Annotated in this window: 50 protein-coding genes, 2 tRNA genes and 1 pseudogene (2 of these 53 running past the window's edge); 28 read left to right on the top strand and 25 right to left on the bottom strand. The window is 44.3% G+C overall.

What is annotated here, in order from left to right:
* A protein-coding gene (locus AC58CZ_RS01985) for a hypothetical protein (protein WP_494223483.1) crosses the window boundary here: on the top strand, positions 1-403 show its 3' portion. The gene continues 293 nt to the left of window position 1, outside the view; the window shows 403 of its 696 coding nt (coding positions 294-696); the start codon falls outside the window, past its left edge; it ends in the stop codon at positions 401-403.
* Between the two features lie 153 nt (positions 404-556).
* On the opposite strand, the gene AC58CZ_RS01980 is transcribed toward AC58CZ_RS01985, so the two are convergent.
* A complete protein-coding gene (locus tag AC58CZ_RS01980; RefSeq protein WP_494223484.1) occupies positions 557-1,279 on the bottom strand; it encodes a UTRA domain-containing protein in 723 nt (240 codons plus the stop codon).
* A 345-nt stretch (positions 1,280-1,624) separates the two neighbouring features.
* Between AC58CZ_RS01980 and AC58CZ_RS01975 the strand changes: the two genes are divergently transcribed.
* The 5 genes from AC58CZ_RS01975 to AC58CZ_RS01955 all read left to right on the top strand — a co-directional run bounded on the left by AC58CZ_RS01975 (position 1,625) and on the right by AC58CZ_RS01955 (position 7,594).
* A complete protein-coding gene (locus AC58CZ_RS01975; protein WP_494223485.1) occupies positions 1,625-2,914 on the top strand; it encodes an SLC13 family permease in 1,290 nt (429 codons plus the stop codon).
* Positions 2,915-3,520: 606 nt separating this feature from the next.
* Entirely contained in the window at positions 3,521-4,540 is a 1,020-nt protein-coding gene (locus AC58CZ_RS01970) for a tripartite tricarboxylate transporter substrate-binding protein (protein ID WP_494223486.1), read from the top strand.
* 115 nt (positions 4,541-4,655) lie between these two features.
* On the top strand, positions 4,656-5,111 hold the full coding sequence (locus AC58CZ_RS01965) for a tripartite tricarboxylate transporter TctB family protein (RefSeq protein WP_423726665.1): 456 nt from the start codon (positions 4,656-4,658) through the stop codon (positions 5,109-5,111).
* A 5-nt stretch (positions 5,112-5,116) separates the two neighbouring features.
* Positions 5,117-6,622 (top strand): tripartite tricarboxylate transporter permease, encoded by a 1,506-nt coding sequence (locus AC58CZ_RS01960; protein WP_058023750.1) that lies wholly within the window; start codon positions 5,117-5,119, stop codon positions 6,620-6,622.
* Between the two features lie 198 nt (positions 6,623-6,820).
* Positions 6,821-7,594, top strand: a complete 774-nt coding sequence (locus AC58CZ_RS01955; protein WP_494223487.1) for a TSUP family transporter — start codon at positions 6,821-6,823, stop codon at positions 7,592-7,594.
* Between the two features lie 123 nt (positions 7,595-7,717).
* Here the strand turns inward: AC58CZ_RS01955 and AC58CZ_RS01950 are convergent, their stop codons facing one another.
* The 3 genes from AC58CZ_RS01950 to AC58CZ_RS01940 form a co-directional block, all read right to left on the bottom strand.
* The gene (locus tag AC58CZ_RS01950; RefSeq protein WP_494223488.1) at positions 7,718-8,650 is read right to left on the bottom strand and encodes a response regulator; all 933 of its coding nucleotides are present in this window, start codon (positions 8,648-8,650) and stop codon (positions 7,718-7,720) included.
* A gap of 33 nt (positions 8,651-8,683) precedes the next feature.
* On the bottom strand, positions 8,684-11,041 hold the full coding sequence (locus AC58CZ_RS01945) for an ATP-binding protein (protein WP_494223489.1): 2,358 nt from the start codon (positions 11,039-11,041) through the stop codon (positions 8,684-8,686).
* 419 nt (positions 11,042-11,460) lie between these two features.
* Positions 11,461-12,252 (bottom strand): class II aldolase/adducin family protein, encoded by a 792-nt coding sequence (locus tag AC58CZ_RS01940; protein ID WP_494223490.1) that lies wholly within the window; start codon positions 12,250-12,252, stop codon positions 11,461-11,463.
* Between the two features lie 85 nt (positions 12,253-12,337).
* Here AC58CZ_RS01940 and AC58CZ_RS01935 point away from each other — a divergent pair, with 85 nt between their 5' ends.
* From AC58CZ_RS01935 to AC58CZ_RS01895, 9 genes and pseudogenes are all read left to right on the top strand, one after another.
* Positions 12,338-13,027, top strand: coding sequence for a cyclic nucleotide-binding domain-containing protein (locus tag AC58CZ_RS01935; protein ID WP_494223491.1), 690 nt, complete (start codon positions 12,338-12,340; stop codon positions 13,025-13,027).
* A 157-nt stretch (positions 13,028-13,184) separates the two neighbouring features.
* Positions 13,185-14,888: a phosphoethanolamine--lipid A transferase gene (locus AC58CZ_RS01930; RefSeq protein WP_494223492.1), complete on the top strand. Its 1,704-nt coding sequence runs from the start codon at positions 13,185-13,187 to the stop codon at positions 14,886-14,888.
* A 56-nt stretch (positions 14,889-14,944) separates the two neighbouring features.
* Complete coding sequence (locus AC58CZ_RS01925; RefSeq protein ID WP_491358918.1) at positions 14,945-15,646, top strand: response regulator; 702 nt, start codon at positions 14,945-14,947, stop codon at positions 15,644-15,646.
* Positions 15,647-15,723: 77 nt separating this feature from the next.
* Complete coding sequence (locus AC58CZ_RS01920; RefSeq protein ID WP_494223493.1) at positions 15,724-17,070, top strand: ATP-binding protein; 1,347 nt, start codon at positions 15,724-15,726, stop codon at positions 17,068-17,070.
* A gap of 239 nt (positions 17,071-17,309) precedes the next feature.
* Complete coding sequence (locus AC58CZ_RS01915) at positions 17,310-17,780, top strand: diacylglycerol kinase (protein ID WP_083328856.1); 471 nt, start codon at positions 17,310-17,312, stop codon at positions 17,778-17,780.
* 92 nt (positions 17,781-17,872) lie between these two features.
* Positions 17,873-18,667 (top strand): PAP2 family lipid A phosphatase, encoded by a 795-nt coding sequence (locus AC58CZ_RS01910; RefSeq protein WP_494223494.1) that lies wholly within the window; start codon positions 17,873-17,875, stop codon positions 18,665-18,667.
* A gap of 104 nt (positions 18,668-18,771) precedes the next feature.
* Complete coding sequence (locus tag AC58CZ_RS01905) at positions 18,772-18,984, top strand: hypothetical protein (RefSeq protein WP_494223495.1); 213 nt, start codon at positions 18,772-18,774, stop codon at positions 18,982-18,984.
* Complete coding sequence (locus tag AC58CZ_RS01900; protein WP_494223496.1) at positions 18,914-19,279, top strand: c-type cytochrome; 366 nt, start codon at positions 18,914-18,916, stop codon at positions 19,277-19,279. Before AC58CZ_RS01905 ends, AC58CZ_RS01900 begins: the two co-directional genes overlap by 71 nt.
* Before the next feature lie 58 nt (positions 19,280-19,337).
* Positions 19,338-19,643, top strand: a pseudogene (locus AC58CZ_RS01895) (c-type cytochrome); the annotation flags it as partial.
* A gap of 46 nt (positions 19,644-19,689) precedes the next feature.
* Here the strand turns inward: AC58CZ_RS01895 and AC58CZ_RS01890 are convergent.
* From AC58CZ_RS01890 to AC58CZ_RS01835, 12 genes are all read right to left on the bottom strand, one after another.
* Positions 19,690-20,103, bottom strand: a complete 414-nt coding sequence (locus AC58CZ_RS01890; RefSeq protein WP_058023760.1) for a PaaI family thioesterase — start codon at positions 20,101-20,103, stop codon at positions 19,690-19,692.
* Between the two features lie 67 nt (positions 20,104-20,170).
* The gene (locus AC58CZ_RS01885) at positions 20,171-20,713 is read right to left on the bottom strand and encodes a DUF3124 domain-containing protein (protein WP_494223497.1); all 543 of its coding nucleotides are present in this window, start codon (positions 20,711-20,713) and stop codon (positions 20,171-20,173) included.
* 43 nt (positions 20,714-20,756) lie between these two features.
* Positions 20,757-21,458, bottom strand: coding sequence for an NAD-binding protein (locus AC58CZ_RS01880; protein WP_427644028.1), 702 nt, complete (start codon positions 21,456-21,458; stop codon positions 20,757-20,759).
* A 78-nt stretch (positions 21,459-21,536) separates the two neighbouring features.
* Positions 21,537-23,297, bottom strand: a complete 1,761-nt coding sequence (locus AC58CZ_RS01875) for a potassium transporter TrkG (protein ID WP_494223498.1) — start codon at positions 23,295-23,297, stop codon at positions 21,537-21,539.
* Between the two features lie 217 nt (positions 23,298-23,514).
* A complete protein-coding gene (locus AC58CZ_RS01870) occupies positions 23,515-24,453 on the bottom strand; it encodes an EamA family transporter (protein ID WP_494223499.1) in 939 nt (312 codons plus the stop codon).
* 25 nt (positions 24,454-24,478) lie between these two features.
* On the bottom strand, positions 24,479-24,853 hold the full coding sequence (locus tag AC58CZ_RS01865; RefSeq protein ID WP_494223741.1) for a tetratricopeptide repeat protein: 375 nt from the start codon (positions 24,851-24,853) through the stop codon (positions 24,479-24,481).
* 207 nt (positions 24,854-25,060) lie between these two features.
* Positions 25,061-25,549 (bottom strand): M48 family metallopeptidase, encoded by a 489-nt coding sequence (locus AC58CZ_RS01860; protein WP_058023766.1) that lies wholly within the window; start codon positions 25,547-25,549, stop codon positions 25,061-25,063.
* Positions 25,550-25,792: 243 nt separating this feature from the next.
* Entirely contained in the window at positions 25,793-27,838 is a 2,046-nt protein-coding gene (betT, locus tag AC58CZ_RS01855) for a choline BCCT transporter BetT (protein ID WP_494223500.1), read from the bottom strand.
* A 277-nt stretch (positions 27,839-28,115) separates the two neighbouring features.
* Positions 28,116-29,816 carry a choline dehydrogenase gene (gene betA / locus AC58CZ_RS01850; protein ID WP_494223501.1) on the bottom strand — a complete coding sequence of 567 codons (1,701 nt, stop codon included), beginning with the start codon at positions 29,814-29,816 and terminating at the stop codon, positions 28,116-28,118.
* A 104-nt stretch (positions 29,817-29,920) separates the two neighbouring features.
* Positions 29,921-31,423 carry a betaine-aldehyde dehydrogenase gene (betB, locus tag AC58CZ_RS01845; RefSeq protein WP_494223502.1) on the bottom strand — a complete coding sequence of 501 codons (1,503 nt, stop codon included), beginning with the start codon at positions 31,421-31,423 and terminating at the stop codon, positions 29,921-29,923.
* A 106-nt stretch (positions 31,424-31,529) separates the two neighbouring features.
* On the bottom strand, positions 31,530-32,123 hold the full coding sequence (locus AC58CZ_RS01840) for a TetR/AcrR family transcriptional regulator (RefSeq protein ID WP_058023770.1): 594 nt from the start codon (positions 32,121-32,123) through the stop codon (positions 31,530-31,532).
* Between the two features lies 1 nt (position 32,124).
* On the bottom strand, positions 32,125-32,469 hold the full coding sequence (locus tag AC58CZ_RS01835; RefSeq protein WP_075107501.1) for a DMT family transporter: 345 nt from the start codon (positions 32,467-32,469) through the stop codon (positions 32,125-32,127).
* Positions 32,470-32,961: 492 nt separating this feature from the next.
* Between AC58CZ_RS01835 and AC58CZ_RS01830 the strand changes: the two genes are divergently transcribed.
* The 3 genes from AC58CZ_RS01830 (at position 32,962) to AC58CZ_RS01820 (ending at position 34,644) form a co-directional block, all read left to right on the top strand.
* Positions 32,962-33,037, top strand: a tRNA-Asn gene (locus AC58CZ_RS01830).
* A gap of 190 nt (positions 33,038-33,227) precedes the next feature.
* A complete protein-coding gene (locus AC58CZ_RS01825) occupies positions 33,228-33,560 on the top strand; it encodes a CopG family transcriptional regulator (RefSeq protein ID WP_071002054.1) in 333 nt (110 codons plus the stop codon).
* 352 nt (positions 33,561-33,912) lie between these two features.
* The gene (locus AC58CZ_RS01820) at positions 33,913-34,644 is read left to right on the top strand and encodes a hypothetical protein (RefSeq protein ID WP_494223503.1); all 732 of its coding nucleotides are present in this window, start codon (positions 33,913-33,915) and stop codon (positions 34,642-34,644) included.
* Between the two features lie 115 nt (positions 34,645-34,759).
* Here the strand turns inward: AC58CZ_RS01820 and AC58CZ_RS01815 are convergent.
* The 3 genes from AC58CZ_RS01815 to AC58CZ_RS01805 form a co-directional block, all read right to left on the bottom strand.
* Positions 34,760-34,850: transfer RNA gene (locus AC58CZ_RS01815), tRNA-Ser, on the bottom strand.
* Between the two features lie 92 nt (positions 34,851-34,942).
* Complete coding sequence (locus tag AC58CZ_RS01810; protein ID WP_494223504.1) at positions 34,943-36,091, bottom strand: glyceraldehyde 3-phosphate dehydrogenase NAD-binding domain-containing protein; 1,149 nt, start codon at positions 36,089-36,091, stop codon at positions 34,943-34,945.
* 127 nt (positions 36,092-36,218) lie between these two features.
* Positions 36,219-38,156 (bottom strand): AAA family ATPase, encoded by a 1,938-nt coding sequence (locus AC58CZ_RS01805; protein WP_494223505.1) that lies wholly within the window; start codon positions 38,154-38,156, stop codon positions 36,219-36,221.
* A gap of 507 nt (positions 38,157-38,663) precedes the next feature.
* Here AC58CZ_RS01805 and exaC point away from each other — a divergent pair.
* The 8 genes from exaC to AC58CZ_RS01765 all read left to right on the top strand — a co-directional run bounded on the left by exaC (position 38,664) and on the right by AC58CZ_RS01765 (position 48,627).
* Positions 38,664-40,190: an acetaldehyde dehydrogenase ExaC gene (gene exaC / locus AC58CZ_RS01800; protein WP_075107498.1), complete on the top strand. Its 1,527-nt coding sequence runs from the start codon at positions 38,664-38,666 to the stop codon at positions 40,188-40,190.
* 236 nt (positions 40,191-40,426) lie between these two features.
* Positions 40,427-41,455: an alcohol dehydrogenase AdhP gene (gene adhP / locus AC58CZ_RS01795; RefSeq protein WP_494223506.1), complete on the top strand. Its 1,029-nt coding sequence runs from the start codon at positions 40,427-40,429 to the stop codon at positions 41,453-41,455.
* Between the two features lie 200 nt (positions 41,456-41,655).
* Complete coding sequence (locus tag AC58CZ_RS01790) at positions 41,656-41,982, top strand: DUF779 domain-containing protein (RefSeq protein ID WP_494223507.1); 327 nt, start codon at positions 41,656-41,658, stop codon at positions 41,980-41,982.
* A gap of 623 nt (positions 41,983-42,605) precedes the next feature.
* Positions 42,606-44,246 carry an ABC transporter substrate-binding protein gene (locus AC58CZ_RS01785; protein ID WP_494223508.1) on the top strand — a complete coding sequence of 547 codons (1,641 nt, stop codon included), beginning with the start codon at positions 42,606-42,608 and terminating at the stop codon, positions 44,244-44,246.
* A gap of 257 nt (positions 44,247-44,503) precedes the next feature.
* On the top strand, positions 44,504-45,520 hold the full coding sequence (locus AC58CZ_RS01780; protein ID WP_058023778.1) for an ABC transporter permease: 1,017 nt from the start codon (positions 44,504-44,506) through the stop codon (positions 45,518-45,520).
* Positions 45,521-45,669: 149 nt separating this feature from the next.
* Positions 45,670-46,584: an ABC transporter permease gene (locus AC58CZ_RS01775; RefSeq protein ID WP_058023779.1), complete on the top strand. Its 915-nt coding sequence runs from the start codon at positions 45,670-45,672 to the stop codon at positions 46,582-46,584.
* 1 nt (position 46,585) lies between these two features.
* The gene (locus AC58CZ_RS01770) at positions 46,586-47,659 is read left to right on the top strand and encodes an oligopeptide/dipeptide ABC transporter ATP-binding protein (protein ID WP_494223509.1); all 1,074 of its coding nucleotides are present in this window, start codon (positions 46,586-46,588) and stop codon (positions 47,657-47,659) included.
* Complete coding sequence (locus AC58CZ_RS01765; protein ID WP_102092272.1) at positions 47,656-48,627, top strand: peptide ABC transporter ATP-binding protein; 972 nt, start codon at positions 47,656-47,658, stop codon at positions 48,625-48,627. The genes AC58CZ_RS01770 and AC58CZ_RS01765 overlap by 4 nt, the downstream gene beginning before the upstream one ends.
* A gap of 12 nt (positions 48,628-48,639) precedes the next feature.
* Here AC58CZ_RS01765 and AC58CZ_RS01760 read toward each other — a convergent pair whose 3' ends face one another.
* The 4 genes from AC58CZ_RS01760 to serS all read right to left on the bottom strand — a co-directional run bounded on the left by AC58CZ_RS01760 (position 48,640) and on the right by serS (position 54,065).
* Complete coding sequence (locus AC58CZ_RS01760) at positions 48,640-49,620, bottom strand: NERD domain-containing protein (protein WP_494223510.1); 981 nt, start codon at positions 49,618-49,620, stop codon at positions 48,640-48,642.
* 120 nt (positions 49,621-49,740) lie between these two features.
* The gene (locus tag AC58CZ_RS01755) at positions 49,741-50,247 is read right to left on the bottom strand and encodes a hypothetical protein (protein ID WP_494223511.1); all 507 of its coding nucleotides are present in this window, start codon (positions 50,245-50,247) and stop codon (positions 49,741-49,743) included.
* A 238-nt stretch (positions 50,248-50,485) separates the two neighbouring features.
* Entirely contained in the window at positions 50,486-52,483 is a 1,998-nt protein-coding gene (tkt, locus tag AC58CZ_RS01750; protein WP_494223512.1) for a transketolase, read from the bottom strand.
* A 295-nt stretch (positions 52,484-52,778) separates the two neighbouring features.
* Positions 52,779-54,065, bottom strand: a complete 1,287-nt coding sequence (gene serS, locus AC58CZ_RS01745; RefSeq protein WP_494223513.1) for a serine--tRNA ligase — start codon at positions 54,063-54,065, stop codon at positions 52,779-52,781.
* Positions 54,066-54,551: 486 nt separating this feature from the next.
* On the opposite strand from serS, the gene AC58CZ_RS01740 reads away from it, so the two are divergent.
* A complete protein-coding gene (locus tag AC58CZ_RS01740) occupies positions 54,552-55,211 on the top strand; it encodes a YcxB family protein (RefSeq protein ID WP_058025884.1) in 660 nt (219 codons plus the stop codon).
* A 256-nt stretch (positions 55,212-55,467) separates the two neighbouring features.
* On the top strand, positions 55,468-55,953 hold the full coding sequence (locus tag AC58CZ_RS01735; protein ID WP_071002111.1) for a Dps family protein: 486 nt from the start codon (positions 55,468-55,470) through the stop codon (positions 55,951-55,953).
* Positions 55,954-56,072: 119 nt separating this feature from the next.
* On the opposite strand, the gene AC58CZ_RS01730 is transcribed toward AC58CZ_RS01735, so the two are convergent.
* Complete coding sequence (locus AC58CZ_RS01730) at positions 56,073-56,774, bottom strand: DUF2057 family protein (RefSeq protein WP_494223514.1); 702 nt, start codon at positions 56,772-56,774, stop codon at positions 56,073-56,075.
* Positions 56,775-56,877: 103 nt separating this feature from the next.
* On the bottom strand, positions 56,878-57,671 hold the 3' portion of the coding sequence (gene hda / locus AC58CZ_RS01725) for a DnaA regulatory inactivator Hda (RefSeq protein WP_427642248.1). Its footprint extends 10 nt past the window's final position; the window shows 794 of its 804 coding nt (coding positions 11-804); its start codon lies beyond the right edge, outside the window; it ends in the stop codon at positions 56,878-56,880.

The raw sequence follows: 57,671 nt of genomic DNA, 5'->3' as shown, positions 1-57,671 counted from the left end.
CCAGTCAGTCGCTATCAATTACTTCACCTTGAACCCTTTGGTATTTCACGGTTTTACAGACAGCACAGGCAAATATTCGGTCTCAAACCAAACAACCACTATCCCAAAAATGGCGACCGTCGGCGACTCAAACAAATTGATTACTGAAAATGTCTATAGCGATAGCAGCATGCGCAAAAAAATAGGAACCTATAACCAAAACTGGTCCCTGACGCGAGACAGCAATCAGACCGCATGGTTCTGTATCGAAACCTCAGACAACGTGCTTACTGGTGGCACCTCTGAAGGCAGCTCAAAAGAATGCTACAAAATCAATGCCAAAGGCGACATACTTGCGAGCAAAGTCACTATCGCACCGCCAGCTAGTAATGGCGGACAGACGATTACGTTTAACAGCAAGTAAGCAGTTCTATGTATCAACCATTTCTTTAATTGGTCGTTCATAGAGTCAGGTGATAAAAAGTATGAAAAAAAGAGCTGAATTATCAGCTCCTTTTTTATCACTTATTGACCATAACTTAACCACTGCCCTCGCTAATGGTGAAATGGCCAATGGTTAAATAATATTGACCTCATAACTAAATTTTTCTGCCAATCCATAAGATTCTCTATATTCGATAGGGTCCCCTTCTAGGTTTTTAGCAACGCGGCATACTTTCACTAAGTTTTCTTGCTTGGTATTGTCCAGATAAGGGTCTATATGATTAGAGATAAAAAACAGCATTTCTACGGCAGATGAGACAAACTGACCGCACTTTTTGTAATAAAAAGGATAAAGAAGATTTTCAAAGTCTTCAGGTTCAAGACCGATAAAATCTTGGTAACGACTTTCGGGTAACCAAATTCTTTCACTCAAAATCACTCTGTCTTCGACAATGCGCACACGTTCTATATAAATCAAACTTTCTTTTTCATGAATGTTTAATTCTTTATTGATTGCCTCAACAGGCTCTATCAACATGACCTTTTTGATGACGCCAGTCGGTATGACATAAGAGGCATCTTTATCGCGGTATTTGAAAAACCTTAATAACGAGCCCTCAAAGCTTGGCCTTTTTAAAAAAGTACCACGACCTTGCTGCTTTATCAAAACGCCGTCATCCACCAGTTTTTCGACCGCTTTGCGCACAGTGCCCACCGATACTTGGTACTTGTCTGCAAACTCCTGTTCTGTCGGTAAGGGGGTTTTTTCATCCCACTTATTTTCTGTCAGTAACGTTTGAATATGCCACCGCACTTGCTCATACCGTGGCATGTTAAATTTTTTAAAATTATCCATAATTTTTTTCACCACAATAGGAAGATTTTATTAATACGCCCAATCTTTCTAAGCCCAATCATGTTCATAAGAAATAAAATATCTCTGACACTCTATCTTAAGCCCTTACCAAAATTTATACACATCATTTCGATATTAAAGTCTATCTAGATTTTTGGGTCAATCTCACCTAATTACCGGCTCCTTTTTTGCTATTATTCTATTGAGTTATATACACTTAAAAAGCTGATAAGATTTGCTGGCTTAGAAAGCTATTTGTCAACATTATCACAATGTTCTCCAATCTAAAACATATATATGTATTTAGATTTTTAGATGTCATACCGTCAAGACCGAGGAGCGAATATGACCCTATATCTTATAGCGGCCATAGTAATTTCTATTGTGTTGGGTTACACCACTAAAATCAATATCGGCTTGTTTGCGATCGTGTTCGCGTATCTGATTGGCTGTTTTGGTATGAAGCTAAGCGCTTACGAGGTTATTAAATTGTGGCCTCTAAAGATTTTCTTTGTGATTTTTGCTGTGACGCTCTTCTATAACTTCTCCTTAGCCAATGGCGCTTTAGAAAAACTGTGTGAACATTTGATATACAAGTGTCGACATTTTCCAGCGTTTTTGCCGCTGGCTATTTTCTTTGCTGCGACAATTGTAGCAGCTTTAGGAGCCGGTTATTACACGGTTCTTGCCACGATGGCACCGATGATTTTATTGTTATCTAAAAGAACCAATTTAAACATTATTATTGCGACCTTGTCTGTGAACTATGGAGCGCTAGCGGGTGCCAATTTTATCACTTCACAGAGTGGCGTTATTTTCAGAGAGCTTATGAGCGGTGCTGGCGTTGCCAATGACAATACCTTTACGTATGGCTTAGGCATATTTGCCGCGACCTTTTTGATGCCGATTGTCTTGTTAGGAAGCTATAGCTTTATCAATGCCAAGACCAGCAAGATCGCCATTCAAACCGTTGTTCCAGCGCCTTTTGACACCAAACAAAAAAAATCCATCATGCTGATTTTTATGATGATGGCGATTGTATTGGTTGTACCCATCTCAAACTTACTTGTACCGAATGTAGATGCCATTGAGTTTTTGAACGCTCGGATTGATATTGGTTTTATTGCCATTTTCTTTGCTTTAATGAGCTTGTTTTTGAAGCTGGGTGATGAAAAAACCGTGATTGCGTTGATACCATGGAATACGCTCATTATGATCTGCGGTGTGGGTATGTTAATCAGCATAGGTGTGGAGGTGGGTGTCATTTATGAGCTGACAGAGTGGCTCAGTACCAACGTTCCTATTTGGATGATACCATTTTTGGTATTCATTATTAGTGCAATTATGTCGATATTTGCTAGTACGCTTGGTGTTGTTGCGCCTACGCTATTTCCGATGGTGCCTGCGTTGGCAGTGGCTTCTGGTTTGAGTCCTTTTTTCTTGTTTATCTGTATCGTGATCGGCGCTCAAAGCTCGTCCATCTCTCCCTTCTCTTCAGGAGGTAGCCTGATACTGGGTGCCGCTCAAGTGCATATCGACAAAAATAAGCTATTGCATACGCTACTGTTTAAAGCGGTGCCTTTGGATATTGTCGTTGGCTTGATCGCCATTTTGTTTATTCAGATGATATTTTAAGCACAATAAAAAAACATCGGTGATCTAAATAATGATATTTCATTCAGTTTTATACTTATAAGACAATCTTTACAAGCCGTATTTACAGACAGAATATATCGCGCCTATTAGCAGTGGCCGTCGACATTTTGCCTATCAACCAACTGAGCAAACACTGATTCCGCCTCCCTACTGCCTGTCTCACCATAAGAAATTGCCCTCAGATAAAAGCATCCCCAGTTTCGTTTTAAGAGCGACTTCTTGTTTCATAGCGGTTGCTATTAATCACTCTCACCATGCGTTATTCATAAGCGTTTGTTTTTACTGTCATTATAAAACCTCATTTTAGATTAGGGCTGGTCCTGTATTTATCTAATACCGACATAGCAAGCTTGGGTTCTTACAAAGTCCATCGCGCTACTGATTTCAAAAAATTCATACATACATACATATGTTTCTTGTTATTTCTAAATTATTCTGTTACTTTTGCAAAGTGAACAAAAAGACTACGCTTGTAAAGGTTGGTAACATTATTGGTCCGCTTCCAACTTTTTGTATAGTCCCCCTATCCTTTCAATCAAAATTTTATTGATTTTTACTGAAAAAAATACACACAAGGAGTGTCGTGTGAAAAAACTATCCTATCTAGCGCTTGGTCTATCTGTACTTACCTTGACAGCGTGTAACAATGCTAACGAAACTGCGAGCGCAGGTGCAGATGAATTCGCAGGTCCTTCACGTCCAGAATGTATCGCTCCAGCAAAACCAGGCGGCGGCTTTGACTTGACCTGTAAACTTGCTCAGTCAGGTCTAAGAGACACGGGGATATTGACAGACCCAATGCGCGTCACTTATATGCCAGGCGGCGTAGGTGCTGTTGCATATAACAAAATTGTCGCCAATGACCGTGCTAACGAAGACGCTATTATCGCGTTCTCAACAGGATCAATCCTGAACTTATCACAAGGTAAATTTGGTAAGTTCACCGAAAAAGACGTGAAATGGCTCGCCGCCGTTGGTACCGATTATGGTGCTATCGCTGTCAATGCAGACTCGCCAATCAAAGATCTAGCAGGGTTGGTCGCTGAACTTAAGACGAATCCAAAAGCAATCAGTTTCGCCGCTGGTGGTAGTGTTGGTGGTCAGGACTGGATGCAAACCGCTATTTTGGCCAAAGCCGTTGGCGTCAGCCCTAGCGACATGACTTATGTTGCGATGGAAGGCGGCGGTGAGGCCATCACCGCAGTCATGGGCAACCATGTCACTGTTGTGAGTGCTGGTATTGCTGAGATTATGCCACAAGCTACTGCTGGCAAACTACGTGTATTGGCCGTATTTTCCGATGAAAGACTGGGCGGCTCTATGGCTGATATCCCTACTGCAGTAGAGCAAGGCTACGATGTGACTTGGCCTGTCGTTCGTGGTTACTACATGGGTCCAGACGTTAGCCCTGCCGCTTACGACTGGTGGAAAGCGTCATTTGACAAAATGCTTGCTGATCCAAAATTTGCAGAATTGCGTGAACAACAAGAGTTACTACCATTCTCTATGACTGGCGATGAGCTTGAACAGTATGTCTATAAGCGTACTGGTGAGCTACGTGAGTTGTCTGCTGAGTACGGTCTTGTTGATGCTGCCGCACAGTAGCATTACTCAGACCATATCCCCTTAATGATTGAATGCTAAACCGTTTAGTATTCATCGAAGGTTGAAAGATGAGACATCTCTCAACCTTTTTATTTAAAATTTAAGGAATACCTCTATGACGATGGAACGTGCGTTCTCCGGATTAATGGGACTATTTAGCTTATTTTTGGTCTACTTGGCTATTGGTTACGTTGCTCCCATTGCTTATGACCCTATCGGCCCTCGGCCCTATCCTATTTTAATTTTCTCACTGATGGCACTTTTGACCTTGGTTATTGCCTTTCGTCCAGCACGATTTACCAAAGTCATTGATTTAGGCTATAACAAGGTTGTGCTTAGAAATCTTGTTCTGTGTGTCAGTGCATTATTGATCTATAGTTTGATTTTTGAGCCTTTAGGTTTTGTTGTTGCTACCACCCTGATGTGTTTTGCAGTTGGTCTACTGTTTGCCGGCAATCCTGTTAAATGCCTTATCTTTTCAGTTGTGATCAGTATCGCCCTGTATGTCCTATTTGACATGGCTTTGGATGTGATTCTGCCACTTGGAATATTATCAGGAATAATGGGATAGCTATTATGGAAACTTTTGATTTTTTAATGCACGGTTTCGGCGTAGCAATGTTGCCCAAAAACTTACTGATTGCACTCATCGGTGCTTTTATTGGTACGATTGTGGGTATGTTGCCAGGCCTTGGTCCAATTAACGGTGTGGCAATTCTACTACCATTTGCTTTTGCCCTTGGTCTGCCACCAGAAAGTGCGCTTATCCTTTTAGCAGCTGTATACTTGGGGTGTGAGTATGGCGGTCGTATTTCTGCCATTCTACTAAACGTCCCAGGATCTGCCGCGGCGGTGATGACATCCTTGGATGGTAATCCGCTTGCGACACAAGGCAAAGCCGGCATCGCCTTATCCATCTCTGCGGTCGCCTCGTTTATTGGCTCGACGATTGCAACCATCGGCGTGGTGCTATTTGCACCTCTACTGGCTAAATGGGCGGTGTCTTTTGGCCCTGCTGAATACTTCGTATTGATGGTATTCGCGATTTGCTGCTTGAGTGGTTTGGTCGGTGATCAACCGATTAAGACCGCAGTATCAGCCTTGATTGGCTTGGGTCTAGCGACTGTCGGTGTCGATGCAGTGACGGGTATTTATCGCTATACTTTTGATTCCGTCAATCTATCTGATGGTATCCAATTCACAACGATCGTTATTGGTTTCTTCAGTGTCAGTGAAATCTTGATTTTGCTCGAAAGAACCAGTACGGGTGGTAAAATAATCGCGCAAGGTAAGCGTAGCTTATTCAACCTAAAAGAGTTTCTCTTCACCATCGGTGCTATGTTGCGTAGTGGTGCAATGGGTTTCTTCGTTGGTATCCTACCGGGTGCAGGTGCGACGATTGCCAGTGCAATGACCTATGCCAGTGAACGTAAAATTGCTGGTGATGATGGTAAATTTGGTGAAGGTGACCTTCGTGGCCTAGCATCACCAGAAGCGGCTAATAACGCATCAGCGTGTGGTTCATTTGTACCAATGTTGACCCTAGGTGTCCCAGGTTCTGGTACGACAGCGGTTATGATGGGCGCGTTGACGTTGTACAATATCACGCCAGGTCCACAGCTATTTACTGAGCAGCCAGATATCGTTTGGGGTCTTATTGCCTCATTGTTCATCTGTAACGTTATCTTGCTTGTCATGAACATCCCGTTGGTTGGTTTCTTCTCTAAACTATTGAATGTACCAAACTACATTTTGATCCCATCAATCGCTGCTATCAGTTTCGTTGGTGTCTACTCTATCAACAGTACAACGTTTGATATGGTGTTTATGGTAGGACTTGGTATCTTTGGTTATTTCTTACGTAAACTGCACTTCCCTCTATCAGCCCTTATCCTAGGTTATGTACTAGGTGAGCTTATGGAATCTAACCTACGTCGTGCGCTCTCTATCTCTCAAGGTGAGATGTCTATCCTGTGGAGCAGCCCAATCACCGTATCATTATGGGGTCTGGTCGTTGTCATGATCTTCATGCCAATCATTCGTAAAACGTATCGTAAACGTTTTAAGAAGACTGCTGCCTAAGTTTTTGTCAGTTCGTCTCTAAATGTCTCTCCGGCGGTGGTTATACTCAGGTATGGCCACCGTTTTTTTAGAGATACTTTTACCCTACTTTCAATAGTTATTAGGGGCAAGCCTTTAACACTCCTCACTTTTTTTGTCAGCTGTCCAACATTAGCAAAACATCACTACTTGATGTCACTCATGAAATAGGATTTTATAGTGCCCCTTGTTTTAGATTTATTGCAAACCATTCCAACGTGGCACTTAGTAGGACTATTCAGTGCTGGTATGATCGCTTTTATTATCTCTACGATATCTGGTGGGGGCGGTGCGATGCTGCTGATACCAGTCACTTCTTCGATGATAGGGACTGCGGTTGCGCCGCCTGTGATCAACGTGGCTACCTTTATGAGTAATGCCTCACGGCTCTATTTATTTTGGCATGATATTGACTGGTCATTGACCAAATACTATGTGCCAAGTGCTATCGTAGGAGCGTGGTTGGCGGCATTGGTCTTTAGTCGTTTGGATGCCGGCTGGATTCAGTTATTGGTAGGTGCATTTCTAGTCTCTACTATTTTCCAATACAAGTTCGGTAAAGTAAGTAAAACGTTTGACATGCCAAAAGTAGGTTTTGTACCTGTGGGCTTTTTCATTGCCTTTATGAGCACGTTGGTGGGTGGCCTAGGTCCCATTCTTAACCCTTTTTATATGAACGCAGGTCTAGAAAAAGAGAATCTTATTGCGACCAAAACGGCGAATTCTTTTTTTGTCGGTATTGTACAAGTCGTCAGCTACGCCTTTTTTGGCATACTCACAGTCAAGGTCTGTGTGTATGGTATTGTATTAGGACTGGGTGCCGTTATTGGCAACGTCATTGGCAAACACTTTTTGGCTGGCATCAGTATTGGTCAGTTTAGAATAATGCTGCTGATACTAATGGTGATTAGCGGTCTAATAATGATCATAAGAAACATAAACGTATTGTTTTAATAAGCCTATCACTCGATACCGTAATTATGTCACGCAAATTCTTATAAATACGGGTATTTATTCTTTATTAAAGATAATGCTCAATCATATGCTGACCTGATATAGCATCTTAATCAGAATACTTTACATCATCATGCGCCAGCCTCTAAACTTGGCAAAGAAACCCTTCAATCTTTCAGAAAAATTAAAAGTCTCAGCTTCTGGTACTTCTTCAACATGATGACGCGTTGCTAATATCGGCTGCTGTACCAGTCTTTCGTGATGCTCAAACGCGCGGTCCAGACTGATACTCATGATAGAGAAGTTGGTAGGACGTGGCAGACAGCGATATACCTGCCCTTTATTGATGAGATCAATCACCATGTGAGCGTCTTTAAATTCAGTCAACATCAGCACCATCAGATCGGGCTGGATATTTTTTAGGGCATAGACAATAGGAGTAATATTTTCTTCGTTGAGCGTCGCATCCGTGATGGTGACACCAAACTTCTTTTTTTGTAATAACTTCGCAGCCTGCTCGAGGTTGCTTGCCCAGCTCACTGTATAAGTACTTTTAAACTGATTTTTTATTTCTTGATAAATACTCTCATCATCATCTAATACCAGTATATTCCTTTTGCTACTAGCATTCATAAAACCCTGAGATTCATCACCTTGCTTCATATTTTGGTTAATATCTTGCGTTTGCTGAGCAATCTCTGTGGCTCTATTTACGATTTTTTTGAGCTCATCATTTTGCCAAGGCTTGGTGATATAACGGTAAATCTCTCCGTCATTGACCGAGTCAATCACCGCATTGAGATCCGCATAGCCTGTTAGCAAGATACGAATGGTATTGGGTGACGCTTCTTTAATATCACGCAAGACTTCCGTCCCTTGCTTATCAGGCATACGTTGGTCACTGATGACCACTTGTACATCGTGCTCGCTGACATATTTCATAAGCTCAGTGGCATCCGTGGTGACAAACACGTCGTGTGACTGGCGAAAATGCATTTTTAGACTGCGTAAAATGCGCGGCTCATCATCGATAAAGGCAATTTTTGGTTTTTGCATGAGGCTCTCTTTAGGTGAGTGGTGAGAAGTCTCTCAACCTTCAAATAAGGCTTTGGAGGGTTTATTTTCATAAGTTTTCGACTGTATTGGCAGCATAATGGTGAAAGTTGTGCCCTCGCCGACGATTGAGCTCGCTGCAATACTGCCGCCATGCTGCTCCATAATCTGTGTGCTGATCGCCAGCCCTAAACCCGTCCCATCGCCTGCTTTTTTGGTGGTAAAAAACGGCTCAAAGATACGCTCTAAAGCCTGCTCGTTGATACCGATACCATTATCTGTGACCTGCACCACTACCTGCGACTGCGTCTCATCGACAGCTGATGTGATATGCAACTCGCCTTTTTGATCAGGCGCTATGGCTTGAGCGGCATTATTGAAAAGGTTGAGCAGCACTTGATTGATTTGCGAAGGATTGCATTGAATCAGCGGCAGTGTCGCTAGGTTGGTCGTAATATCTAGGGTTTTGAGGTTGTTGCGCGCCATGACCAGCGAGGTATTGATACAGTCATTGATATCGACGTCTTTTACTTTTGATTCATCAATTCTAGAAAAGTCGCGCAAACTTACCACCAACTCAGCTATCTGATCGACCCCATACAAGCTGTCTTTGATCAAATCGGCCAAGTCCTCACTGACTTCATCTTCTTTGATCTCTTCACAGCACTGTAGAGTTTGCGCTGTCAATTGTGCTACTTGCGCTTGGTCAGCATTGGAGTCTTTTAGCGCCTGCAATAACTTGTCAGTATGGCTGATCAGCTCATCGAAACGCATCAAGTTATCACCGACCAGTTCGATATTACTGCGTACATAGCCCAGTGGTGTGTTGACCTCGTGCGCCACGCCTGCCACCATTTGACCCAAGGTTGCCATTTTTTCGGAGCGCACTAATTGTACTTGTGAGGCTTTTAGCTCATCCATCGCTTGCTGTAGATCTTGGGTACGGGCAGCGACTTGTTTTTCTAGATGGACGTTGATTTCGGCAAGCGCGCCTTCGTTTTCGACCACACGATCAATCAGTTGGTTGGTCTGCTCACTGATGATTTGAATTTCGCTCACGCTTGAGCTGGGCAGCTTATGTGCGAGCAATTTTTGATATTGTTTTTGTTCAATCAAAGCGCCCATCTCAGCCACCAAAAGCGACATACGTTGTAATGGACGAGTAAAATACTGACGGAACACCCATGCCGTTAATAATAAAATAGGGATAAAGCCCAGTAGAATGGCTTGAATCAGCTGGTTCGATAGAGCATTGGCAACACTGAGCAGATCACTATTGGGTTTTACAATCACCATTTTCCAGTAAGTAAATGGCATACGAAAGACAAAGGCGGTGGCTGGCTGCTGTAAGACAAAATCATTGTGGACGTCGATGGTATCGACCAAATGACTGTCGACTAAGTTGAAAGTTTGATCGATATTTAATAACAGCAACGCTGAGAGCAACTCAGACTCTTGCTCACTTATTTTGCCCAGATTGGTTGTGCTCAAAATACTACGAGCCGCTAACGTAAAACGACCTTTATCTTTGGCAGTGGCATCATCAATGAGCGTATCGTTAATGCGACCCAAACTGTCCGCGATAGGCGCAAAACTCGGATTGATAGCCGCCAACTGACTGGCGTTCATCATCTCGCCTTGTGGATTGTTGGCGGTGGTTTGAGTGACGAGCGACTGCTCAGGAAAAGTTAGGAATCGATTGTCCAAATCGACCAAAAAAACATAGCCGCCTATTTTTTCTTGCCACCTCTTCATGGCGGCATCAAGATTGTCCAATAATAAGTTAAAACTCACCACGCCATCAAACGCTTGATTAGTACTGTTGTACAATGCTTTAGCACAAGTCATCATCGGCTGATTGCTCGTGGGATCGATGTATGCCCGACTCCAGACACAATGATCATGATTGGCGTACAACGCTGGAATATACCACCAGTCTCGATAATAAGCATTGGGCGTTTGACTTACTTGGTCATAGCGCGTCACTGACTGCATGCTGCCTGACTCATCGCGCGCCCATACAAACGACTGACGCTCTTGACCTTGGGCATACATATTTGGGTCAAACCACACCCCGCCACCCACGATTCTTTGATCCATCTGTTGCATGAGGTTGCCAAAGGTTTCTTGGTAAAGTGCATCCTCTTTAGGTAGACCGCCCGCCATCGTACTGCTTGCTTTCGCCAGCCCATCGACATGGTTGATACTCACCATGATACTGTTGATGACTTCGTTGCCTGTTTCAACCACAGTCTCTGATGTCATCTCCATAATGCGCGGCTTACCTTGGGTTTCAATGACCAAGTACACCATGAGGATAATCAGCAAAAAAGCCAACGCTAAAATAATCAGCATACGGGTAGAGATACTACCAAGCCTGCCAGCAACGCTCATACACACACCTTTTATCTACGCATCAACTGCTATCAATGAATCGCTTAATGGATATCAATCTCTGTGACACACAGCAACTATTTATAATGGGCATAAGAATACGGCCGATTTGTGAACATATGATGACAAAGAAGATACTGGTTAATAAAAGTTGGACTATTGAAAAAGGCTTGTAAAAACGGAGAATAAGAGAGGTTGAACGATAGGAGTTTTGAGGTATTTATAAAACAAAAAAATGCAGCGCACCGTTTGATGCCCTGCGTTTTTTGAATTCATTTTTTTAGAGAATGCGGGTTCTAAACGGTAGATAAGCCATCATTATCACCAAAGTATCTTTTATTTATGCAAAAGTATCTTTTGCTTATGCATAAATATCACGTCTGCTATGTTAATACTCACCTAACGCTGCCCATATGTAATCACTCCTCAAACGATGGGTCAGTACAGCGTAGCTTTCTTAATAAGGCAGGCCATGCGATATCACCATTCGCTCCTCTGGTCACCTGTTTCGATGCCGCTTGAATACCGGCCAATATTTGTGCTGGTATCGGCGTCAATGCGCTGCCACCGCTTTGCGCCTTGATTTGAATTTCGCAGGCGTTTTGTAAAATATACATATTCAAAAATGCATCAGAGACGGTGTCAGCACAAGTGAGCAGACCGTGATTGCGCAAGATCATGAAGTTAGCCCTGCCTAAATCAGCAACCAAGCGAACCTTTTCTTCTGGGTTAAGCGCAACGCCCTCGTAATCGTGATATGCCAAGTTAGATAACGGAAATAATGACTGCTGCGAGATGGGTAGTAGGCCTTGTTCTTGCGCCGAGACCGCTACGCCATCGCTAGTATGCAGATGAATCACGCAGTGCGCATCATCACGGGCTTCGTGTACGGCACTATGAATGATAAATCCTGCTGGATTGACATTGAACGCTGATGGCGAGACCTTTTCGCCCGCTTTGTTGACTTTGACTAGGCTGGAGGCGGTGATCTCTTCAAATAGCATGCCATAAGGATTGATTAAAAACTCATCTTCCGTCCCTGGTACGCGGGCTGAGATATGGGTAAATACCAGATCATCCCAGCCATAGGACGCAACCAAGCGATAACAAGCAGCAAGATTTACTCGCATCTGCCACTCTTGTTCGCTCATATTATGGTGTACACTCGATGTTGAATCAGTTTGTGTGGTCGTTTTTATCGCTGTTTGCATTGTATAGTCCTTTACAGTTGTAAATAGTCCGAATAATTACTCTACACCATTCTTCAAACCCAAATCTGTCAAAAACATGACACTTATGAATATCAATCATCATTTAAATAACGACCCTTGGTTTGCTGACTTGCCAACCGACGTGCAAGCGCTACTAGCGTATAACGCTGTACTAAAGGTATACCAAAAAAGCCAAATGATTCATGCGATTGGTGACAATGATGATGCGGCGCTGCACTTTGTCGTATCGGGTACGATTAGAGTCTGCAATGTGAGCGCTAGCGGCAATGCCATGACCCTCGCTCACCTATCTAGTGGCGAATGGTTTGGCGAGATATCTATCATAGATGATAATCCTCGCACTCATGATGCGTGGACAATCAATAAGGTTACGTTGATTTCTATCCCTAGAAAGGTGGTGATTCAAACGGCGCAACAGTATCCAATTTTATACAAGCACCTCGCGCTCATCACTTGTGCGCGTATTCGTAGAGCCTTTGATTGGATTGATGATGCCACCTCACTCAATACATCGGCGCGACTGGCGAGCATGCTCATGGGATTCATCGGTACTTATGGCAAGCAGATGGGTGACGATATCAAAATAGACTTACGCTTGTCGCAAGAAGAGCTTGGCTTTATGCTCGGTACCACCCGACAAACCATCAATAAAATCATTCAGTCTTGGCAAAAACAGGAATTCATAGATATGCACTATGGTTTTATTACTATAAAGAATCAGTCTGAGTTAAAAGCAATCATGAATCCTGAATAATTTGAATATCTATGAAATCTTTCCGTAAAATTTTATATAAACCACTCAACACCTCGCAAACTAGCATCATCAAAGCTGCCACCTTAACATCTTCTTAACAGCACACTTGTTATGGTAAGGAATGACGTTTCCTACCATTCTGTTGAGAAGTATTTATATGTCAATATCTCAAACCGCCAAAATCGATGCGCCTAAAGCCAATAAAAAAAACAGCTATCTGAGTAAGCTCTACGATCATGAGGTAAATCTCAGTTATCTTATTATCATTGTTGCCTTATATTTGGTGGCGACTGCCAATATTGGCTTTTTTGAGCAGGTGCTAGATGTCTATCCATTTAGCAAAAACGTCGGCTTTATACTGTCTATTACTGGCTTGTTGTTTGGACTGATGTGGCTAGTATTACAGCTGCTGTGCTATCGCCCAATTGCCAAACCCGTACTAGCTACGTTACTGATTATCGCTGCCATCTGTGGGTATTTTACCAATGCTTATGGGACGATATTTGACACCAACATGCTGATTAACAGTCTGGAGACCGATCAAGCAGAGGCGATGGGATTGTTTGCCCCCAGCATGGTCATTCGACTGCTGATATTAGGCGTGTTGCCAGCATTTATCATTAGCAAAATTCGTCTAAAACGCTTTACTTGGCAACGCAGTATTCTACAAAAAACAGCCACGTTGATATTGTCTATCGCATTGATCGCAGCGTGTCTTTTACCATTTGGTGACCAGTACGCCAGCTTCTTTCGTCAGCATAAACAAGTCCGTTCTTATGCTAACCCGATCACGCCTATTTACTCTACGATCAAACTTGGCGAAAACTATGTCAATGAGCTGCGGCGTCCTGATACTTTCACGCTACATGCGACAGATGCAAAGCGCGTCGCTCCTACCAGTAGCACTACAAACAGCAGCACTGCAAAACCCAAGCTCATGGTGTTCGTCGTTGGCGAAACGGCTCGCGCTGATCACTTTGGTTTAAACGGCTATACACGCAATACCACGCCACTACTCTCAAAGCAATCAAACCTTTATAGTTTTAAAGATGCCGTCTCCTGCGGCACTTCGACTGCCTACTCAGTGCCCTGCATGTTCAGTTATGCAAATCGGGAAAATTATGATATCGATACCGCCAAGTACAATGAAAACGTACTCGATACGCTCAGCAAGCAAGGGGTCAATGTCGTGTGGCGAGACAACAACTCTAGCTCTAAAGGTGTGGCTGATCGTGTCACTTTTGAGGACTACAAAACGGCTGATACCAATCCGAACTGCGATGTTGAATGCCGAGATATTGGTATGCTTGATGGTTTTGATAAACTGGTTAAGTCAGGCAGCTCACCGAAAGAGACGCCTAAAGACATGCTTATTTTGTTACACCAAATGGGCAACCATGGCCCCGCTTATTACCAGCGCTACCCTAAAGAATTTGAAACGTACAAACCTGTCTGTATGACCAATGAGCTGTCAAAATGTGATACCCAGTCTGTGATCAATGGCTATGACAATGCGATTCTGTACACTGACTACTTTTTGAATAACGTGATCGATACCCTAAAAACTTACGAACAAGATTATGATGTAGTCATGATTTATATGAGCGATCATGGCGAGAGTCTTGGTGAAAATAATATTTACTTGCATGGTCTGCCCTATAAGTTTGCCCCGGATACTCAAAAGCACGTGCCCGCAGTCATTTGGTCACCAAACAGTAATAACATCGGTGCAGAAAGCCTCTCTAATATGAGCAGTCAGCCCGTGTCACATGATTTTATTACGCCGACGTTGCTGAGCTTTTTTGGCATCACGACTGATGCGGTCAAAGGCGCGCCAACCTTTTTTAAAGTAAATAACTAAATCCATTTTTATATTGCTCCATCTTTTAGGTAGCTACTATTTTGTAGGTCAACACCATGTATAAGATACTCGTTATTGAAGACAACCCCGATATCGTGGCCAATATTTATGCGTTTTTTGAGCCAAAAGGCTTTGAGCTGGACAACGCACATAATGGTTACAGTGGGCTAACGCTCGCCGCAAGCAATCATTATGATGTGATATTGCTCGATGTGATGCTACCAGGTATGGATGGCACCAAGCTGTGTAAGAAACTCAGAGAAGAATTGCATGACAAAACGCCTGTCCTCATGCTCACTGCTCGCGATACGATTTTGGATAAAGTGGCAGGCTTTGATAGCGGTGCTGATGATTATTTGGTCAAGCCATTTTCGTTGATTGAGCTAGAGTGCCGTATCAAAGCACTCATACGTCGTCATGAGGACGAACATTTTGTACACAGTATCGCTGTGGGCGCGCTATCGCTAAATAATAGTGAGCATACCATTATGCGCGAAGGAAAGTCGATTAAGCTCACCCCAACTGGATTTAAGATATTACATATCCTAATGAGTGCCGCACCGCGAGTCGTCAGCAAAACTGAACTTGAAGAAAAGGTTTGGGGTCTAGATATACCGAGCAGTGATGCGCTACGTACTCATATGCATAGCGTGCGGGCGCAGGTCGACAAGCCTTTTGACAAAACCATGATAGTGACAGTGCCTGGTGTGGGTTATCAAATTATCGATCCCAATAAATCAGAACACGCGGTAGTATGACTTAGAGAGCAGCACCTCATACAGTCTACTATCACGCACTATATCAACCGCCTCCTTCAATTAAGTACCTCTTTACTATGTTCAATATAGACTCGATAGCCAATAAGTTTCGATTGTCATACTTTATATTCGCGCTGTTGCTATGCGGGGCTTTTGTCAGTATTTTTTTATACGCGGAGAGCAGAATAGAACAAGAATTGGTTAAGGGTCGGCTGTTGCAGCAGCTTGATATCAGCCAAGAAAAGTACGGTGATCGCTCTATTTATACTGCCGACCCAGGCATCAAGATCTATCGCTACGATAGTGCCCCTACCAACCTGCAAACAACGGCAACGGCAACGGTGCAAGAGAAGTCTGTCACTATAGACGGTGAGTCTGGCAAAACCCACGGCAACCTTCATTTTTTCGCCTATCAACAAGGCAATCAGACTTACATTTTGACGTACTTGGAAGGGGCTGAGATGGTGATGAGCCACTACCCTGTACTAGAAATCTTCGAAAACTTAGAAGATATCTTTGCAGATACACTAAGAGTGGCGGTCATTTTAAGTTTGCTTATTGCCGCCATATTCTCTCATTTATCCTCCAAACAAATCATCAAGCCTTTACTCGATTTAAAAAAAGCCGTCGAAACGGATCATAGCAACCTAACGGAACTCACGCACTTGCCCTCTGAGGTGGGCGTATTGGCGCGAGCTATCGATGAAAAAAACCATAAACTTGAGCAGTATCTAAAGCGCGAGCAACTGTTTACTGGTGACGTCAGCCATGAGCTGCGCACGCCCTTAACCATCATCATGGGTGCCTTTGAAGTGCTAGCCTCGCAATTACCAGCAGACAGTCATCTGAACGAGTTTACCAATCGGATTGGCACTACCGCCCGTGAGACCTCTGAGATTATCACCGCCCTGCTCTTACTTTCGCGCGCCCCTGAAAAGCTAGATGCACCGCAAACTTCTATCAATAGTATTGCCTTAGCCGAGGTGCAGCGATTGACCTATTTGCTGCGCTATAAAACGGTCACGTGTCAAATAGTCGCTGAGCAAGAATATAGCGCCTATGTGCGTCCTGAGCTATTAAAAATGGCACTGGGCAATTTGATAAAAAATGCGTTTCAGTATACCGATGATGGCGAAGTCACCATCACTATCGATGACGAAAAAATCATGGTAACTGATACTGGTCTTGGTATTCCTGAGGCGATGATGCCGCTGCTGTATGAGCGCTTTGAGCGCCTAACTCATGACTATCAAGACGAGGGTACAGGCACAGCCTTGTCACCAGAAAATTATATCAATCACAAGGTTGAAGGCTCAGGTTTGGGACTGAGTATCGTACAACGCATCATGTCTCATATGGGCTGGCAGCTGACCCATCAAGCCAATCCGTCTGGCGGCAGCACTTTTATTATTTATTATAAATAACCGTACTTTGCTTACTATCACCACAATTTCTATTTAACCATTGCCCACTGAACTGGCGGGCAATGCCATTTGTGCCATTTGTCCGAATCATTCTTTATTCTCATTCCTGCTTACGCTCTTAACGTTTTCTTAATCTCGCTCGTCTTATACTTAGGCTATATCGACTTTGCTTGACTGTTTTTTTGGTCACGCAAAACCGAAAGCGCATCTTGATATTAATAGATCATTAAGAATTCTATATGAATAAAATTACTCCTATTAATCTTGAAGACGAGTCAGCCGAGCATTGCTCTATCAAGCAGGCAGCACATCACAGTGCGCTCACGCCTGATAGCTTTGCAGAAAGCGCAAAAGGTAAAACGGGCTTTTACCGAATTATAAAAGCTGCTGGCTATTCAATGGACGGATTTAAGGCAGCATACAAATTTGAGGCGGCTTTTCGACAAGTCGTGTGGCTCAATGTTGTCCTGCTTGCCGCTGTCATTATGATGCCTTTTACGCTTGGTATAAAAATGATGCTAGTGCTCGCGTCTTTTTTATCTTTAATTGTTGAGCTGATTAACACGGGTATCGAAGCTTGCGTCGATCACACATCAACCGCCAAGCATCCACTCGCAAAAATCGCAAAAGATGTTGGCTCGGCGGCGCAGTTCGTGTCGTTATGTCTATTAACAATTTTATGGCTCATGGCGTTGTCTGTCTTTTTATAAAGACATCTATTACAGGCACTGATCAATAATCACGCTAGAAGCTATCCTATTTATTATACGTTCTTACTTACTATACATTGCCAGAGGTATTCATGACTTTAGAAAACCACTCAATGGCTTGGGACTGGCTAAAATTACTGTGTTTGACCATCCTCGCTACGTTGGTGTTTGAACATAGTCAGTTAGACATACGCATCAGTGAGCTTTTTTATAGCCATGGACACTGGCTACTAGAAAAAGGCGCGCAGCCTTATGCGTTTATCTTTTATGATTTGCCCAAAGCCCTACTGATCCTACTGGCGGTCTACATCATAGCAGTGTTAATTATAAAATATAGACAGCCTTTGCCCGACCTTGCCTCACAGCATCGCCGTAAATTCGATAAATTTCTGCTTCCGTTACCAATTCGGGAGATCGGCTATCTACTGCTGGTATTAGCGATTGTACCGGCTACCATTGCCACATTAAAAGGCGTCACCCATGTGAGCTGCCCGAATGACTTGGTAATTTTTGGCGGTGAGTTGCCTTATCTCAATCTGTGGCAAAACATCGTAGCAGCTACGCCCGCCAGATGCTTCCCAGCGGCTCACGCCAGCGCAGGATTCTCCTTATATGGATTGGCTTTTTTGCCAACACTCAAAAAGCACCGTTATCAAATACTAAAAATAGTCACGCTCTTAGGCTGGAGCATGGGGCTGTATAAGATGCTATTTGGCGATCATTTTTTTAGTCATACTTTAGTCTCGATGCTGCTATCACTGACGATAGCGTGTGCGCTTGCGAAGTTATTCTTTAAAGATTCGATAAAGGCAAAAGCCAAAAGCGCCAGTAAAAAACATGCCGACACAGCCACTAGCTTGCTTGGCACTGAAACCTCAAGCACTTAGAATGATAGTTATCACGTTGCGTTATTTTGCTAGGCACGACTGGCGAATTGCAGGCATATTGGGATGAGGGATTAGGGATGATTTATCAGCACTATAAGGACGTTATGAAACCACTTTCTGCCGTTATGCCAGCGCTGTTGTTTTGCTTAACCACGACAATTGGTTTCGGCGTACTCTCTACCGCTGCGATAGCAGATACAGTCAGCCTGCCAATAGACACTTTGCCTAACAGAATAACCCTACCAAATGTCAGCCCAGTCAATAGTGCGCTTGCCAACCGCGGCGCGTACCGCCGACTGTATGGCCTGCCACCGTGAAGACTATAGTGGCGGCGTGCCGATTGATACGCCGATTGGCAATATCTACTCGACCAATATCACACTATCGACGCGCTATGGTATTGGCAACTATACTGAGGCCGATTTAAAAAAAGCCTTACGCAAAGGTCGTGCGCCAAATCATCAGATCTATCCTGCGATGCCTTACCCGTCCTATCATGGCCTGACAGATGACGATGTCAGTGTATTATTTGCTTATTTTCAGACCGTACCTATCGTAGACAAACCCCCTGAAAAAAACCACACACCTCCCTTTCCCGTTGAATATCCGTAGCTTAATGCTGGCATGGAATGTCATCAATGTGCCTTCTACCGAAAACCGCGCAGGACTCAAAAAACTCTATGACGACTCTTGTGCAGGTTGCCATATGCAAAAAGGTGACGGTGCATAAGGCGCTGGCTACTATCCACCGCTGGCCAACAACAGTAAAATGCAATTGAAGTACTATATTATTAGCGTAATAATCAATGGCCTGCGCGGGATACCATCGTTCCATAGCATGATGAATGATGAGCAAATAGGCGCTGTCACCCAATACGTGCATAGTGATTTGAACAATTTCACTGACACGGTTACGACTGCTAATGTGGCGCAATTACGCCATGACTTTCCACCAGGGTCAGACCCGAGCGAGTAGAAGACGCTCGCTATCTTATAACGTACCCAAGCGCTTGCATAGCGTTTTAGATACGCTTGGGCGGTACAGAATAGGTGCCGACGACATGAGCCACGACATCGTCTGAGCCTTCTGAATATAGAGATACCTCGCCCACTATTAAGGCTCGCCCTACTTTGAGTAAGGTGCATTCAGCGATAATACGTGCATCTGCTGATGGTTTACGCAAAAAATTGATAGTTAGACTCGTCGTTACTGTCAATGGCACGATACCGATTTTCCCGAGTATCGCAACATAGATGGCGACGTCAGCGACGGCCATCATGACAGGTCCTGACACTGTGCCACCAGGACGTAGCTCATCGATGCCAATCTCGTGTGATAAAGTCGCACCATTTTCACTGACTGCTTCGACGATACATTTGGTTTGTGGAAACTCTAACGCCATAAAGGCGCTGATTTCTTCTTTGGTTGCAGACATAACGCTTCCTTGAATTGAATTAAATTAAACTTTCCTTGTTATTTATTACTTCACTGAATACATTCCTTTAATGTATTACTGGCGTACCTTCTGTACTAAAGGCAAATCCTTTATTACTAAAATTCCCAACCATGACTGCCTCAATCACTGGTTTGACGGTCTCATCTGCCCCTTCAACTTCAATAATAAAGTTAGCACCCGACCCGCCTTTATCTTCTTCTTTTTCGACGATGTAGTTGAGCGTGGCCATCGCTGATAGCTCGATGGGTTTGCTTAGATACGACTTTACCAGTGCCCCATCCGTATCATAATAATCAATTTTATTAATATACAGTGATTTTTTCAGCGTGGTATTGCGCACACTCAGCGTCGCTGACAGTAGTACTTTGCGATTGTCTCTATCGGTATAGATATCAGAGTAAATCGGTACATAAAAGGTTTCTTTATAGCTGAACTGACTGCGATCTACATCGGAGGTCACCTCTAACGCTTCAATCGGATCTTGTTGATTCTCGGACAAGGTGACGTTTGGATCTTGCGCAGACGGATCACAGCCTGACAGCAACACGATAACAGCGAACAATAGAACGGATATACTACGCTTATTCATAAACTTCCTCTGTCTCTTTTCATGTCACTGCGATTGCACGCCGTTATTTGATTTTCACACCCACACTACGCAAAAACTGGTTGATGTGTTTGTTTGCGCCATAAATGACCAATACATCACGGTCTTGCAATATTTGTTCAGGCGTGGCCAGACCTTGCACGCTAGGTTTGGTCTGGGTACGACCAAAGCTGTCTTCATAATACTCATAGCGCAAGGTACTAAGCAATCGGATATTGAATTTTTGCTCCAATCGCAGCTCCTCAACCGTCTTGCCGATCAACACATTTGGAATCTTGATTTCTACCATACTAAAGTTATCGCTTAACTCAAACGAATCAACAAAATGGCTTAGTGACAGTCGTTTGGCCCAGCGATTGGCTGCTTCTTTTTCAGGGTAAATAATGTCATCGACACCAATGGCCTGCAAAACTTTTTTATGCAGCGGATTGATGCTACGGCTGATCAAACGTTTTGCTTTTAGGGTTTTAAACAGCGCCGTTGCCATCACGTTGGCGCCTTGATCCTCCCCAATAGCAACAATGACGGTATCGGTATCGACAATCGGCAATCCGCTCACGGTATACTCATCCGTGGCATCCATACAGAGCGTATGAGAGATGACCTCCTTATAGGCTTCTACTCGTTGCATGCTGCTGTCAATGGCAATCACTTCGTGACCTTGGCGGGTCAATGCTGCTCCCAGTGACGCACCAAAATTCCCCAACCCTACGATGATGTATTTCATAACCTTAATGACCTTTTTTAGTGTCTTTTACTCTATGTTTCCCTGTTTTTGCACATAAAACTGTCTGTTTATCACAAATTAGTTAATCGTGATTTCCTCAGTCGGATAGCGATAATTGCGTTGGCGCATGTTTTTGAGTAGCGCAATAAATATCGTCAGCATACTGACCCGTCCAACAAACATGATGACCGAAACCACGACTTTACTAAAATCCGATAAGTCTGCTGTCAGGTTTAAACTTAGCCCAACCGTGCTATAAGCTGAGAAACATTCAAATACCACTTTGATCAAATCAAGCTCTGGCTGATCATAACTAATCAGCGTCACACCCGTACCGATGACCAATAATGACAACCACATAATAGAGAACGCGCGGCGGACTGAAATATCCGCAATCTGACGCTTGAAGACTTCTATCTTTGTTTGTCCGCGTGCTAGACTCAGTGTATTTAATAGCGCAATCGCAAAGGTACTGGTCTTGATACCACCACCTGTTGAGTTGGGCGACGCCCCAATCCACATCAAAAATATCGTCAGCATGACCGTTGGAAAAGTCAGCTCACCCATATCAATGACATTGAATCCTGCGGTTCGCGGCGTGGCAGCCGTAAAAAACCCTGTGATAAGCTTGTCAAAAAAGCTGGTATGGTCGGCGAGTACATTGTTGTATTCAAATACCATCACCCCAACCAGACCAGTCAACAATAACGCCCCAGTCGTAATCAAGGTAATACGGCTGTTGATATTCAGCAACCAAGGCTGATAAATATGGTGCCGGTCATTGCGATATATCAGTCGCTCAGCGCGATGACGCAAATACCGCAGCACATTGACCACAATGGTGAAGCCCATACCGCCAAAGATAAAGGTCATCGCAATGATAAGCTGCAATGGATAATTAAAACGTAGCGAATCGTCATACATGCCAGCACTAAAGGTAGAAAACCCAGCATTACAAAAAGCGGATATCGCATGAAAGACCGAAAAAAACAATTGCTCAGACCAGTTCATATCAGGCATATCATAAATGCTGATATAAATGAGTGCCGCCGCCACCGCCTCAACGGCGAATGTCACATATAAAATAGACTTAAGTGTCGACACCACATTACCCATGCCGCGCATATAAGACATCTCGCTAATACTCGCTTGCGTCTCGTAGCTGACGCCGCCCTTAAAGAAGTAACTAAAATAGGTCACGAACGTCAAAATACCTAGGCCGCCGATTTGTATCAGTCCCATAATAATGACTTGGCCAAACGTCGTAAAATAGGTTGCCGTATCCACCACAATAAGCCCAGTCACACAAACGGCACTAGTCGCGGTAAAGAGCGCATCAATAAAGGACAGCGGCTGCGTTGTCGCATTGGGCATCATTAGGAGCAAAGCACCAACCAGCACAACGGCTAAGAAACTTAAAATAAAAAACTGTGCAGGATGCAAAAAGGTGCGATTGAGATTGAAATTATGATCAGAGAGTTCACGGATAAAGGTGACAAACACGGCGATTTTTATCGCGACAAAACCATCAACGGCGGCGTCCAATCCAGAACGCACCAAATCAGTGAAATGCGCGGTAAGTAAAATGACAATCGCGATACTGGTAAAAGCATCAAAAATAGCAACTTTATTGAGCGTTCGCGGTTTGTTTGTGTAGAGATAACGGCCAACCGTCACCACAAAGCTGAGCAAAATAACGACCAAGTAAAAAATATGAAACACTTGTTGGAGCCAAATGGGCAACGTAAAGCCACTATCCAACAAGGCAATAGCTACCCCGATGACACTAATCAGAATCGTAACATTATTCAATAATCGATAACGTGCGGCTGCATTCATAGCTTGAACCCATGACAACGATAACCACGATACTTATACTCCTTTTTTGCCCTATTCACAAAAACTGATTTGAGAGAATCGTAACCAATTATTGAATCAATATAGATCCTAAGAGTCATTCAGATGAGATATCAAATACTTGCAATATCATACAATACTGACTGACGTACTGACTCCTTTTTCCCACTTGCTAAGCCCCCACTTGCTAAGCTGTCTCTCATTCTTCTTTTGTTATTATGGTCGCCATTTTTACACCGCCCCATGTCACCAGTATCACACCAACAGCTATCAAAGATGCTCCCAAAAATAAACCCTCAGGTGGACGCTCTCCCTGCAAAAATATCGCAATCGGTACACCAACGACAGCCCCAACCGCCCCTAGTAAACTGAGCAATACAGGCCCACCTGTTTTTTGCAAAAGAAATAATAAGAAAAACTGACCAGCAAACACCCACGCTTGTACGGCTATCAATCCTAGCGGCAACCAAGCATCCAAAGGTATCGCGACAGAAAAATCAGAGAGCGCACTAAACAAACCTAGCAGCAATGCTGCCGCCACCAACATACCGGGTGCAAGCGCACTAGAGGAGGCATTATCAGGCCAGCGTAACGTCCGATAGATATTGCCAATGGCGAGTAGCACTGGGCCACACAGTGCGACTAAGATCCAGAAGACACTAGACTCTGGTGCAGAAAGCTTATGAATAGCCAACACCCCTGCGCCAAGAAGCGCCGCCACTACGCCAAGCGCACGAATGAGATAAAAACGCTCCATACGTAGCATCAGTGCGCCAAGATACGTTAGCAGTGGGGGTAAAGATATAATTAGAGCAACAAACCCTGCCCCAACATGAGGAATGGCCGAAAAGAGCAGTAAATTGGCAGCCGCCACGCTAACAAAGGCGGCGACAAAATAATACTCGATACTACGAGCACTAATAGGCGGTATCTCTTGTTTGATAAGAGCAACGATTAGTAAAATAATGGCCGCGCCAGTGATCGACCAAAACAAAAACGCGAGTGGTGTTAGACCGATATTGACAGCATATTTTGCCAAGTTGGTCGAGATACCAGTAAGCGCACCCCCTGCTAATAGGCAAGCAACAGGCACTAGCCACGTGTTTTTGTGAGTATTTTTATTGAGTAAGTCATTCATCCATTATCCTATTGGACAAGGTCGATCATTCAGTCACCAGTTTCGCAAGCAGCTCATCTATCTCAACCTTAAATTCTTTGTCTTCGATTTTGTTGGCTGCAACTTTGGCATTTTGTAGATGTTGGATAGCCGCTTCATTCTGACCCGTCTCAAGCTGTAGCACCGCCATAGAAAAAGCGATTGAGGCCATGTGATCTTTTGAGTTGATCGCTGTGGCTTTGACCAGTGCCTTATCATAGATCACCAAAGCCTCATCCAAATCTTCTGTGAAATCAGCAAGTGTCTCCCACTGCTCGGGATGGTCTTTATCGGTGTTTTCATTGTCGGTACAAATGGCGTTTAATTCTGCATAAAGCGCATCAAATTTTGCTTGGTCGCCGCGACGGTCAGCCTCTAGCAGCTCTTCGGCTAAGGTTTAAATGGCTTTATATATTTTAGTATTGATCATTTTTTTCTCTATTTTTCGTGAGATAACAAAAAAATTGTGTCTCAATTTATGATTTGGCAGTTAAATTTTTAGTACAGGCAAGCTTAGCACGGTTAGCGATAACGTTGAGCGTTTTCAGACGGTGGCAAAGAGATGTTTTGACTTTATATTGCTGTCCAATCATTGCTCTTGCCAGTGCAACCATAAACGCATATCTAATTCGAGCTGATGATACTCAGGTTCCATATGACAACACAGTTGATAAAACGCCTTGTTATGATCATGTTCTTTAAAATGCGCCAGCTCATGTACCACTATCATCCGTAAAAACTCTGGCGGTGCGTCTTTGAATAGACTGGCAACCGTGATACTGTTATGGGATTTAAGCTTGCTGCCTTGCACGCGAGACTGGGTAGTATGGATACCTAGCGCATGCTTTAGTACCTTTAACTTACTGCTATAGCTGACGCTTGATAGCGGGCCAATCTTGCGCATGTATTGGTTTTTTATCTCATTGACATAGTGATAAAGGGCCTTATCACTTTGCACTTGGTGCTGGGTGGGATATTTTTTATCCAAATACTCACCCATCCGACCGTCACTTATCATTTGCGCCGCTTGCGTTTGAATCTGCTCTGAGTAATGCGCTATGTATTTTAATCTGCTCACAACGATATCCTTTGTCTATGTGTTAAAAGCTGTCCGCTTGTTTGATGGATTTTACCTTATATTGGCTATATGTTATCTCTAGCTTGTTCGACTTCCCATTTACCTTATTTGCCACAAAAAAACCCCATAAGCGGCAGTCAACTTATGGGGTCATTGCTTATAAAAGTTTCTTATAAAGACGGCCACTTATCGGCTATCGTACATATAGATTGATAGCGCGATATAGCGCGATAGTCTAGGCCATTAACGCTCTAGATGCAGATACTGCAAATGACGCTCGTACTGATTTAAGATATCGACCAATACCTGCTCTTTGGTATAACCGACCAAGTCATACTCTTGCGAGCCTTCACTTAAGAACACCTCAGCACGATAATAATGCTCTGCCTGCTTGTTTGATGTATTCAATGTAAAGTTAGGACGTTCAGCTTTGATCAAGTTAACTTCATAAACAAAGTCATCTTCATCACCATGACCGACGCGCAGTTTTAGACCGTCGACCTGACCACTGTCTTGGCCCATGCCTGCATCGATATCTTCACCGATACTGGCAAGATTATGCGCATCTAAAGAGGTTTTGAGACCGCCTGCTTTGAACTCTTTTTCGACCTCAGTCATCGCTGGCATCACCACCGTTTTTAAGAACTTTTCGACCTGCGCATGTCCTGGGAAGCTCACAATACGCTGCAAACGTGCTCTCCAGCCTTTACCGCTGTCGAGCACATTGGCGGTACCAATCGTGCTGGCTTTGCGCTTATTGCCTTCTTCTTTCAGTGACTTCCACATGGACATCATGTAGAGCACCAGAATCAGAGAGAATGGCAAACCTGCAATCACAGAGACCGATTGTAATGAGGCAAAACCGCCCGCAAACAATAATCCTAGTGTGATAAGACCCGTTGCCGCTGCCCAAAACAAACGCAACCAAACGGGTGCATCCGTATCATTTGTCATGCCTTTTGAGCTCAGATTGGCAAGTACCAACGCGCCTGAGTCAGCAGAAGTCACAAAGAATACCAGACCGATGATTACACCTGCAAATGACAGCACTTCGCTATAAGGGAAGTATTCAAATAGCGCAAACATGCCCATGGCGGCATCATTGACAGCAGTCTCACCAAGCGCCGTTGCGCCATTGGCGACCAGATCTATCGCAGTGTTACCAAAGATAGAGAACCATGCAAAAATAAAGCCCAATGGAATGAACATCACGCCAAAGACAAACTCACGTAGCGTGCGGCCACGGCTGATACGCGCGATAAACAGACCAACAAACGGTGCCCAAGCGACCCACCATGCCCAGAAAAATATCGTCCAACCTGATTTCCAGTCGGCACCAGCCGTACCATCATAAGCATAAACATCAAAGGTTTTATAAATAATGGTTTGGAAATATTGACCAATATTTTGGGTAAAGGTGTTTAATAAATAGACCGTATTACCCATCACGAGGATGGCAAGCAATAGCAATATTGACGACAGCATATTGAATTCAGACAGACGACGTACGCCTTTTTCGACACCTGTCATCGCAGAGACAGCGGCGGCGGCGACCACACCAACAATGATCAGCGCCTGCACCATCTTGCTAGATTCAATACCAAACACATGGGTCAAGCCAGCATTGGCTTGTAGCACCCCAATACCCAAACTGGTCGCAATACCCATCAACGTACACACGACACCAAAGGTATCAATCCCATCACCTAGCCAGCCTTTGATCAAGCGTTCACCAAATATCGGTGTGAGCGGTGAGCGTAGCGCAAGTGGCATGTTTTTGCGGTAAGCGAAGTAAGCCAGTGCCATACCAATCAGCGCATAAATACCCCAGCCATGTAGACCCCAATGTAAAAAAGTCTGAGCAAGTGCTTGACGCATGGCCTCAGCACTTGCAGGCTCTAGGCCAGTATGCGGCGTTAAATAATGCATCAATGGCTCTGATGCCCCAAAAAATAGCAGATCAATACCGATACCCGCTGAAAACAGCATGGCCGCCCACGCTAAAAACGGAAACTGCGCTTTTTCGTGGTCTTGACCCAGCTTAATATCGCCATATTTAGAAAAACCGACAAACAAAGCAAAAATACTATAAGCGGCAACCACTAGCATGTAATACCAGCCAAACTTGTCTGATACCCACGCCATACTTGCACCAAGTAAGGTCTCACTATAATCTGGAAAAACAATCGTCCAGATGATCAATAAAATAGAAATAATGGCTGAACCTAAAAACACAGTTTTGTTTAGGCTCAACGGTTTCGTCACATCTTTTGATGGCGAACTGTACATAAAAGACCTCAAATAGGTAAATTAAACAGTGTCCGATATTGCTTTGTCCGGCATAGTATTATGACTTTTGACCGCATAACGTATACTTAACCGCATGACGCACAAAGCAGTACCAATGAATAAAAGCGAATAAAATGATAAATAGCGTCAATATATGACATACATTGCGCTCATATATTGACGCTGATAAAAAAGGCCTTTACGTTGAAAGGCCATTATTTTGGAGTTATCTGATATCGTTCTTTGTTTAGCAGCATATTTTATGCTGACTTGTCATTTACACCGTTGAGAGATAATCGCGCATTGGCTCAGCGCGTAGCGGCGCTCCATTGGCCACATAATAATCTGCCGTAGAGCGCGGCAATTGTACGCCTTTCATTTTATCAACGATTTTTTCGGCCAGCATGATGGTGGTGGCGTTGAGATTACCACTAATGATATTTGGCATGATAGAGGCATCGACGACTCGCAAGCCATCAATACCATGTACCAGCCCTTGACCATTGACGACCGAATCATTATCTTCGCCCATCGCACAGGTACATGAGGGATGGTAAGCCGTCTCGCCATGCTCGCGCACATAGTCATCTAGCTGCTGATCGGTCACCAAGTCTTCGGTGGGTGAGATGGCAGCACCGCGATAAGGGTCCAGCGCAGGTTGATGCATAATCTCGCGCGTGATACGCATCGCCGCGCGGAACTCCTGCCAATCTTGCTCATGTGACATATAGTTAAATAAAATACTTGGATGCGCACTGGGGTCTTTTGAGGTCAGCTTGACGCGACCACGACTTGGCGAACGCAATGAACCGACATGGGCTTGAAAACTGTGCGAATCACTGGCACTACGACCATCGTAACGCACGGCAAGCGGTAAGAAATGATACTGGATATTTGGGTGAGTGAATGCCTCATCCGTGCGGATAAAGCCGCCCCCTTCAAACTGATTAGAAGCCCCAAGGCCTGTACCATTGAACAACCACTCCGCACCAATGGCAGGTTTATTCCACCACTTATTGGCAGGCGCAATCGACACTGGCAGCTTACATTCGTACTGCATATACAGCTCTAAATGATCCTGCAAGTTATTGCCCACACCCGGTAAATCTAGTATTTCTTTCACGCCAGCGTCTTTTAGCCACTGACCAGGGCCGATACCTGAGCGCTGCAACAGCTGCGGTGAGGCAATCGCGCCAGACGACACTACCACTTCACGAGATGCGTAAAACTTTTTGGTCTGGCCCTCGTGCTCGACCTTGACCCCGACGGCACGCTTGCCATCAAATAAGATCACATCGGTGAGCGCCCCTGTCAAAATCGTGATATTATCACGCGGCTTGGCGCGATCTAGATAGCCTCGAGCCGTAGATGCGCGGCGACCATTAGGCGTCACAAAACGATCCATCGGACCAAAACCTTCTTGCTGATAGCCGTTCAAATCTTCAGTACGCGGATAGCCTGCTTGTACCCCAGCTTCAATCATGGCTTGGAACAGTGGATTCACCCCTGGTTTTGAGGTGGTCATCTCGACAGGACCGCCAGCGCCGTGATAGTCATTTTCGCCAACATCGCGGTTTTCTGACTTTTTGAAATACGGCAAGCAATCCAAATACGTCCAGTCTTCCAAACCTTTTATCTTTGCCCAATCATCATAATCGAGCGCATTGCCACGTATATAGCACATACCGTTGATAAGCGATGAGCCACCAAGCCCTTTACCGCGACCACAGTCCATGACGCGGTTATTCATATATGGCTCAGGATCGGTTTTGTAGCCCCAGTTATAGGTCGTCCCTTGCAGCGGCATTGCAAGCGCCGCTGGCATTTGGGTACGAAAATCCAATCGATAATCAGGTCGACCTGCCTCTAGTAATAACACGTTGATATCGGCATCTTCGGTCAGACGCGTGGCCAGCACATTACCTGCTGACCCTGCACCAACAATAATATAATCGTACTCAGGGGTGGTTGATGTCATAACATGCTCCATAATATGGAAAAATATAAATCACTTGGTAGCAGCAAGGTCAAATGCATAGCGTCATCAGGCCCAAACTGCGCTCACTTTCTCAATACCACTCGTTAAAAGACCGATTCAAACGCACCCAACTCTACTTGGATAGATTTGGTCTGAGTATAATGCTCAAGCGCCTCGATACCATTTTCACGGCCAACGCCTGAGTGCTTGTAGCCACCCACTGGCATCTGTGCCGCTGACTCACCCCACGTGTTCAACCAGCAAATACCCGCTTCGATCTGAGCAATGACGCGATGCGCACGCTTTAAATCAGTCGTCACCACTCCAGCTGCTAAGCCATAATCGGTGTCATTGGCGCGGCGGATGACTTCTTCTTCGCTCTCATAAGTCAATATTGACATGACTGGACCAAAGATTTCCTCACGGACGATGGTCATATCATCGCTACAATCTGTAAATACGGTCGGCTCAACAAAAGCACCATTAGCCAATGCGTCTGTTGTGACGCGTGCGCCGCCCGTTAGCAGACGCGCGCCGCTCTCTTTCCCTTGCTCGATATAGCCAAGTACGCGCTCCATATGCGGGAAGCTGACCAATGGACCCATGTTGATGTTCTCGTCCATTGGATCACCCAGTTTGATACGATTAACACGCGTTAAGATGGCTTGCTCAAACTTGGCTTGTAGCGCTTTTGGGACAAATACTCTCGTGCCGTTGGTACATACCTGACCGGTACTATAAAAATTCGCCATCATAGCGATATCAGCCGCGGTATCGATATCAGCATCATCAAATATGATCAATGGTGACTTACCGCCAAGCTCTAAGGTCACATCTTTTAGCGATGAGCTTGCCGCGCTCGACATGACCTTTTTACCCGTCGGCACACCACCAGTGAATGATACCTTGGCGATATCTGGATGATTGGTCAGTGCTTGGCCTACTTCGTAGTTGCCTTGCACGACATTGAACACACCATCTGGTAGTCCCGCTTCTGTCAGGATTTCTGCCAGTTTTAAGGCAGTCAACGGCGTGACTTCTGATGGTTTAAAGATCATTGCATTACCAGCAGCCAATGCAGGCGCGGCTTTCCACATCGCAATCTGAATCGGATAGTTCCATGCGCCAATACCTGCGACCACACCCAGCGGCTCGCGGCGAGTATAGACAAAGCTCGTGTCACGCAGTGGAATCTGACGACCTTCAATCATGGGCGCAAGTCCTGCATAGTACTCAACCACATCAGCACCCGTGACGATATCGACATACTTTGTCTCAGAGTAGGCTTTGCCCGTGTCTTTGGTCTCAAGTAATGCGAGCACATCGTTGCGCGCGCGTAATATCTCAACAGCTTTTGAGAGAATACGACCACGCTCAACGGTGGTCATCGCCGCCCAGATTTTCTGACCTTTATGAGCCGCTTTGACCGCGTCATCAATCTGCTCATTGCTCGTTTGCTGAATGGTTGCCAGCACTTCACCTGTCGCTGGATTGATGTCTTCAAAAGTGGCGAGCGTGTCATCGACCGCTAAGTAGCGACCATTAATATAGGCAGTTTGCACTTGTTCTAAATCGATAATGTCTGTCAAATTGTTGATATCTGTCATAAATACTCCTTGGGAGGATTGATAAAAGTGGCAATAAAACGCCGTTTTACCAAATCATGTCGTCATTGTTAAAATTCTAAAGTTGGATGGTTAGCAATCCGGATATTTATTGACCCGAACGATTGTCAAAGTCAGGTTGCGTCATTTTTATCAATCGATCATGTAGCGATTTTTTATCTGATATGTTGATACCTGAAAAGTCGGAGAGCCAAATTCCATCAGCGACTAGACGAGCCATACATAGGGTTTCAGTATCGTCAGTGGCGGCATGTTTTTCTAACTGCGTGTTAGCCCATTTGGCCCACAGCTCACGTAGCTCACTATCACCTAGCATCAATACATATAAGGTGGCTTGGTTGTCGTATTCTTCTTGCGCTTTTTCGCCCAGACTGATGGTGGCATCGATATAAGCACGGGTAAAAGCGCCATGACTCACAGGATCTTTTGCCATAGCGGCCTCGACTTCTGCCTCAAATTTCGCCATTGCATCATCGAACACTTCAAGCACAAGGGCATTTTTTGTTGCAAAATGATGCATCACACCGCCCTTTGTCACGCCTGCCGCATCAGCGACTGCCTGAAACGTCACTTTAGATAGCCCTTGCTCAAGCGTGATACGTGCTGCTTGATCGAGCAGAGCACGGCGAACCACTTCTGGCTGTTTTTTACGCTTATAAGGATTTTCTATTTCTACACTCATATCAATGCACCACAGAATTAGACAATAAATTCATTACAACGACACCGCCAACGATCATGGCGATGCCAACCACTGCTGCCGTATCAAGGGTTTGCTTAAATAGCACCAAGCCTGCAAGCGATGTGAGCACAATGCCCAACCCGCCCCATAACGCATAAGCAATGCCTAGCGGTATCACCTTGAGTGTCTGTGCCAATAAATAAAATGAGAGCGCATACAGCGCCCCCATCATCAGCGTCGGCCCTAAACGGGTAAACTGCTCTGATTTCACCAAAAATGTCGTCCCTACCACCTCACATATAATGGCAATGGTTAGGTAACCGTAGGCAATCGTAGTAGAACTCATCTTTTGCGCACCGCCTTTATTTAAGCAACTGCTAATAAAACATAGCAAAGAAACCACATGGTCGGTATTTTATAGATTTCTGTTACCAATGTGAAGGGCTGTCTTGCAACTTTATTGTGTCAAAGCATGTCGTAATGGCTTTTATTTCAAGATAGAACTGTTTTTATTACCTGCTTTGCCTTACGATCTAAATACTCGCGTGCGCTTTTTGCGCATTCTTCTACGTAACGTCTTTTATTTTTATAAGCGTACGTATCATTGTGAGCAAATCGGCCTATTTACGCCCCTATTGAACGAGCAGAGGCGCTGAAACGTCCTATCTGATAAGGGATAAACGCCTATTTATAATAATTGCGATAATATTTATAATTTATCTCAGAATAAGGTTGACAGCCTTTAACGACTTGGCTAAAATGTGCCCCACATAACGCGAACAAGCCAAGTAATGACTGTTTTATAAAGCTTGAAACACTTGCAGTTATGACAGCTTATTCTCCAATAGCTCAGTTGGTAGAGCAACGGACTGTTAATCCGTGTGTCCCTGGTTCGAGCCCAGGTTGGAGAGCCATATACTAAAAACCTTCATCACTATTTGATGAAGGTTTTTTTATTGTTGCCGTTTTCATATTGACTGATCATAATATTCGCATGGCAGCGGTGTTCTTTTTGGCATTTTTGTTGTATGGTAAGATTAGTTTTGATTGGGTTCGTTTTTGTTTGAGTGTTTTACCCCTACTCACTAAAAATAATGGTTTATTATGATACCTGCACGTGTAAAAAATAAGTTCTCTGATCATCCGCAAAAAATCATGCGCCCGATCAGTATTCGGTTGTCTGAAGAAATGATTGCCCTATTAGAAACAACCAGCTCAGAATTGGGTTTTAAGCGCATTCAAGGGCTTATCCGTCTTTATATTCGTCAAGGACTCGATCGTGACCATCAAGATTATACGCTCGCTCATGACGAAGTATTTATTGAGACGTTACGTAAGCGCGGTGTGAGCCAGCGCATCATCGATGAGGCAATCGTTGTGACCCATAACAACAATATCTCTCACTCTTTATCTGAATTGCAAGACAGCGATCAATAATATCCTTCATCAGTCGTATTAATCATAACGATCTGGCTGAGATTGACTGAGACTCTAAAACGTTGTCACTATTTTTATCAAAAAGACCAAGTCTGCTCACGCAAGCTTGGTCTTTTTTGTGGCTATTATAAAGGTGAGATTGCAATTTATAGATTAACCTTGCTCTCTGAACTCTTTTTTGCCTCATACCGACACGCATTTACTCTTTGACCTTATCGTACGTTTGCGATTGTGGTTAGCGATAACTAAACAAAACCTGTTCCCAAACACGGTATATTAAGAAAATAGTCGCAATGATTGGGGTGCATCCTCAATTTCAATATGAGGATAAAAATGTATAAGGAGAGGTACGATGATGGGGTTACAGCAGCATTTTTATAAAACGTTGTGTCTGACTATGGCAGTCGCCATGCTAGCGATAGCACCGGGTTGCTCGTCGCCGCAAACGGATCCAGACCAAAAAACCATACCGACTGACTCTGATCAATGGCAAAAAAAACTGGGACAGACTTTTGAGCAATTACCTGCCGACGATCAGCAGCTACTCAGTCGATATATGCTACGCATGAAGCTTAGCGATGCGTATGAATCGGGCGCCATGCCGCGCACCACTATCAAGCAGGCTCTCATACAACAGCGTGAGTACGAGCGGCGGCATCCTAATAATCCAACAGGCAAGAAAAGTCCTATTGTGACAGGTCAAACAGCAAATGCGACGGCACAGACGTATCCTGTCGCTCTCCTACCGATTAAGACCAGTGATAGCGATAGCTTAAACCAAGTCAAAATGCAGTTTATGCTATCCAACCATGGAGACGTTGCAATACAAAGTTTTCAAGGCACACTAACCATGAAAGACGCCAACCTGAAACAAGGCAAAGACTTCAATGTTCCTCTCATACAATTTGATCCAGCCATCGAGCCAGAACAATCTGGCAAGATCATCATCGAGAGTAGTATTGAAGACATCAATGTCATGCGCGCCATTAAAAACACGAAGGATATGACGATCGAGATTAAAGAAGGCACACTTGTATTGACAGATGATCAAAGCATTGAGTTTGGCAATTCATTAGCTAAATAGTGGGACTGCGCATCATTTGATCTTTTATGAGGTTTATAGAGCCTGTCGTCCAGTATTTATAAAATACACCATAAAAAAAAGCCCCAATCAGTAATGATTGGGGCTTTTTAGCATTTGGCGGAGACGGAGAGATTCGAACTCTCGAAGGGCTATGAACCCTTGCCGGTTTTCAAGACCGGTGCATTCAACCGCTCTGCCACGTCTCCATTGGTGCATCATTATATAGATATCCTTTTATAATGCAAGCCCCTAATCTAAAAAAATTCAATTAATTTGCAAATACCTTTGAATCACTGGTTTATCGCTTGCTTGAGGCCAGATGCAGGCACATATCGAGCAGTCTGTTGGCATAACCCCATTCATTATCGTACCACGCAAAAACCTTGTACTGCTCGCCTACTTGCATGAGCTGCTGACCATCTATGATAAGCGACTCAGTTTGATGAATAAAATCACTAGAGACCAACGGCTCATCCGTATAAGCCATGATGTCACATAAATGCGTCTGACTGGCAGATTGAAGGGCGTCACGGATAGCATCAACGCTGACCTCTGGCGTATCAAATACAAAGGTCACATCAATCGCTGCCACATCGATGGTGGGCACCCGTATTGAATGTCCATTTATTTTGCCCGCCATCGCTGGCAATACCCGCTCCGTCGCAGCAATACTACTCGAGGTCGTTGGGATAATATTGTAGCCAGAAGCACGCGCCCGTCTGGGATCTCGATGCGCTTGATCGAGCACCGTCTGATCGGCGGTAACCGCATGAATCTCTGTCATCATAGCGGACTTGACGCCGAACGCTTTATCCAATGTGTCAATCAGCGGCACCAGTGCCTGCGTGGTACAAGAAACGCTGGAGATAATCGGTAAATCAAGCATGAGCGCATCTGTATTGACCCCCATAACGATACAAGCATCCACATCATCGAATGGCGCTGCACCGATGATCACCTGCTGTGCGCCTGCATGGATGTGCAGCATCGCTTGCTCATACGAGCGAAAGTGACCGGTGCACTCTAGTACCACATCGACCCCTAGCGACTGCCAAGGTAGGTTTTGTGGATTGGGTTCTGAGAGCATATTGATGCAATAGGTCAGAGTGTTTTTGGTGAGACAGAGCTGAGTTTTATGCTCATTATCAGCCCCGCTCTCGATAATATCAGCACTGACACCCAAGCGGCTTAAGCGACCATGCGTGCTATCAAATTTTAATAAATGCAACAAAATATCTGCTGGTGCCAAGTCATTAATCGCGACTACATGGATTGCACGTCCTAATACTTCAAAGCGCTCTAGCAAGGCGCGCAGTACATTGCGCCCGATACGACCAAAACCATTGATAGCCACTCTCAATGGCTGTGAGTGCTCACCAGTGGTACGATACGTCGCCGCTATCGGGTCAGAGGTCAATTGATAAGTGGCGCTAGAAAAATCAGGCATAAAAGATATCGCTATAAAGGGATATAAAGAATGGGCGTCGTCGCTTTAGACACGCTCTAACAGTTGGTTCAATATTAGTTGTTCAAAAAACCGACAGTATCGTAAAAATCTATCTTGTCATAAAAAATTACGGCGTGATAAAAATCAATGCCAAACGAATGGTATTGTAATCGATGCTTTGTTTAAGATGATCGAATATCGGACGCAGTTTGATACTGCCATCATCATTGAAGTCGTTTGGATTGTTGGCGACTTTGATGGCGACATAAGCGTTGCCAACCGCTGTCATGACCTCATCCTCTGGACGTAGATGATCGCAGGCAAGGCTTGGATCTTGTGATTTTAGCTCGCCGATGTGGCGCATGATGGTGGACTGTGATAGTTGACGCGCTTGTGAGATTTCCGCAATAGTCAAGCTCTCTTCTAATAGCACTCTGGTTGCAAGCAAAGTGCTCTCTGATTTGTCAGAGACTTGATTGCCTAATTTCTGTTTTTTATCGATTTGCGCTTGTTGCTGTTCGCGGCGCTTTTTTTGCAGCGCGGCATAGGCGTCAATCACGGATTGACTGAGCGTACCACCTGACTTTAAAACAAACTTCTCATGCGCCTGCTGCATACTTTCTTCATCCAGCATCGCATAGTTGGCATCAGCCTCTTCAGACAGGACCAAAAACCGCTTGTCTGCGCCGCGTGCCAGTGGATCAAGTTGCAAGCTCATGTCATTCATACCCAGTAGCTGCAATCCTGCCAGCGATTTGAGACGTGATAAGGCCACATAACCTTGTCCCAACTCAAAGGTACGCGATAAATCAATCTCAGCGGCATCGAGGGTCATGCCTTGCGACTTATGAATGGTGATCGCCCATGCCAGACACAGTGGTACTTGTAAGTAACTTGCTAGCACCTCACCCGTCTCATCTTCGATGATCCACTCCTCAGGCTCAGCGATGACTTCTCGTCCTGAATTAAGCCGCACGACAGGCATTTTCTGGGTCGTTGGTTTCTTCGACTTTGGCTTTTCTTTGTCTTTTTTAGCAGCGGACTTCTTAGCTTTTGCCGTTTTTTTGCCAGCAGCTTCCTCATCAATGTCATCGCTGCTATCGTCTTCGATTAACGCGTCACTACTTTCCTTATCCTCTATTTTGACCGCAGCAAAACCAATCAGCTCACCCATCGTCCCGTTGGACACCCCAAGCTCGGCATTGTTTTTGATAAACATGACCTTGGCGCCCACCTTGAGAACCAACTCGTCTTGAGTACGTACGGTCTTTTTTAAGGTTTCAACCAGCTTACTATCGCCCGTGGTTGTGGCTTCAAAACGCATCATCTCGCCGTCTAACAGTGCCAGCTCCTTGTCATTAATCTTATTGACATTGAGATTGTGCGTGTACAGGCGAGTACGCTTGATATCGACGCTTTGATCGTAAGTATTCTCTAAAGCGGCAATCGCCTCAAAGGTCACTTCCTGACGACGGATTTGGTTGAGAATATCATCTAAGTCTAAACCGCCATTTGCCGCTTCGCTAACCTGTCGATGCTGCTCTGACAGATAGCAAATATGAAATTTGGCATCGAGCCACGCCTCAGACATAAAGGCGAACTTTTCACGATTGCTCTCGCCCTTGCTACCGATGGGCGGCAGCTGAAAAAAGTCCCCTGCGACAACGACTTGTATACCACCAAAAGCTTTGTTATTTTTGCGGACATGCTTGAGGACTTGGCTGACCAAATTGAGCTGCTTGGCATGTAGCATTGATATCTCATCGATAACCAATACCGCTGTATCTTTCAACCTGTCTGCTAAGAACTGCTTGCGTGATAAATTTGTCAAATCTCGATCAGACAGCTCATCCTTGATACCGATGCCTGACCAGCTATGTATCGTCGTGCCGTTCATGTGCGTTGCGGCAATACCGGTACTGGCCGTCACCGCAACAGGTACCCGGCGAGCGCGTAGATAATCGATGTATTGATTGAGCGTATAGGTCTTACCTGAGCCTGCTGAGCCCGTTAAAAAGACATTTTGACCTGTTTTTAAGATATCAAGAGCAGAAGATTGACGCATAGATTCAAACCAGCCAGTAATGTGAAAAAAGAGAATAATAAAACCATCATCATAATGGAAAAAAACGCAACATTTGCCTAAAACCACCTAAAATTTGCGGGCTGTGCAACCTTGAGGTATCGACAATAAAATAAACAATTGTCAATATAATATAGATAAAAAATGCTTTATTTTTTATAAATGCAAAAAATCAATAGCTTATCTTTTAATTTTGTCCGTAAAGTATCTGCTTTGATCATAAATACCAAGCCTATGCATTCTAGGCTTTACAGCAATAAAATCATGGCCATTAAAGCAAACTTCCTGTTATGTGTTAACTCATCAGTCATTATAAAATTTTAGTATGATTATCAGCAGAAGCCGAGTAGTATGGAACGTGTACAGAGAGCAATTGATGTTAATCAATCACAACATCAACTGATATTGTTTTGCGATAACAGATATTAGGATAGATAAAATTGCGCTTGTATTATCCGATAAAACAAACAACACAACAAGGAGTGTTTCATGCTGTATGCAAATCCCAATACGGAAGGTAGCCCTGTTCAGTTCCGCGAAAAATACGATAACTTTATTAATGGTGAGTGGACCGCTCCTATCGATGGAGAGTATTTTGATAACACAAGCCCCATCGATGGTAAAACTATTTGCCAAGTCGCCCGCTCAAAACCTGCCGATATTGAAAAAGCACTAGATGCCGCACATGCTGCCAAAGATGCTTGGGGTAAGACCAGTGTTACTGAACGTGCCAACTTGTTACTCAAAATAGCTGACAGCATGGAAGCCAACCTAGAAGCGATTGCGATTGCCGAATGTTACGAAAACGGCAAGCCTGTTCGTGAGACACTCGCAGCCGACATCCCTCTAGCCATTGATCACTTCCGTTATTTTGCCAGCGCCATTCGCGCACAAGAAGGCGGTATCAGTCAGATTGACGAAGACACTGTGGCTTATCATTTTCATGAGCCACTTGGTGTCGTCGGTCAAATCATTCCTTGGAACTTTCCTATCCTAATGGCCGTATGGAAGCTAGCACCTGCCCTTGCTGCTGGTAACTGTGTCGTTCTAAAGCCAGCCGAACAAACGCCAGTTTCTATTCTGTTCATGTTAGAGACCATCGGCATCGCTGATATCTTGCCAAAAGGCGTGCTAAACGTCGTCAATGGCTTTGGTGTCGAAGCGGGTAAACCACTTGCGTCAAACCCTCGTATCAATAAAGTTGCCTTTACAGGTGAGACCACGACTGGCCGCCTCATTATGCAGTACGCGAGCGAAAACATCATTCCAGTGACGTTAGAGCTTGGTGGCAAAAGCCCTAACATCTTCTTTGCCGATGTTATGGATGAGGACGATGACTTCTTGGACAAAGCGGTCGAAGGTCTAGTCATGTTCGCGCTGAACCAAGGTGAAATCTGCACCTGTCCATCGCGGGCACTCGTTCATGAGAGCATCTATGATGAGTTCATCAAACGCTGTATCGCCCGTGTCGAAGCCATCAAAATGGGTAACCCATTAGATACCGACACCATGATTGGCGCGCAAGCCAGCTCAGATCAATTAGAGAAAATTCTATCTTATCTTGATATCGGTAAAAAAGAAGGCGCAAAAGTGCTCGTCGGCGGAGAGCAAGCTAAGCACGATGGCGACTTGACAGACGGTTACTACGTCAAACCAACTATCTTTGAGGGCACCAACGACATGCGCGTGTTCCAAGAAGAAATCTTTGGACCTGTCCTTGCCGTGACTACTTTTAAAGACGATGACGAAGCCATGCAGATTGCCAATGACACCTTGTATGGTTTAGGCGCGGGCGTATGGACACGTAGTGTACACAAGGCATATCGCTTCGGACGTGGTATCCAAGCAGGCCGCGTATGGACCAACTGCTATCATATTTATCCATCACATTCGGCGTTCGGTGGTTACAAACAATCTGGTATCGGACGTGAAAACCATTTAATGATGCTCGACCACTATCAGCAAACCAAAAACATGCTGGTGTCGTACAGCCCTAAAAAAATGGGCTTCTTCTAAACCATCATTTCTAATCATGGAGCGGGTTATCACAAGTGTTACATAGCCCGCTCGCTACAACGATCTAAATAAAAAACTGAGACGAATTTTTATATCCTCTCATGCGCTTAGGCGCGCAGCAGGAAAAATTTGTAGCAGTCTTGCGTTCAAAATACGGTGTTTGCATATTTTGAATGCAATATCGCAACAACTTTTTATATCAACATTTATCAATCACCCATAAAAGAGAGCTTATTATGACTAACAAAATGAAAGCCGCTGTATTACATGAGTTCGGTCAAGACTTAAAAATCGAAGAAGTCGACATTCCAACTGCAGGTGCTGGGCAAATAGTTGTCAAAATGCACGCCTCAGGCGTCTGTCATACTGATTTACATGCGGTTGAGGGGGACTGGCCTGTTAAGCCAAGCCCACCATTTATCCCAGGCCATGAAGGTGTTGGCGTGATCACGGCGGTCGGTGACGGCGTAACTCATCTCAAAGCAGGTGACCGCGTTGGTGTGCCATGGCTATACTCTGCTTGTGGTCACTGTACGCATTGCTTGGGTGGCTGGGAAACCTTATGTAAAAAGCAAGAAAACTCTGGTTACTCAGTGAACGGTAGCTTTGCAGAATACGTCCTTGCAGATGCCGACTATGTTGGCATTATTCCTGAGAGTGTCGACTCCATTGAGATTGCCCCTGTTTTATGTGCGGGCGTCACGGTATATAAAGGACTTAAAATGACCGACACCAAGCCAGGCGACTGGGTTGTTATTTCAGGTATCGGCGGCCTTGGTCACATGGCTGTACAATATGCCATTGCCATGGGGCTCAATGTTGCTGCTGTTGATATTGATGACGAAAAACTTGAATTCGCCAAAAAGCTGGGGGCAACAGTGACGGTAAATGCCAAAAATACAGACCCAGGCGAGTTGCTACAAGAAAAAATCGGTGGCGCTCATGGCGTGTTAGTCACTGCAGTATCATCAAAAGCTTTTGATCAAGCCTTAACCATGTTACGTCGCGGTGGTACTTTAGTATGTAACGGGCTCCCCACTGGCGACTTCCCGGTGTCAATCTTTGATACTGTACTCAATGGTATCACTATACGCGGCTCTATCGTTGGCACACGTCTTGACTTACAAGAGTCGCTAGATATGGCAGCGGCTGGCAAAGTCAAAGCGACCGTCAAAGCTGAGCCGTTAGAGAACATCAATGATATTTTTGAGCGGATGCGTAATGGCAAAATCGAAGGTCGTATCGTCATCGACTATAATCAATAACGGATAGTAAAATGACAGTGTTATAAGCTTATTACATAGTTATTCCAACTGTCAATTATCAGCCGAAGGTCGTATCTTTTTAGTCATATGCCAGTTGTGATGTGTCTGAAGATGATGCGACCTTTTTGATTTGACTGTGGCATACTGATACTAGAGAGCAATTATATAAACCATGGATGGGCCATAAGAAGGAGTACGATATGAAACTGGCAGCAACAGAGTCGTGTAAGGCGTTGATTGAGCTACTAAAGTCCAAGCATGGAAAGCTGATGTTTCATCAGTCAGGTGGCTGCTGTGATGGTAGCTCGCCGATGTGCTATCCATTAGGAGAGTTTAAAGTAGGCGATCAGGATGTGCTGGTTGGTGAGCTTGTTGGCTGTCCATTTTATATGGGACGCGCACAATACAATCTATGGCAGCATACCGATTTGACCATTGATGTCGTCAATGGTCGCGGTGCGAGTTTTTCGTTAGAAATCCCTGAAGGCAAACGCTTTATCGTACGCTCAGAAATCTGCACGATATAAGCACGTTTGACGCAAAACTAGGTAGCATTTATCTTAAATAATGTACCCCATATGACAGTCTTAGCTTGTCCTATGATATTGGGGAAAACTGGATGATTTAATAAAAACAAATCATAGCAGCACCTAATAACCACAGCATCTAATAGCTACCGCACCAAATAGTCAGCAGCTGCTCAATAATCCACTGATTTTTACAAATCATTGTCATTTATACGTTTGTCTATCATCACATCAATAAAAATATTTGTATCCGAAAAGTAACTAATTTATTAATACACATGTATATTAATAACTTTTTATTATGAATTTTACTGTCGAAATTCGTAAAAGTTACCTTTTTTGGGTGTATTAGCTCTCTAAAATAATAGAAATCGTCTTTTTTATTAAATTATTTCAAAGATTTCTTGCATTATCGCTATTTATGAGAGTATATTCAAACGACTTATTTATAACGATATGTTCTACATTATATAAATTAAATCTTTCTCAACTTTATATATGTATCTTTTTGTAAAGAATATATCTTCAAAATAAATATACCAAAAGCAGTTGAAAGTTTGCTAATTCCTCAGACAGGCATAGCAATTTATAAGCAACTACCTATCATTACATGGGACGTAATAATGCAAAAATCATTCTTTAAACTGACGCTGTTGGCCACGCTTATCTTGGGTGTAAGCGCCTGTAGCGGCGACAACAAAACCACTGATGAATCTGCTGTCAGCTCAGACGCCAAAGCCGCCAAGACCTTGCTTTATTGTTCAGAAGGCAGCCCAGCTGGTTTCGATCCCGCACAGTACACCGCCGGCACCGATTTTGATGCGAGTGCTTATCCTATCTATAACGGTTTGGTACAGTTTAAAAGAGATGGGACTGAAATTCAGCCAGGACTCGCTGAAAGCTGGGATATTAGCGAAGATGGTAAGACCTATACCTTTAATCTTCGAAAAGGCGTCAAGTTCGGTAAAACCGATTATTTCACACCAAGTCGCGATTTCAACGCAGACGATCTGATTTTTACATTAAAACGTCTCACCAACCCAGACTTTGAATTTAACAAAGCTTACCCTGCAGAATTCCCCTATTCAGTTGGCATGGGATTACCTGATATTATTTCTAACATTGAAAAAGTTGACGATTACACGGTAAAAGTCACGCTTAACGAAGTCAATGCCCCATTTTTACAAAACCTAGCGATGCCATTTGCTTATATCAATTCTGCTGAATATGCAGATCAGTTGATGGCCTCTGGTAATGAGCCTGATATCAATAACAAACCTGTTGGTACTGGGCCTTTCGTCTTTACGTCCTATCAAAAAGACGCGCAAATCCGTTATACCAAAAACCCAGACTATTGGGACAAAGACAACATCTACATCGACAACCTTGTGTTTGTTATTACTAAAGACTCAGCCGTTCGCGCCCAAAAGGTACAAGCGGGTGAATGTCATGTGTCCGCTTATCCAAAGCCTGCCGAAATTGAATCGGTCAAAAAATCTGGTAAAGCCACCGTTCTTGATCAACCAGGTTTTAACGTCGGTTATGTGGGCTACAACGTTGAAAAGCCGAAGCTAAGTGATCTTAAAGTACGTCAAGCATTGGATATGGCGATCAATAAAGACGCGATCATCAATGCTGTCTATCAAAGCGAAGGTCTCAAGGCAACCAACCCAATGCCGCCTACGCAGTGGGGCTACGACGACTCTTTAAAAGATGCACCTTATGATGTTGAAAAAGCCAAAGCGCTGATTAAAGAAGCTGGCGCGGACAATATGAACATCGACTTATGGTACATGCCTGTTCAACGTCCATATAACCCTAATGCCAAACTCATGGCTGAAATGCTCCAAGCAGATTGGGCGAAGATTGGCGTCAATGCCAAACTGGTTACTTATGAGTGGGGCGAATACCTAAAACGCGCGGCAAAAGGCGAGCCTGATGTGATCTTGGCAGGTTGGACGGGTGATAATGGTGATCCAGATAACTGGTTGGGCTCATTACTGTCTTGTGACGCGGTCGGTGGTAATAACTACTCACGTTGGTGTAATAAAGACTTTGATAATTTGGTCATGAAAGGACGTCAGGTCACTAATCAAGATGAGCGTGTGGATGACTATGTACAAGCTCAGCAGATCTTCAAAGAGCAGCTTCCTTGGACGACTATGGCGCATTCGGTAGTCACCGTATTCACTGCACCAAACGTTGTGGATTTCAAAATCAGTCCACTTGGTGCTGTACGCTTCGATGGCGTGAAAGTTGAATAGCCTTAGCTAATTACGTCCGGTACGACATGCACTATTATTTGATTTGTATTCGGCTGGCTCAGAATCTCTGTTCCAGCCGTATTTATATGAGTTGATTGCTTTTTGACTCACATACTTTTCATTTGAGCACCTTTCACTTGAGTACTTTTGATTTAAGTGCTTTTGATTTAAGTGCTTGGTCATTTAAGGGCATGGTCACGGACGACCTCATTCATTGCTACTACTCCACCCATTGAATCACAACTATTGAGCAGCCCATGCTACTTTATATTCTGCGCCGTATCGCCATTCTTATTCCTGTCTATCTTGGCCTCACGCTATCGACTTTTACTCTGATCCGTCTCGTACCAGGCGATGCAGTCGAGATCATGATGGGTGAGCGTATGGTGGATCCAGAGCTACATGCTCGCGCCCTAGAAAGACTGGGATTAGACAAACCCCTTATCGTTCAATACTGGGATTACTTGACGGGTATATTGACGGGTGACTTTGGTCAATCCTTTCGTACTCGCTCTCCTGTGTTACAAGACTTTTTTGCGCACTTCGTTCCAACCTTAGAGTTGGCGCTATGTGCGATTGTCATTGCTAGTGTGATTGGTGTGAGCTTGGGTATCTTTGCCGCACTACGCCGTGGTACTTGGATTGACTATACTCTGATGTCAGGGGCGCTAGCAGGATACTCGATGCCGATCTACTTACTAGGCCCTATTCTGACAGGTATATTCGCTCACTATCTTGGCCTTTTACCCGTTGCTGGTGTGATCTCTGTCGCACAGTTCTTGGATGTCCATCCCTTGTACGGCTCATGGTTGCTTGGCTCTCTCACCTCAGGGGAACCGGGCGCTTTTTGGAATGTGGTCAAACACTTTATCTTGCCATCGATTGCCTTATCGACCATTCCACTCGCGATGATCGCGCGGATGACACGCTCTGCGATGCTGGAAGTGTTGGATGAAGACTATGTGCGTACGGCTCGCGCCAAGGGCTTATCGCCACGCCGCGTGATCATGGTACACGTGATGCGTAACGCGCTAATCACTGTCGTCACTGTGGTTGGCTTACAAATGGCAACCTTGCTTGCAGGCGCGATTATTACCGAGACTATCTTTAGCTGGCCGGGTGTTGGTAATTGGCTTCTCGATGGTTTTTTTACTCGTGATTACCCCATTGTGCAAAACGGTATTTTGTTGGTCGCCACTGCCTTGATTTTGGTAAGTTTATTTATTGATATTTTGTATGGTCTGATCAATCCGCGTATTCGACATACCTCTTAATGTTGCAATGTTGCAATGTCACATTGATAAATACTTATATTATAAATAGTGATGATTGGCGCTGAAGTGATGTTTTAGCAATGCTTAGTACTTTTTTAGGAACAAAATTCTAAAAAATATCACTGCGCTAGCCACTATAGGAACTGCTCATGAAGCCTTCTGTTCTCCCCTCTGATGTCAATCTGATGGCTGCTACTCCGCCATCGTCTTGGCAACTATTTTTATCGACCTTTTGCCGAAACAAGGGCGCGGTGTTGGGTTTTATTATTCTCATGCTAATGGTTATTGTTGCCATACTCGCGCCCGCAATTGCCCCCCATGACCCTTACGAGTTGTTTACGGGTCAAGAGCAGCTGCCGCCAGCCTTTTTAAGTGGTGGTGATGCGATGTTTTGGCTAGGCACGGATGATGCTGGACGAGATACCTTGTCTCGGGTGATGTATGGCGCGCGTTACTCTCTGTTTATCGGTCTGAGCGCGACGACCCTTGCGATGCTAGTCGGTATTTCACTAGGACTTAGTGCCGCATTTTGGCCCAAAGTTTGGGGCAAAGCGGTCATGCTGGTCAATGATATTTTGATGTCATACCCCAGCTTACTACTAGCGATTATCATTGCCGCTATCTTAGGGCCCTCTATGACCAATACGATTATTACGATTGCACTGGTCTGTACGCCGCCTTTTATTCGTCTGACTCGCGCCACCGCGATGGTGGAGTTGCAACGTGAGTACTTTATCGCCTCGCAAGTGATGGGTGCTGGTGTGCTGCGTTTATTATTTATCACGATTCTACCCAACTGCATGGCACCGCTCATCGTACAAGCAACGATGATTTTTTCCTCTGCTATTTTAGAAGCGGGTGCGATTGGTTTCTTAGGCTTTGGGGTACAGCCACCTGATGCTGAATGGGGCGCGATGCTCGGTACGGCTCGTCAATACATTCAAAGTAACGTTTGGCTCGCTATTTGGCCAGGTGTCGCTATCTTCTTGGCTGCATTGTCGATTAACTTGACGGGTGATGGCCTGCGTGACGCGCTCGATCCCAAATTAAAGCAGGTGACCTAAGATGACTGAACCTTTAATTAAAACGCCTACCGCTCATACTTCTATGAATGGTGCATCAACAACAGACGCGCCGCTGTTATTGGACATCGAAAATCTGTCGGTCACTTTTGGTCAAGGAAAGCGTGCCTTTCGCGCTGTCGATGATGTGTCATTAAAAATCACACAAGGTGAAGTCATCGCTGTCGTTGGTGAATCCGGCTCAGGTAAGTCAGTCACGATGATGGCGCTAATGGGGCTACTGCCGCCGTCTGCCACCGTCCGCGCCAAGCGAGTGATGTTTGATAATAAAGATATGCTTAGTATGCCTGCCAAAGAAAAACGCGGCATTATTGGCAAAGACATCTCCATGATCTTTCAAAATGCGATGTCTTGTCTCAATCCAAGCTTTACCGTTGAGATGCAGTTGGGTGAAGTACTGCGTAAGCATCTTGGTTTGCGCGGTGCAGCAGTACAGGCACGCATATTAGAGCTGTTAGAGTTGGTCGAAATGCCTGACGCCAAAAACCGACTCAAAGTGTATCCACATCAACTCTCAGGCGGTATGAGCCAGCGCGTTATGATTGCGATGGCGCTTGCGTGTGAACCAAAACTGCTCATCGCAGACGAGCCAACGACCGCACTTGATGTCACCGTACAAGCGCAGATTATGGATTTGCTGGGTCGTCTACAACGTGAAAAACAAATGGCGATGGTACTGATCACCCATGATTTGGGCCTTGTTGCACAAAACTCGCGTGATGTCGCGGTCATGTATGCTGGACAAGTGGTTGAAACCAGTACCGTGCCAGAGGTTTTTCAACATCCTGCACATCCTTACACAGAGGCGCTATTACAAGCCATTCCTGAGCTGGCTATCGGACAAGATCGATTGAACAGCTTGCCTGGGGTCGTACCAAGTCAATATGATCGCCCAAGCGGGTGCTTATTATCTCCTCGCTGCCCATATAAAGAGCCTGCTTGTGACGTGCCGCCGCCTATTTTGGACACACCAAATGGCAAGGTGCGCTGCATTTATGCCGATCCTACTGCTCGCACCCCCATCTCTCACGCTGCTATTTTGGAGTCACAAGTATGAGTAATAAAGTGGTTTTAAAAGCAGACAATCTACATAAGCACTATCCGGTATCACAAGGATTGGGCAAACCAAAAGCGCACGTCAAAGCGCTGAACGGTATCTCTTTTGAGCTTGAGGCTGGCAAGACATTGGCAGTCGTTGGTGAATCAGGCTGCGGCAAATCTACCCTTGCCCGCCAGCTGACACTCATCGAGCAGCCGACGCAGGGCGAGCTTTTTATCAACGACGAAGCCACCACTGGCTATAGTAGAAAGGCGCTCAAAGACTTACGTACCGAAATTCAAATGGTCTTCCAAAACCCTTATGGTAGCTTGAATCCGCGTCATACTATCGCCTATCAATTGACAGAGCCGTTGAATATTCATACCAACCTGTCGAAAGAAGAAAAGCGTGACAAAATCAACGAGATGATGAGAAACGTGGGTCTACGTCCTGAACATGCTGGGCGTTTTCCACATATGTTTTCGGGTGGTCAGCGCCAGCGGATTGCCCTCGCCCGCGCGATGATGCTCAATCCTAAAATCGTCGTCGCTGATGAGCCGACCTCTGCACTTGATGTGTCGATTCAAGCGCAAGTCTTAAATCTGTTTATGGATTTGCAGGATGAGTATCGTACTGCCTACGTCTTTATCTCGCACAACTTGTCAGTCGTACGTCATGTCGCTGATGATGTGATGGTCATGTACTTAGGTCAAGCGGTCGAGCACGGGCCCAAAGAAGCCATTTATAATGCGCCAAAGCATCCTTATACCATCGCATTACTGGCGGCTGCACCCACAGTAAATGGCCAAAAGAAAGATTTGACGCTACAAGGTGAGCTACCAAGCCCGCTTAATCCGCCAAGCGGGTGCGCTCTACATAAACGCTGTCCATATGCGACCTCGCAGTGCAGCGAAATCGAGCCACAACTGCGCGAATGGGATGGTCGATTGGTGGCTTGCCTGCGTTTGGAAGAGATATATGGTTAAGATGACTAACGGCTAAGTAATACTCACTACGCCGCGACATTTAGGAAACTGCGCGCACCCATAAAAGGACTGTCCTTGGCGTGCGCCATTTTTTGCCACACGTTTGACCATCTCGCCGTTGCATCTTGGGCAGGTTGGCGCTTGATCGATATTAGCGTCATGGTCTGTCGCTTTAAGTATCTCAGGTTCTTCCACCTGTGGCTCAGATTCTACAATCTCAAACGGCGTCATAAACAGTTTATTAGCCATATCATGCGGTTTGATTATTTGCTGAGTATTTAGACTATCAATTGGTAATGCGGTAGATTCAACCTCAGTTTGACCAGACCATCCATGTACTTCCCTACTTTTTAGAGGAGTTCTTCTTACAGTTTCTTTAACTATTGGTTCAAGTGTAGGATTCTCAGTATTCTTACTTGGGTTGCTATGCTTATCTTTTAGATAAGCTTTATGCTGCCGATTGGTGCGCCAAGACTTACTAAATCTATTGCTATTAATTTGCTCAACGATAGATGAAACCTCGTCTTCAGTGAGTAGCTTATCTTGTTTTTTCTTTACATACGAGACCATACCACTCGTCAATACATGCTCGGGCAACTCATCGCGGGTTTTTAACTCGCACTCACCGATAAAAGCAATCATCGAATGGAAGTAGCTCAGCTCCAAGCCTAATAAATCTGCGAGCGTCTTAATATGTAAGTAGTTTTGACGTAGCGGATTTTGGAATTTGAATTTATTTCCATTTTGGAAAACTTGTGTCCACTGCTTTTGCTTCTCGCTACCGTATATCCAACCTTTGTAGTTTTTGGTTTCAATGACAAAGATGCCGTATACAGAGACGATGACGTGATCGATTTGCGTACTACCACCATTGGTTAATGGCAAAGTGACATTGTTTAGCCGGTGATAGATGTCTTTTTCAAGCTTTAGCCACATGGCGACATTGATGACAGTTTCACCTAGGAAGCCTTTGAAGGAGGATTTTAGGGACATGGTTTTTCTTTCGATACGTAGATAGAAGTCGTAGGGAGTATATATGCAATGAATAGAATAAATAAAAAAAAATTACATTCAATTTTTGTAGCGCAAACTGAATCATTCGCAGATTAAAAATTAGGTATATTCTGGTATACATTTTTTTATATTACTATAAAAACTATCATAAATATTTTCAAAATCTTCTTGTTTTTTTTCAAGTCTGTCTAGATTTTTTTCATTAGAATTCATCTCATAAAGTCTCTGAGCGACACATAAATCCAATCCTATTTGTAGAAAAACCTTACACTCATCTTCAAGTTCAGAAAAATATAGTATTGTTAATATCTCAATTTTTCCACCTTCTTTGGAAAAATTACTAAGATCGAAGCTTTTACTATCTTTACCCTGAAAACGCTTAGCTTCGTTCTCTTTTACAAGCGTAGCAAAATCTGCAAGCCTGAAACATAGTTCCTCAAACTTCTCTCTGAGGAAAGCTCTACGCTCTTTTTTTCGGTCAAAGTATTGAGTAATAAAAATACCGCACAAGCCCAAGAATCCAATAATAAAGGCTGCTATCACTCCTTCACTTAGACCTATTTGTTGCAACCATGTTGTATGTGTTGTTATCTCGTTCTTTTCCATATGTCTCATCCAAATTTCAGCATCATAAAATCAGAAACTACAATCCTTGATAATTGCTATACTTTAAAACCAAATAAAAGTTTATTTAAACCAAAAAAATAAATGGTGCCGTATTTTATTGAAGCTATTATACTAGTAAGCAAGTATTGAAAATAACTACTAAAAACAACTATATACAAAAAAAGCCACTAGATTTCTCTAGTAGCTCTTTTTTTAAATACTAACTCAGTTAGGTCTATTACACCAAACTATTTACCGCTTCAACCACAGCATCAGTCGTGATACCAAACTCTTTATACAAGTCGCTAGCTGGAGCAGATTCGCCATAAGTGGTCATACCGATGACTTTGCCATCTAGACCAACGAACTTATACCAGTAGTCCACATGCGCGGCTTCTACTGCGACGCGAGCACGGATATTGGCGGGCAATACCGCTTCGCGATAGCTCGCCTCTTGCTCAACGAAGACTTCAGCACATGGCATAGACACCACACGGACGCCAATACCATTTGCGCTCAACGCCTCATACGCTTCCATCGCTAGGCCAACTTCTGAACCGGTTGCGATAATGATGGCTTGTAGCTCGCCTTGTTCTTTTGCCAGTACATAACCACCTCTGGTGATGTTCGCGACTTGCTCGCTGTCACGTGCTTGATGTGGCAAGCTTTGACGGCTAAAGATCAATGCTGATGGGTTATTTTCTGATTTGATTGCTTCTACCCAAGCGCTTGCAGATTCGGTAGCATCACAAGGACGCCATGTACGTAGGTTTGGCGTGGTACGTAGGCTGGTCAATTGCTCAACTGGCTGATGCGTCGGGCCATCTTCACCCAGACCGATAGAGTCATGGGTATAGACATGGATGACGCGCTGCTTCATCAGTGCGCCCATGCGTACCGCGTTACGTGCGTATTCCATAAACATCAGGAACGTCGCTACGTAAGGGATAAAGCCGCCGTGCAATGCAATGCCATTGGCAATCGCGGTCATACCGAACTCACGTACGCCATAATAGATGTAGTTGCCGTCAGCGTCTTTCTCGATGCCTTTAGCGCCTTTGAATAACGTGAGGTTTGAGCCCGCTAAATCTGCTGAGCCGCCTAGTAGTTCTGGCAGTAATGGCTGCAAGCTGTTGATCGCATTTTGGCTGGCTTTACGACTAGCAACATCACCGCCCGCTTCTTGCGTTTGCTGAATGTACGCTTTCGCTTGGCTAGCAAAGTCAGCAGGCAACTCGCCATTTAGACGACGTGATAGTTCTGCTGCAAGCTCTGGATAGGCTTTTTTATATGCTTCAAAGTCAGCATCCCAGTTCTTTTGCTGCACGTCGCCTTTGACTTTGGCATCCCACGCTTCATAGATTTCATCATCTAATTCAAATGGGGCATGTTTCCAAGACAGCGCATCACGCGTTAAGGCAATTTCATCATCACCAAGTGGCGCACCATGACTGGCCGCAAGGCCTTGTTTGTTTGGGCTACCAGCACCGATAGTCGTTTTGCAAATAATTAGGCTTGGCTTAGCAGTTTCTGCAATTGCTTGCTCAGTTGCTTGCGTGATCGCATCAGTATCATGACCATCGACTTTGATCACTTGCCAGCCGTACGACTCAAAGCGAGCTTCGGTATCATCAGTGAACCAACCTTCAACATTACCATCGATTGAGATGCCATTGTCATCATAGAAGAATACCAATTTGCCAAGACCTAATGTGCCAGCGAGCGAGCACACTTCATGACTGATACCTTCCATCAAGCAGCCATCGCCTAAGAACGCATAGGTATGATGATCAACGATATTATGACCGTCGCGGTTGAACTGCGCTGCGAGTGTCTTCTCTGCAATCGCAAAACCAACAGCATTGGCAATACCTTGTCCTAGCGGACCAGTCGTCGTCTCGACACCAGGGGTGTAACCAAGTTCAGGGTGCCCTGGGGTTTTTGAATGTAGTTGGCGAAAGCCTTTTAGGTCATCAACGCTGACATCATAGCCCGATAAATGTAGCAATGAATAAATAAGCATCGAGCCATGACCGTTTGACAGTACAAAGCGGTCACGGTTGTGCCAATTAGGATCAGCTGGATTGTGCTTCAAAAATTTGCGCCACAAAACTTCGGCAATATCAGCCATACCCATTGGCGCACCCGGATGTCCAGAGTTGGCTTTTTGAACCGCGTCAAACGACAGTACACGGATGGCATTGGCTAGTTTACGTTCGCTAATTGGAGCTGGCATAGAGTGTCCTAATATTCGAATGAGTCGTATAAAGATAAGAGGAGAGTTTACTCAGAGGATGATCCACCAAAAACGCGGCGTGCGTCCTCAGTGGATAGGCTATAAAATAAAAATGCAATATTAACATATTTGCTATGAGCCTAGCCAAAAATGCGGTGACAATACCGTTTCTATTTAGCAATGACTCACATCAGTTTTGTTAAACGATAGACAGTTATAGATTTTAATTTAAGCTATCAGTAACAAGCTGCAAGTGATCTAAGTGACAAGCAGCTCATTACTTATAGTCCATTTATTAAACTGAAATAGTCTCAGCACCGCCCATAAATGGACGCAATACTTCTGGAATCGTAATGCTACCATCAGCGTTTTGATGATTTTCCATCACTGCTAGTAGCGTACGACCAACCGCCAATCCTGAACCGTTCAAAGTATGAGCTAAGCTGGTTTGCTTGCCATCTTTGACACGCGTACCCATACGGCGCGCTTGGAAATCGCCACAGTTAGAGCAGCTAGAGATTTCGCGGTAGGTATCTTGGCTTGGTAGCCATACTTCGATGTCATAGGTCTTTTGTGCGGCAAAACCCATATCACCCGTACATAGCTGTACCGTGCGGTATGGCAACTCAAGCTGCTGCAAGATATATTCGGCCTGCCCTGTCATTGCCTCTAGCAAGTCATCAGACTGATCACTGGTGCCAACATTGACCATTTCCACTTTTTCAAACTGATGCTGGCGGATCAGTCCACGTGTATCACGACCGTGCGAGCCCGCTTCACTACGGAAACATGGCGTATGCGCGGTGAATTTTAGCGGTAGCTCTTTGATATCCAAACGCTCTCCGCGTACCAAGTTGGTCATTGGCACTTCTGCTGTTGGAATCAGATAAAAATCCATCTCATCGTTATTCGTGTGATTGCTTAGCTTAAACAAATCCTCTTCAAACTTAGGCAACTGACCCGTCCCTTTTAGACTATCGCTATTGACAATATAAGGCACATAGGTCTCAAGATAGCCGTATTTCATGGTATGGGTGTTGAGCATAAACTGGATCAGTGCACGATGCAGCTGCGCCAATTGGCCTTTTAGCACGTTAAAACGGCTGCCTGTCAGTTTGGTTGCGGCCTCAAAGTCGAGCATGCCAAGCGTCTCACCGATATGCGTGTGATCTTGAATCTCAAAATCAAACGTACGCGGCGTGCCCCACTTACGCACTTCTACGTTATCGTTTTCTGACGTACCGACTGGTACATCTGCCGCTGGAATATTTGGGATCTGTAGCGCCGCTTGAGTGATGCGCTCTTGCAGAGTACGTAGCTCGTCTTCAGCAGCTTTGATCTCACCGCTAACGCTTTGCATCTCAGCCAATAGCTCACTGGCATCTTCGCCTGATTTTTTGAGAGCGCCGACTTGCTTAGCACCAGCGTTACGGCGCGATTGCAACTCTTCTGTTTTGACTTGCAATGACTTACGCTCGGATTCAATCGACTGCCAAAACTCCATATCAAGCGTGTAGCCGCGAGTGGCCAGTTGTTGCTGTAAATCGCTCAAATCGCCGCGTAAGAGTTTTGGATCAATCATAATCGTTGCCTGTAACACTAAGAGTGAATAAGAAGTTAAAACATTATTAATATAATTATTGGTCAGCTTATACTTATTGCAAAGCTTCATAACTCAATAACTACCTTGCCATGCTGCCATATTTTTTATCAAACTATATGGGTGCCGCTATCATACCAAGACCCAGCAGATTTGACCATGCTTTGAGCTTTTTTGAGCGCTTTTAGCGTGATTTTGGGCTACTACTTTCATTATTCATAGCCAGTCATACTTACCCGAAATGCATATCCTATATGTTCAACTTACTTTAATAAGGATCATCTACCTTTATTAAAGCCATTAATATCGCCGCTATCAGTGAACAGATCCGCTTATATGTTTCATTTAAGAGTACTTTTCGGTAAGATAAGCGCATACCTTTATTTACCTACAGCCAAGTAGTACATCATGACTTGGCTTTGGCGATGTAAACCCAACACTTTTAATATAAGCATCTGAGAAACCTTTATGGCCCTGTATCCTTACACGCTCCAACCTGTCGCCTTAAACCTAACTGAAGCTGAATTCCTTCAAGCCCAATATGAACTGTTTGCCAGTGCCAGCCCCTCTTTTGGTCTGTCAAGCTTTAAGACCAAAGAATGGATCATTATGGCTGTGGTTGTGGTACTCGCTATTGCAGGACTGATCTTTGTAACAGGCTACTCAACCATCATTTTTTGGTTGATGCTCGTTGGTGTGGTGATTTATCTATTGGCGCGTACTTTAGGCTTTAGATGGTATGTAAAAAGAGAGTTTGAAAAACAAATTGCTGATCAAGAGATGCCAGATGAAATGCGTCAAATGAAGCTTGGTGTACAAAAACATGGTCTGGTCATGGCAATGCCAAGCAACCAGCCTGAGATGATGAAAAACTCGCAAATGCGCGGTATGCAAATGCGTGCAGGTGCGACCCAGCAAGCGGTTATTCCGTGGACTGCTATCAAGAGCTGGGACGAGACTGACGACTATATCTTTATGATGTTTGAGATGAAAGGCCAGCAAGGTAGCCAAATTCTTCCGAAACGTTTGCAAGCGCAAAAATTCCCTATCGATACGGTACGTCAACATCTACAAGAAGTGGTTCCGGTTAAAGGCTTAAATCCTGAAAACTTGCAGCCGCCAGCATAATGGCTATTAGCTCTCTCTATCGTTTAGAAAAACGATAGAGAGACTCAATTATAGTTTTATAAAACCAATCGTAAAAGTGAATTTATTATATTTAACTTACTAATGATAGTTTGCTATTATTATAAGCATCAAAGGAAGAGCTAGAGCTTATATAGATATTAATAAAAGTTAAGATATTTTTATTTTTATGCTAATTAACTACTACTCGTCTTTCTTCAATTTTATATAACAACACTCACACTATAAGGACAATATTATGAGTAATACTAATAACGCTACTAACCAGATCGGTTTAGAAAAAGCTGACATGAGCGAAGTCATTGCTCAATTAAACAATCTGCTATCAACGTACCATGTGTTTTACTTAAATGTACGTGGCTATCATTGGAATGTAAAAGGTGAGCACTTCTTTACTTTGCATCCAAAGTTTGAAGAATTATACACATCGCTACAGTTACAGATTGATGAGATCGCTGAGCGTATCTTGACTCTGGGTGGTACACCGCTACATGCTTACAGCGATTTTGCACAACACACGAGCATCAGCGAAGACAAAAACGTCAAAGATGGTACATCTTGCGTTAAAGGCGTAGTAACTGGTTTACAAGCCTTAATTGCCGAGCAGCGTCAAGTATCGTCATTAGCAGCAGAAAGCGACGATCAAGGTACCGCTGATCTGGTTGATGAATACGTACAAGAGCAAGAAAAGCTGGTATGGATGTACAATGCCTTTTTGGGTTAATACTTTACTAAGCTGATCACACTTAGCTTAAATAAATCCAAATAACAGTAAAACTTAGAACCATAAAAAAGCACCCAGTTGGGTGCTTTTTTATGGACAGCGATCTGTAACAGATTGATTTACTGTTGAATCCATTGACGCATCTTTTCACGCTCAGCAGGTGTTGCTTGTAGCCAAATCTGCATAAATGAATCTAAGGTATTGGTAGAGGTATTCACACTCGTGGTTTGCTTGATATTGGTCGTACCAACATTAGTATTGTTTGGCATTGCTGCTGGTTGATCTAATGCTGCTATCGCACGTTGGTTTTGTAATTCTGCATCGCCCGCCCCACCAAACACACCACCTAGCGCCTTACCAAGTCCTGAAAGCAGTCCACCTTGATTACCAGCCATACCCTGTTGACTTGCGATAACTGTATTGTTCTGCTGAATAGCGAGTGTTGGCTGCTTAGCATAATCTTTAGCGGCTTTGTAATCTTCTGGCTGGTTCGGCATCGTCAAACGATACGTTTGGTTATCTGCCAATTCCGCCGTCACGCTGACGTTACCTGAACGCAGGTAATCATGCTCATCACGCTGCAAGTTATATAAGCGGTCATACTTAGCAGTGATAGCGTGTTGACCTGGCTCAAGGGTAAACTCTTTAGTTAGTGGTTGAAATAGACTTTGCTGAACTTCTTGTCCATTGATGGCAGTCACTTTGATATGGTCATCAACCAATAGCGTCACAGCGGCTTGTGACATCATAGAGACTGAGGTCGCACCCACAAACAACAGTCCAATAGTTAATTTTTTTAGCAAAGAAGCATTCGATTTCATAGGTTATTCCATTAATAGTGAAAGCAGGTTGGATAAAAAGTTCGTATTCTTACTGTTATTTGTATTTTTGCTGCTAAAAGTCTTACAATTAAAAGTTTTACGACTAGAAATCAAGTGGCATCGTATGTTGGTCTTGATCTGTCGTCTCATTGTCTACTTGCGTCTCTTGAGCTATATCAGCCAGCTCTGCTGCAAGCGTTTGCTCATCAATGGTACGCAGCGCGTCACTGATCACCGCTTTTGATATATTACTGCGGCCAAGGTTAGAAAACATTGGCTGTATATAATTGAGCACTTCCATCATTGCACCGATACGATGTGGCCCTTCAGTCAATAAATGATTAATAATTCGATCATCAAACTGCCAGCCGCGCCGACGCAAAATGGACTGAAGCAGTGCTTGACGGTCTGCTAAATCATGACCAGTAGGCACCTTAAAAGCTGGTGCTTGTGCCAAACGCGTCAATAAATCTCTGAGTTGAAACGGTAGGTCACCTGCTGGTTTATTGGCCGCAAATAAAAGCTGGCGCTGACCTTCGCGGCTACGGTTGATCAGATGAAACAGCGCTTCTTGCCACTGACTACTTTGCTCAAGCACTTCTAAATCATCGATAGCAATCAGATCAAAGTTTTCTAAAGAAGATAATACATGGACGTCGGTATGGATCAATTCATTGAGTGACAGGCAAATAGCTGATTTTTCCATTTCAATAAATGACTCACAAATAGCGGAGAGCAAGTGAGACTTACCCGTCGCAGGGCTACCAAACAGGTATAACTGACCGATCAGGCCGACATGTAATTGCCGCACTGCATCAATAATAGACATCCAACCGGGACCGGCAAAGTCGCTGAGACTTGCATCATGCTTAATGTCCAGATTGAGACTTAGCTGTG

It is taken from the genome of Psychrobacter sp. CR212, assembly GCF_059693765.1.
This window is presented reverse-complemented; position numbering and strand designations above follow the sequence as displayed.

Coding starts and splice junctions, on each gene's coding strand:
- AC58CZ_RS01805 (WP_494223505.1), bottom strand. CDS start 38,156: ATGCGTCAATCTTCTGCTCTTGATATCTTAAAAACAGGTCAAAATGTC.
- betA (WP_494223501.1), bottom strand. CDS start 29,816: ATGACATCAACCACCCCTGAGTACGATTATATTATTGTTGGTGCAGGG.
- AC58CZ_RS01930 (WP_494223492.1), top strand. CDS start 13,185: ATGTCAATATCTCAAACCGCCAAAATCGATGCGCCTAAAGCCAATAAA.
- AC58CZ_RS01765 (WP_102092272.1), top strand. CDS start 47,656: ATGAGTAATAAAGTGGTTTTAAAAGCAGACAATCTACATAAGCACTAT.
- AC58CZ_RS01950 (WP_494223488.1), bottom strand. CDS start 8,650: ATGCAAAAACCAAAAATTGCCTTTATCGATGATGAGCCGCGCATTTTA.
- AC58CZ_RS01975 (WP_494223485.1), top strand. CDS start 1,625: ATGACCCTATATCTTATAGCGGCCATAGTAATTTCTATTGTGTTGGGT.
- AC58CZ_RS01900 (WP_494223496.1), top strand. CDS start 18,914: ATGTCAGCCCAGTCAATAGTGCGCTTGCCAACCGCGGCGCGTACCGCC.
- AC58CZ_RS01755 (WP_494223511.1), bottom strand. CDS start 50,247: ATGGAAAAGAACGAGATAACAACACATACAACATGGTTGCAACAAATA.
- AC58CZ_RS01980 (WP_494223484.1), bottom strand. CDS start 1,279: ATGGATAATTTTAAAAAATTTAACATGCCACGGTATGAGCAAGTGCGG.
- AC58CZ_RS01905 (WP_494223495.1), top strand. CDS start 18,772: ATGAAACCACTTTCTGCCGTTATGCCAGCGCTGTTGTTTTGCTTAACC.
- exaC (WP_075107498.1), top strand. CDS start 38,664: ATGCTGTATGCAAATCCCAATACGGAAGGTAGCCCTGTTCAGTTCCGC.
- adhP (WP_494223506.1), top strand. CDS start 40,427: ATGACTAACAAAATGAAAGCCGCTGTATTACATGAGTTCGGTCAAGAC.
- AC58CZ_RS01935 (WP_494223491.1), top strand. CDS start 12,338: ATGAATATCAATCATCATTTAAATAACGACCCTTGGTTTGCTGACTTG.
- AC58CZ_RS01840 (WP_058023770.1), bottom strand. CDS start 32,123: ATGAGTGTAGAAATAGAAAATCCTTATAAGCGTAAAAAACAGCCAGAA.
- AC58CZ_RS01790 (WP_494223507.1), top strand. CDS start 41,656: ATGAAACTGGCAGCAACAGAGTCGTGTAAGGCGTTGATTGAGCTACTA.
- AC58CZ_RS01870 (WP_494223499.1), bottom strand. CDS start 24,453: ATGAATGACTTACTCAATAAAAATACTCACAAAAACACGTGGCTAGTG.
- AC58CZ_RS01885 (WP_494223497.1), bottom strand. CDS start 20,713: ATGAATAAGCGTAGTATATCCGTTCTATTGTTCGCTGTTATCGTGTTG.
- serS (WP_494223513.1), bottom strand. CDS start 54,065: ATGATTGATCCAAAACTCTTACGCGGCGATTTGAGCGATTTACAGCAA.
- AC58CZ_RS01780 (WP_058023778.1), top strand. CDS start 44,504: ATGCTACTTTATATTCTGCGCCGTATCGCCATTCTTATTCCTGTCTAT.
- AC58CZ_RS01925 (WP_491358918.1), top strand. CDS start 14,945: ATGTATAAGATACTCGTTATTGAAGACAACCCCGATATCGTGGCCAAT.
- tkt (WP_494223512.1), bottom strand. CDS start 52,483: ATGCCAGCTCCAATTAGCGAACGTAAACTAGCCAATGCCATCCGTGTA.
- betT (WP_494223500.1), bottom strand. CDS start 27,838: ATGTACAGTTCGCCATCAAAAGATGTGACGAAACCGTTGAGCCTAAAC.
- AC58CZ_RS01875 (WP_494223498.1), bottom strand. CDS start 23,297: ATGAATGCAGCCGCACGTTATCGATTATTGAATAATGTTACGATTCTG.
- AC58CZ_RS01890 (WP_058023760.1), bottom strand. CDS start 20,103: ATGTCTGCAACCAAAGAAGAAATCAGCGCCTTTATGGCGTTAGAGTTT.
- AC58CZ_RS01910 (WP_494223494.1), top strand. CDS start 17,873: ATGACTTTAGAAAACCACTCAATGGCTTGGGACTGGCTAAAATTACTG.
- AC58CZ_RS01835 (WP_075107501.1), bottom strand. CDS start 32,469: ATGAGTTCTACTACGATTGCCTACGGTTACCTAACCATTGCCATTATA.
- betB (WP_494223502.1), bottom strand. CDS start 31,423: ATGACAGATATCAACAATTTGACAGACATTATCGATTTAGAACAAGTG.
- AC58CZ_RS01940 (WP_494223490.1), bottom strand. CDS start 12,252: ATGCAAACAGCGATAAAAACGACCACACAAACTGATTCAACATCGAGT.
- AC58CZ_RS01730 (WP_494223514.1), bottom strand. CDS start 56,774: ATGAAATCGAATGCTTCTTTGCTAAAAAAATTAACTATTGGACTGTTG.
- AC58CZ_RS01740 (WP_058025884.1), top strand. CDS start 54,552: ATGGCCCTGTATCCTTACACGCTCCAACCTGTCGCCTTAAACCTAACT.
- AC58CZ_RS01945 (WP_494223489.1), bottom strand. CDS start 11,041: ATGAGCGTTGCTGGCAGGCTTGGTAGTATCTCTACCCGTATGCTGATT.
- AC58CZ_RS01960 (WP_058023750.1), top strand. CDS start 5,117: ATGGAAACTTTTGATTTTTTAATGCACGGTTTCGGCGTAGCAATGTTG.
- AC58CZ_RS01785 (WP_494223508.1), top strand. CDS start 42,606: ATGCAAAAATCATTCTTTAAACTGACGCTGTTGGCCACGCTTATCTTG.
- AC58CZ_RS01880 (WP_427644028.1), bottom strand. CDS start 21,458: ATGAAATACATCATCGTAGGGTTGGGGAATTTTGGTGCGTCACTGGGA.
- AC58CZ_RS01825 (WP_071002054.1), top strand. CDS start 33,228: ATGATACCTGCACGTGTAAAAAATAAGTTCTCTGATCATCCGCAAAAA.
- AC58CZ_RS01915 (WP_083328856.1), top strand. CDS start 17,310: ATGAATAAAATTACTCCTATTAATCTTGAAGACGAGTCAGCCGAGCAT.
- AC58CZ_RS01920 (WP_494223493.1), top strand. CDS start 15,724: ATGTTCAATATAGACTCGATAGCCAATAAGTTTCGATTGTCATACTTT.
- AC58CZ_RS01775 (WP_058023779.1), top strand. CDS start 45,670: ATGAAGCCTTCTGTTCTCCCCTCTGATGTCAATCTGATGGCTGCTACT.
- AC58CZ_RS01820 (WP_494223503.1), top strand. CDS start 33,913: ATGATGGGGTTACAGCAGCATTTTTATAAAACGTTGTGTCTGACTATG.
- AC58CZ_RS01735 (WP_071002111.1), top strand. CDS start 55,468: ATGAGTAATACTAATAACGCTACTAACCAGATCGGTTTAGAAAAAGCT.
- AC58CZ_RS01760 (WP_494223510.1), bottom strand. CDS start 49,620: ATGTCCCTAAAATCCTCCTTCAAAGGCTTCCTAGGTGAAACTGTCATC.
- AC58CZ_RS01810 (WP_494223504.1), bottom strand. CDS start 36,091: ATGCCTGATTTTTCTAGCGCCACTTATCAATTGACCTCTGACCCGATA.
- AC58CZ_RS01770 (WP_494223509.1), top strand. CDS start 46,586: ATGACTGAACCTTTAATTAAAACGCCTACCGCTCATACTTCTATGAAT.
- AC58CZ_RS01965 (WP_423726665.1), top strand. CDS start 4,656: ATGACGATGGAACGTGCGTTCTCCGGATTAATGGGACTATTTAGCTTA.